The sequence below is a fragment of the Paenibacillus sp. FSL A5-0031 genome, assembly GCF_001956295.1.
Lineage (GTDB): Bacteria > Bacillota > Bacilli > Paenibacillales > Paenibacillaceae > Pristimantibacillus.
In genome coordinates, this window is record NZ_MRTD01000020.1 from 1 (window position 1) to 57,671 (window position 57,671).

40 protein-coding genes (1 of these 40 running past the window's edge) are annotated in these 57,671 nt (G+C 43.5%); 9 read left to right on the plus strand and 31 right to left on the minus strand.

Annotation, left to right across the window (positions count from 1 at the left end; genetic code table 11):
* Positions 1–135 precede the first annotated feature (135 nt).
* From BK120_RS27280 to BK120_RS27400, 19 genes are all read right to left on the minus strand, one after another.
* Complete coding sequence (locus BK120_RS27280; RefSeq protein WP_076270672.1) at positions 136–1,092, minus strand: alpha/beta fold hydrolase; 957 nt, start codon at positions 1,090–1,092, stop codon at positions 136–138.
* Positions 1,093–1,237: 145 nt separating this feature from the next.
* Positions 1,238–3,580 (minus strand): FtsX-like permease family protein, encoded by a 2,343-nt coding sequence (locus BK120_RS27285; RefSeq protein ID WP_076270673.1) that lies wholly within the window; start codon positions 3,578–3,580, stop codon positions 1,238–1,240.
* A gap of 1 nt (position 3,581) precedes the next feature.
* Positions 3,582–4,343, minus strand: a complete 762-nt coding sequence (locus BK120_RS27290; RefSeq protein ID WP_076270674.1) for an ABC transporter ATP-binding protein — start codon at positions 4,341–4,343, stop codon at positions 3,582–3,584.
* Between the two features lie 144 nt (positions 4,344–4,487).
* Positions 4,488–5,747, minus strand: coding sequence for a HAMP domain-containing sensor histidine kinase (locus tag BK120_RS27295; RefSeq protein WP_076270675.1), 1,260 nt, complete (start codon positions 5,745–5,747; stop codon positions 4,488–4,490).
* Positions 5,737–6,426: a response regulator transcription factor gene (locus tag BK120_RS27300; RefSeq protein WP_076270676.1), complete on the minus strand. Its 690-nt coding sequence runs from the start codon at positions 6,424–6,426 to the stop codon at positions 5,737–5,739. The genes BK120_RS27295 and BK120_RS27300 overlap by 11 nt, the downstream gene beginning before the upstream one ends.
* Positions 6,427–6,583: 157 nt before the next feature.
* Positions 6,584–7,399, minus strand: coding sequence for an MBL fold metallo-hydrolase (locus tag BK120_RS27305; RefSeq protein WP_076270677.1), 816 nt, complete (start codon positions 7,397–7,399; stop codon positions 6,584–6,586).
* A gap of 13 nt (positions 7,400–7,412) precedes the next feature.
* Complete coding sequence (locus BK120_RS27310) at positions 7,413–7,925, minus strand: TlpA family protein disulfide reductase (protein WP_076270678.1); 513 nt, start codon at positions 7,923–7,925, stop codon at positions 7,413–7,415.
* 172 nt (positions 7,926–8,097) lie between these two features.
* Entirely contained in the window at positions 8,098–8,631 is a 534-nt protein-coding gene (locus BK120_RS27315) for a DUF1854 domain-containing protein (protein WP_076270679.1), read from the minus strand.
* Positions 8,628–10,820 carry an ABC transporter ATP-binding protein gene (locus BK120_RS27320; RefSeq protein ID WP_076270680.1) on the minus strand — a complete coding sequence of 731 codons (2,193 nt, stop codon included), beginning with the start codon at positions 10,818–10,820 and terminating at the stop codon, positions 8,628–8,630. Before BK120_RS27320 ends, BK120_RS27315 begins: the two co-directional genes overlap by 4 nt.
* A 250-nt stretch (positions 10,821–11,070) precedes the next feature.
* The gene (locus tag BK120_RS27325) at positions 11,071–14,898 is read right to left on the minus strand and encodes an S-layer homology domain-containing protein (protein WP_076270681.1); all 3,828 of its coding nucleotides are present in this window, start codon (positions 14,896–14,898) and stop codon (positions 11,071–11,073) included.
* A 354-nt stretch (positions 14,899–15,252) separates the two neighbouring features.
* Positions 15,253–16,767, minus strand: coding sequence for a CehA/McbA family metallohydrolase (locus tag BK120_RS27330; RefSeq protein WP_076270682.1), 1,515 nt, complete (start codon positions 16,765–16,767; stop codon positions 15,253–15,255).
* A 189-nt stretch (positions 16,768–16,956) separates the two neighbouring features.
* Positions 16,957–18,075 carry a glycoside hydrolase family 88 protein gene (locus BK120_RS27335; RefSeq protein WP_076270683.1) on the minus strand — a complete coding sequence of 373 codons (1,119 nt, stop codon included), beginning with the start codon at positions 18,073–18,075 and terminating at the stop codon, positions 16,957–16,959.
* An 18-nt stretch (positions 18,076–18,093) separates the two neighbouring features.
* Positions 18,094–23,376 carry a polysaccharide lyase family 8 super-sandwich domain-containing protein gene (locus BK120_RS34700; RefSeq protein WP_083682533.1) on the minus strand — a complete coding sequence of 1,761 codons (5,283 nt, stop codon included), beginning with the start codon at positions 23,374–23,376 and terminating at the stop codon, positions 18,094–18,096.
* A 56-nt stretch (positions 23,377–23,432) separates the two neighbouring features.
* Entirely contained in the window at positions 23,433–25,196 is a 1,764-nt protein-coding gene (locus tag BK120_RS27375) for a glycoside hydrolase family 35 protein (protein WP_076270684.1), read from the minus strand.
* 45 nt (positions 25,197–25,241) lie between these two features.
* Entirely contained in the window at positions 25,242–26,915 is a 1,674-nt protein-coding gene (locus tag BK120_RS27380) for a DUF4091 domain-containing protein (RefSeq protein ID WP_076270685.1), read from the minus strand.
* 84 nt (positions 26,916–26,999) lie between these two features.
* Positions 27,000–28,514: an extracellular solute-binding protein gene (locus BK120_RS27385; protein ID WP_076270686.1), complete on the minus strand. Its 1,515-nt coding sequence runs from the start codon at positions 28,512–28,514 to the stop codon at positions 27,000–27,002.
* Positions 28,515–28,568: 54 nt separating this feature from the next.
* Entirely contained in the window at positions 28,569–29,450 is an 882-nt protein-coding gene (locus BK120_RS27390; protein WP_076270687.1) for a carbohydrate ABC transporter permease, read from the minus strand.
* Positions 29,450–30,439 (minus strand): ABC transporter permease, encoded by a 990-nt coding sequence (locus tag BK120_RS27395; protein WP_076270688.1) that lies wholly within the window; start codon positions 30,437–30,439, stop codon positions 29,450–29,452. Before BK120_RS27395 ends, BK120_RS27390 begins: the two co-directional genes overlap by 1 nt.
* Positions 30,440–30,758: 319 nt before the next feature.
* Complete coding sequence (locus BK120_RS27400) at positions 30,759–33,068, minus strand: helix-turn-helix domain-containing protein (RefSeq protein WP_076270689.1); 2,310 nt, start codon at positions 33,066–33,068, stop codon at positions 30,759–30,761.
* A gap of 263 nt (positions 33,069–33,331) precedes the next feature.
* On the opposite strand from BK120_RS27400, the gene BK120_RS27405 reads away from it, so the two are divergent.
* Complete coding sequence (locus tag BK120_RS27405) at positions 33,332–33,982, plus strand: GDSL-type esterase/lipase family protein (protein WP_076270690.1); 651 nt, start codon at positions 33,332–33,334, stop codon at positions 33,980–33,982.
* A 72-nt stretch (positions 33,983–34,054) separates the two neighbouring features.
* Here the strand turns inward: BK120_RS27405 and BK120_RS27410 are convergent, their stop codons facing one another.
* The gene (locus BK120_RS27410; protein ID WP_076270691.1) at positions 34,055–34,417 is read right to left on the minus strand and encodes a DUF423 domain-containing protein; all 363 of its coding nucleotides are present in this window, start codon (positions 34,415–34,417) and stop codon (positions 34,055–34,057) included.
* A gap of 193 nt (positions 34,418–34,610) precedes the next feature.
* Here BK120_RS27410 and BK120_RS27415 point away from each other — a divergent pair, with 193 nt between their 5' ends.
* Positions 34,611–35,891 (plus strand): MFS transporter, encoded by a 1,281-nt coding sequence (locus BK120_RS27415; RefSeq protein ID WP_076270692.1) that lies wholly within the window; start codon positions 34,611–34,613, stop codon positions 35,889–35,891.
* Between the two features lie 119 nt (positions 35,892–36,010).
* Here BK120_RS27415 and BK120_RS27420 read toward each other — a convergent pair whose 3' ends face one another.
* The 6 genes from BK120_RS27420 to BK120_RS27445 all read right to left on the minus strand — a co-directional run bounded on the left by BK120_RS27420 (position 36,011) and on the right by BK120_RS27445 (position 44,487).
* Positions 36,011–37,597 (minus strand): ABC transporter substrate-binding protein, encoded by a 1,587-nt coding sequence (locus tag BK120_RS27420; RefSeq protein ID WP_076270693.1) that lies wholly within the window; start codon positions 37,595–37,597, stop codon positions 36,011–36,013.
* 47 nt (positions 37,598–37,644) lie between these two features.
* The gene (locus BK120_RS27425; RefSeq protein ID WP_076270694.1) at positions 37,645–38,577 is read right to left on the minus strand and encodes a carbohydrate ABC transporter permease; all 933 of its coding nucleotides are present in this window, start codon (positions 38,575–38,577) and stop codon (positions 37,645–37,647) included.
* Positions 38,578–38,591: 14 nt separating this feature from the next.
* Positions 38,592–39,512 carry an ABC transporter permease gene (locus BK120_RS27430; protein WP_076270695.1) on the minus strand — a complete coding sequence of 307 codons (921 nt, stop codon included), beginning with the start codon at positions 39,510–39,512 and terminating at the stop codon, positions 38,592–38,594.
* A 165-nt stretch (positions 39,513–39,677) separates the two neighbouring features.
* Positions 39,678–41,252: a response regulator gene (locus BK120_RS27435; RefSeq protein ID WP_076270696.1), complete on the minus strand. Its 1,575-nt coding sequence runs from the start codon at positions 41,250–41,252 to the stop codon at positions 39,678–39,680.
* A 28-nt stretch (positions 41,253–41,280) separates the two neighbouring features.
* A complete protein-coding gene (locus BK120_RS27440) occupies positions 41,281–43,020 on the minus strand; it encodes a sensor histidine kinase (RefSeq protein WP_076270697.1) in 1,740 nt (579 codons plus the stop codon).
* 252 nt (positions 43,021–43,272) lie between these two features.
* A complete protein-coding gene (locus tag BK120_RS27445) occupies positions 43,273–44,487 on the minus strand; it encodes an MFS transporter (RefSeq protein ID WP_076270698.1) in 1,215 nt (404 codons plus the stop codon).
* A 257-nt stretch (positions 44,488–44,744) separates the two neighbouring features.
* Here BK120_RS27445 and BK120_RS27450 point away from each other — a divergent pair, with 257 nt between their 5' ends.
* A complete protein-coding gene (locus BK120_RS27450; protein WP_076270699.1) occupies positions 44,745–45,374 on the plus strand; it encodes a YfbR-like 5'-deoxynucleotidase in 630 nt (209 codons plus the stop codon).
* Positions 45,375–45,601: 227 nt separating this feature from the next.
* On the opposite strand, the gene BK120_RS27455 is transcribed toward BK120_RS27450, so the two are convergent.
* From BK120_RS27455 to BK120_RS27465, 3 genes are all read right to left on the minus strand, one after another.
* Positions 45,602–46,582 carry an NAD(P)H-binding protein gene (locus tag BK120_RS27455; protein ID WP_083682537.1) on the minus strand — a complete coding sequence of 327 codons (981 nt, stop codon included), beginning with the start codon at positions 46,580–46,582 and terminating at the stop codon, positions 45,602–45,604.
* Positions 46,583–46,813: 231 nt separating this feature from the next.
* On the minus strand, positions 46,814–47,332 hold the full coding sequence (locus BK120_RS27460; RefSeq protein WP_076270701.1) for a TetR/AcrR family transcriptional regulator: 519 nt from the start codon (positions 47,330–47,332) through the stop codon (positions 46,814–46,816).
* Positions 47,333–47,581: 249 nt separating this feature from the next.
* A complete protein-coding gene (locus BK120_RS27465; protein WP_076270702.1) occupies positions 47,582–49,501 on the minus strand; it encodes an AraC family transcriptional regulator in 1,920 nt (639 codons plus the stop codon).
* A gap of 118 nt (positions 49,502–49,619) precedes the next feature.
* On the opposite strand from BK120_RS27465, the gene BK120_RS27470 reads away from it, so the two are divergent.
* On the plus strand, positions 49,620–51,548 hold the full coding sequence (locus tag BK120_RS27470; protein WP_076270703.1) for an ABC transporter substrate-binding protein: 1,929 nt from the start codon (positions 49,620–49,622) through the stop codon (positions 51,546–51,548).
* A gap of 79 nt (positions 51,549–51,627) precedes the next feature.
* Here the strand turns inward: BK120_RS27470 and BK120_RS27475 are convergent, their stop codons facing one another.
* Complete coding sequence (locus BK120_RS27475; RefSeq protein ID WP_076270768.1) at positions 51,628–52,476, minus strand: helix-turn-helix transcriptional regulator; 849 nt, start codon at positions 52,474–52,476, stop codon at positions 51,628–51,630.
* Positions 52,477–52,723: 247 nt separating this feature from the next.
* Between BK120_RS27475 and BK120_RS27480 the strand changes: the two genes are divergently transcribed.
* The 5 genes from BK120_RS27480 to BK120_RS27500 all read left to right on the plus strand — a co-directional run bounded on the left by BK120_RS27480 (position 52,724) and on the right by BK120_RS27500 (position 57,498).
* Positions 52,724–54,103, plus strand: a complete 1,380-nt coding sequence (locus BK120_RS27480; protein WP_076270704.1) for an ABC transporter substrate-binding protein — start codon at positions 52,724–52,726, stop codon at positions 54,101–54,103.
* Positions 54,104–54,182: 79 nt separating this feature from the next.
* Positions 54,183–55,082, plus strand: coding sequence for a carbohydrate ABC transporter permease (locus BK120_RS27485; RefSeq protein ID WP_076270705.1), 900 nt, complete (start codon positions 54,183–54,185; stop codon positions 55,080–55,082).
* 16 nt (positions 55,083–55,098) lie between these two features.
* Entirely contained in the window at positions 55,099–55,956 is an 858-nt protein-coding gene (locus tag BK120_RS27490) for a carbohydrate ABC transporter permease (RefSeq protein ID WP_076270706.1), read from the plus strand.
* A 40-nt stretch (positions 55,957–55,996) separates the two neighbouring features.
* The gene (locus BK120_RS27495) at positions 55,997–56,794 is read left to right on the plus strand and encodes a histidinol-phosphatase (RefSeq protein ID WP_076270707.1); all 798 of its coding nucleotides are present in this window, start codon (positions 55,997–55,999) and stop codon (positions 56,792–56,794) included.
* Positions 56,795–56,799: 5 nt separating this feature from the next.
* On the plus strand, positions 56,800–57,498 hold the full coding sequence (locus BK120_RS27500; RefSeq protein WP_076270708.1) for an MgtC/SapB family protein: 699 nt from the start codon (positions 56,800–56,802) through the stop codon (positions 57,496–57,498).
* Positions 57,499–57,626: 128 nt separating this feature from the next.
* On the opposite strand, the gene BK120_RS27505 is transcribed toward BK120_RS27500, so the two are convergent.
* A protein-coding gene (locus BK120_RS27505; protein WP_076270709.1) for a toxic anion resistance protein crosses the window boundary here: on the minus strand, positions 57,627–57,671 show its 3' portion. 1,095 nt of this gene lie beyond the right edge of the window; 45 of the gene's 1,140 nt are visible here — the last part of the coding sequence; its start codon lies off the right edge, out of view; it ends in the stop codon at positions 57,627–57,629.

Below are 57,671 nucleotides of genomic sequence, written 5' to 3' on the forward strand. Positions count from 1 at the left end.
GTTTTCAAATGAAAGGACTTCAAATTCCACTGTATAGTGGAGCTTGAGGTCCTTTTTCTCGATGAAAATAAGTTCTAAGTAGTGCTCAAAAAATCGCAAAATGACTTTTGAGACAGCCCCTTTATTTCATTCCTATTAGTTCAAGAAAAATTGAATCGTACGATCCGACGAACCCGGCAAATGCTCATGCCCGAAGTCCGGATAGATGGCTAACTGCTTAGGAGAAGTTATTTTGTTATAAGCTGCAAACTGTGTGGAAGGCGGACAAATGGTGTCCATGAGGCCAACAAACATCAATACTTCGCCGCGAATGCGGTTTGCAAGAAATTGAAGATCGATATAACCCAGCTTCTCAAAAATTTCATCCTCGCGCTCATGCAGCGGATCAAAATAACGGAAGAAGGTACGAAGCTCCTGATACGCGTCCTTCGCCAAATCCATCTCCCACGTGCGTTTATAATCGCAAAGGAATGGGAAAACAGGAGCTAGCTTCTTTACTCTCGGTTCAAGCGCCGCACAAGCAATCGTAAGCGCTCCGCCCTGCGAACCGCCAGCTGCATAAACACGTTCTGGATCAACCTCAGGCAAGCCCAGTGCGATGCCCGCCAATTGTGCAGTATCCAAATAGATATGACGGAACAACAGATTGTCCGGATGATCATCTAATCCCCGAATAATATGACCCTGATGTGTATTTCCCTTCACATTGCCGGAATCCTCAGACTCCCCGCCTTGACCACGGCAATCCATAGCTAGAACGGAGAAGCCTAATGAGGCATAAGCCAGCTTGTCACTCCAATCGCCTGCATTTCCCGTATAGCCATGGAATAATACGACAGCCGGATGCGGCTCTGCCATATGTTTTGGCCGAACATATTTGGCATGGATACGAGCCCCGCGAACGCCCGTAAAGTAGAGATCAAAGCATTCCGCGTTCGGAGTCTGGAATGAGCTTGGAACGAGCTTAATTTGCGGATCTACAGCACGCATCTCAGAGATCGCACGATCCCAATAAGCATCAAAATCAGCTGGGCGAGGATTAATTCCTTGGTACTCTTTTAACTTCTCAAGCGGCATGTCTACTACTGGCATTTACACTCATTCCTCTCAAATATAATCGATTTATTAAAGTAGGCGTTTAGCGTATGGTAGCATACGAATGACACCTGCAACAACACAAAAAAGCGACCTCGAAAGGCCGCCTGCAAAAGCTTTGATTAAAGCAATATCTTTATTCTCACTCTGTAATTAATTCATAAGCGGAAATTCCTTTAATTCTCCGCGACACAAGAATGGAAACAACGTAAGACAACATAACAATTCCGAAACAAAGCACAATAACAAGAGGCAATTTAATAATGAACTGAACGTTGTGAATTCCCGCTCCAGAGAGCAGCAAGGTCAGCATGGAATTGGTATAAAGGCTGCCCAGCACACCGCCAATAACAACCCCTATAATGACAATTGGTACAAAGCTGAGCATGATTTGCGTCATTAGCTGGCTCGTCGTATATCCTGTTGCTTTAAATATTCCGAGCTCCCTCTTGCGCTTGAGAATCATCGTTTTAATAACAAGATAAAGAATGAGAACGACCACCAATACAGTAATCGCGAGAACAAGCACCATAACAGCAAACACCGCGGAAATATAGACGCTGCTTTGGCTGTTTATCGTCTCATCTACATCAACGAATTCCTCTACTGAGCTTCCGTATTGTACTTTACTATTTTTGATAAAGCTCGCATTATCGACACCATTTAAATAAACGTTGAGCATCTTGGCTGTATAATCCGGAATGAGGTGCCGAACACCTTCCAAAGTGACAGATGAAATTTGCCCCATATTGCTAATAGACTGACTCAGACCGGTAATTAAAAAAGAATAACTTCCTTCCCCTATATCTACTTTGACCGTATCGCCTATGTTTTTTTCAAGCAGCTGCGATACTGCCCACGAAACGACAATTTCGTTATCGTATTGCGGATATCGTCCCTCATACACCATTTGGTTTTCCAACCCGCTGTAATCATCCGAAATCGTCATAGCAAACGGTTTATCGTCAACTTTCGCTATTAAATAGTCCAGCAATACCGTTTTTTCAACACCATCCATTTGCTTAATGGATGCAAACAGCGCCTCACTATCTACGTCCTCTTTAGCCTGAACATTGACATTCGAGGTTTCTGCACCAACGAGGTGAATAAACGCTGTTTTATCTGTTGCTATATTGTAATAAAGAACGATAGCAAAAACAGAGGCAAAGGTAACGGCGGCAACGATAAAAGTGATCATAATGTTCTGCCTGATGTTCATCACGATGGTTTTGCAAGCAAGCACAAAGCTTAATCCACCCTTGGCTTGATCTAGAGGGAAACGGTTTTTCTTAAAGCTATGTGTCACAATGCCTCCCCGCAGCGCCGCTATTGGATGCAGCTTTCTAATACGAATTGAAGCGAGAAGGGTTACAGTTACGACCAGTACAACTACAATTAGAATACTGGCTAGATTAATTACAGCATTAAAGCTTTGATTCCATAGCAGTCCAGACAGCGTAGAAATAATGCCTCCGAATACAGGCATAACGGTGTAAGTGACCGCCACCCCCATAATGCTTGCCAATAAGGTAATAATCATAAACTGCATCATAATAGATAAAATAATTTGCTGGCTCGTATAGCCCACTGCTTTCAGAACACCAATATTAACAAGGCCATCCTCAATACTATTAGTGACACGGAACTTAATAACAAGCAATGACACCACAACAATAACCGCCGCAAAAGCAACCATAATCATAGCGACCAGATTGATCGTCATCGTACTTATGCCCTTCATCGTCATAACGTCTAATGAAGAATAAAAGGAGCTTGCCTCATTATGGGAAAAGGGAAATTGCTCTTCGTAATCTTTAAGCAGTTGAATCGATTGCTCGCTGTTTTTTAACTTGGCAGATATGAAGGTGCCTTCCTCTTTGGGGCTGAGCTGGCTGAGCAGCTGCTCATATTCCGTATCCGGCAAAAAATATTTCATCAGCGTTATGTTGGTGGTGCCAAGCATCGTTGTCTCAAAAAAACCTGCAACCCGGTAACGATATTCCTTGTCCTGATAGGTAAAGACGAAGCTGTCAGCCAGCTTATACCCGCCGCTTACTTTAAAGCTGTAAGGGAGGTATATATCCGGCTCAGAGCTCAAGGCTATATGCTCAATTAGTTTTAATGGCGCAATCGTGCGGTCAGTATCCGCATTAAGGATAACAGCGCCATGGCTCATGTCACTATCCCCATAACGAAATTTGGCTGAACTCATCAACACGATGTTTTCGAGCTCAAACTCACTCACATCAGAATAGTTTTTCAAAAAGTCGCCCTTGGCATTTGTATAGCTTGCACTGTCCGTGATGATGTTCAAGTGAGGATCTTGTAGTTCCGCCACCTTATCATCAAAAAACGTATTGATTTTGAAAATAACCGTCATTCCCACATTAAGCAGCAGCGCTGCGATAAATATCAAAATAAAAAGGGAAAATGCCGCGCTTTTGCCTTTTCTGATGTTGGCCCAGGCTAGGTTGACAATGTTCATCTCACCACCCCATTTCAGCCAAAAAAGCTTTTAGCTGCTCATGCCGTTTATGGTTGTTTTCCACATGGAACGGACTAAGCTGCAAATCCCCGAAAATAACGCCATCACGCAGGTAAAGTATTCTATTCCCTCTTAACGCGGTTTTCATATCATGTGTAACCATAACAATGCTTTGTCCGCTCTTATTAACCTCCGTCATGACATCCAGCACACTGTCGCTTGCAGCGGAATTAAGCGCGCCGGTTGGTTCATCTGCAAACACAATTTTGGGATCATTGATCAACGCGCGCACGATGCCAGCACGCTGCGCCTCTCCTCCGGAGAGCTGCTCCGGAAATTTGCCCCATGAGGTTTCATTTAATCCCACTTGGGCAAGCAGTTTTTTTGCTTTGGCTACGATAGCCCGCTTGTTTTTGCTAACAAGCAGACCGCTTGCCAGCGCATTATCCAGCACGCTCATATTGTCGAGCAAATAAACCTTTTGGAATACAAAGCCGCAATTGTTCCTTCGAAAAATCGCCAGCTGATCGTTATTTAGCTTCGAAATCTTTTTCTCCTCAAAATAGATTTCGCCTAATGTCGGTTTATCCATTCCAGAAAGCGCATAGAGCAGGGTCGATTTGCCCGAGCCCGAGCTTCCCATAATAACGGTAAAGTCACCCTCCATTAAACTAATGTCGAGGTTTTTTAGCACATGCTGCTGATTTCCCCCGCTTGAGAACGTTTTGCACAATTTTTCGGTTCTTAACATTTGGCTTGGCATAATTTAAATCTCCTTTATCCTGCAGTTGTATGATTGCTTCGCTCTAGCCCCAAGCAAAAAAGACTGTAATGTAGCTTACAGTCCTATCATACAAAACCAATTCTTAGTTAAGCTTTGTTCAATTCTTAGCCAATTCTTAATTCTTTAAGCTAACTTAATTTTTAACGTTACACTAAAACCATCTTCACGGTTATGGCAAGTTATATCGCCCTGCATGCTTTGCATCAAGTACTCGGATATGTATAGCCCAAGCCCTGATCCACTTCGTCCCTCTGCATTATTTCCTCGATAAAATTTATTGAACAAGAGCGGCAACTCGTCCGGATGAATACCTTTTCCATAATCCATAATGCTTATTTCTAAATAGGTGTGTTTTATTGCGGATAAAATGGTAACTGAGGTGCCCGCATACTTATAAGAATTGCTCAAAATATTATCAAATACCTGCTGTAAACGCGATACATCCGTTAAGATTAGGCATGCAGGAACAGGCGCAAAGCTGATTTGATCATCATAATTCACGTTAGCGATAATACCGTTTAAAACGCTGCTTTCTTCCTCCGTCACCGTTACTTTCAACTCATTAAGTTCCTCTAAAGTCGCCGTAAACATATCGCTCACCAATAGGTTAATCTGCTCTGCCTTTGAATAAATCGTCGTTAATTGCTTCGTTACTTTCTCATCGTCAGCTCGAAGCAGCATCAATTCGCTCACCGCTTTAATCGAGGCGACTGGTGTCTTAATGTCATGACTTAAGCTGGCTACAAGCTCCTTCTTGCTGCGGTTTGCCTCATATTCACTTTGCCTTGCTAGAGCCAGTTCCTCGCGCATAATGTCGAAGCTTTCTGTAAAAGCGCCAAACGGGTTGTTTTGACTCATTTTCAAAGGAATATCCAGATTCCCTCTCGCCACGTTAACTGCAAAGCTTTGCAGCTTATGAAATGGTTTGAAAACCTTATAATTTAAAAACAAAACATAGATGACACTTAGCATTGCAAACATGGTAAAAGTGATAAAGAGCACGATAATAAGCTGCCGTTTCATTTGCTGAATTACTTTTTTATCATCGTTTAGCACAATAAGCTTGCCAACTAAAGTACCCTCTACCACGACATCTGTTATCGTATCTCTGTTTTTAATTGCTTCATTAATGGTAGGAGATTGCCCCTCGAATGTTTGAAAGCGTACTTGGCCATGAGTATCGATAACGCTGAATGGCTGCTTTATCGTGCTGAAATCCGCTTGATCGATTTGCCCCCAGTGGCTCTCAAGCTTTTTTAACACCTCATTTATAGCTACCATATCCACTTCGGTATCCGTCTTGCTATTCATAACGAGCCAAGAAGCTGCACTTCCTGTTGCAAATACAAAGAGGATAGTGATGAACAGCCATTTAATTCTCATAACTGTTATCTTCCAGGACGTATCCCGTCCCCCATACCGTTTTAATATATTGCGGCTGGTTGGGATTCGGTTCGACTTTCTCGCGCAAGTGGCGAATATGTACATTAAGAGTTCCATCTCCGGCAAAGGAGTCACCCCATACCTTGTCAAACAACTCTTCTTTTGAAACGACTCTGTTTTTATTTTTCGCCAAGTAACAGAGCAATTTAAATTCCATCGTTTTGAGCTTCATATCTACACCGTTCACACGAACGCGGCAAAGATTGCAATCAATTTTTACTTCACCAAACTCCAGCATTTCGGAGGGGCTTTGATTCCCGTATCTTTTGAGGACAGCCTTCACTTTAGCAAGCAGCACACTAAGCGTATAAGGCTTCTGTATATAATCGTCGCCGCCTATGTTAAGGGCTATAAGAATATCGTTATCACTAGACCGAGCGCTAATAAACAGAATCGGAATTTTTGTCGTTTGTCTGAGCTTCTTGCACAAATCAAACCCAGAAGTATGACCAAGATTAATGTCGAGCAGGATAAGCGACGTTTCATTTTCCCGTAAAAAGAGCTCACATTCCTCCGCACTTGTCACGTACGCTGATTTGACCTCAAACATATTAAAATATTCACTCGTCGTTTCTGCAAGAACCGTCTCGTCATCCACAATTAAGCAATCATAGTTCATATGCGTTCTCCGTTAGTTGATAGAATAGTAAACATTAGTCACTTCCATAATATACTATGAAAAAGGAAGTTTAAACGTAAATAAACCAAAAACACCCTATCGCGCAGCACGCAAGCGGCTCCTCGTTAGGGTGTTTTAATGTTCGTTGATTATAATATTACTGATATTCACGTTGTATAATCGATACATTTTCCTTGTGGCAATATTCCGTAAAGGTGGATAAGAAGGCATGCTCACGGTAAAGCGCAGCAAGAGCAGTCTCGTTATTTGCCATAACTGCCTCACAAAGGCGGTTTAAATAATCCGATGCCCTAGCCAAACGTCTCTTCATCTCTGACGAGTCGGCTGTCGCTTTTCCGTGACCCGGTATAAGCAAGTGAACCGAATGCGTTGCAAAGATACGGCCAGCCTTCTCAAGGGTATGATTATACGCCTTCGCACTTTGATAAATAAAAGGCAGCTCGAAATCGGATAAATAATCTCCTGCAATCATGATTCCTAACGGCTCCACGATCGTTATTAATCCATCCTCCGTATGACCCGGCGCAAAATAGAAAGTCATTGTCGTATCTCCTACGTGCAGCTGTTGTCCATCCTCTTTAATTATGATATCAAGGTTTGGGAATGCGATAGGATAATTTCTTACAATATAGTTTTTACGATCAAACTCTCGAATCATTTCAAGCTTCTCTTCTTTTTGCGGATGATTCTGCAGCCCGGTACTGCCAATGGTTGTGGCATTAGGGAACGCTTGATAACCAATAATATGATCGAAATCTCCGTGAGTAAATAATAGATACAGAGCTCGATCACCTTTGATCTCATTTACATACTCTTTTATCGCCTCAACTTCTCCCGCAAGCCAGTTCGGATCTACGATGAGTACCATTTCCTCCGTCTGAATGACCGTCGCTGTCGTTTGATATAACTCACTTTGGAACACGGTTACCTGTTCATTTTTGTATTGAATCAAAAGTATCTCTCCTTTAGGTCTCGCCGAGAAGCTTCTTAAACGAAGCTTCTATTTCATCTTGGTCAAGCGATCCGATAATGTAATCAATGATTTCCCCGTCCGTATTCACAAAGCACAGAGCTGGGAAGCCATCTCCACCATAGTACTTGTATACATCCCCCGTTTTATCCAGGAGGACCGGGTATGTAATTTGATGCTGCTCCACATAGTTTTTTACCTCTGATAATTCATCACGATTCGTAACATTTATACCGTATACATTAATTTTATCCTTATACTTTTCATGCAAAGCGACCATTTTTGGGGCATCCTCATTACAATAAGGGCACCATGAAGTAAAGATGGATAAAACCGTTGGTTTCTCCGCAAAATCAACCGCCACTTCTTCCCCTGTACTGAGCTCCGACAAGGCGATACTGGATAATTCGGTTTTGAGTTTGTTGAGATAGCTATACCCAAGATAGACCATCAAGCTAAACGCCGCAACAATAATTGTGCCTGTCGTTATTTTAACTATTTTGTTCATTTACACATGTTCCTTCCATTGATCATAGGGCTGTTGGTTTAAAGTGGATATTCAGTCTATCTTACGATGATTTTCACATGCAATCTACTTTTTTTCTACACGAGCAACATAAGACAATACAAAAGTGCTGCCCTCTTTTTTAAAAAAGAGAGACAGCACGATATTCGTTGCCTTATAAGACATCCTTCAACTGACCGCGACTGTGGCCGTCTAACTTCTTCCAATCACGAACCTCGCATCTTTTGCCGTTGATGTCAGTAAGAATAATGCGATTATCACTCGGGTATTGCATATGCTCATGCAAGTTTCGCATGACGATGCGGGTCGGTCCCAAATTCGTTTGCAGCTCCCAAATCCACATGTCGGCTTTTTGCTTAATGGAATCAATATGAGTTACAAGCGGAAGGAAATACCGAAGCTTCAGCTCTTTATCCATTTCGGTTCGGCTTTCTTTATCAAGCTGCTCAATATCCTGAATAACGCCGATTTCTTCACTCTTGGCATCACGGACGGATATATACTGGGTCGTGTATTGGAAAGGAAATATACGAAAGAGTGTGATTTCCCCATAAGCCTTTCCTTCTACAACGCCTTGAAAAACGCCGCCTTGGCTGCGGGAAAATGAGACCGCATTGGGTTCCAATAGATTAATCTCAAAAGGGTCCTTCGTGTTTATTTCAACACCAATATCATTGGAATCAATCATGCATTTTCTACCCCCTTGATCTTGGACATTTCCTTTTGCGCCTCAACCAGCTTGTAGTATGCACCCTCGGAAGCCAGAAGCTCCTCATGTGTTCCTACTTCAACAATTTTGCCGTGATCCAGCACGACAAGCCGATCTGCATTGCGCAAAGTCGACAATCGATGGGCAATCGCAAACGTTGTTCTTCCTTTCACCAGACGCGATATCGCTTCTTGAATTTGACGCTCCGTCACCGTATCTACGGAGGCCGTTGCTTCGTCCAGAATGAGAATTCGCGGATCATGAATAATGGCACGAGCAATAGATACTCGCTGCTTTTCTCCACCAGACAGCTTATGGCCGCGTTCACCTACTCTCGTGTCGTAACCATCCGGCAGCTGAACGATGAAATCATGTGCATTAGCGATTTTAGCTGCGCGCATAATTTCCAGCTCTGTAGCGTCCGGTTTAGAGTAAGCAATATTTTCTGCTATCGTCCCGTCAAACAGAAACGTCTCCTGCAGCACGACGCCAATCTGCTTGCGCAGGTCGTTCTGACTAATATTGCGGATGTTCGTGCCGTCGATCGTAATCGTACCCTCATCCGAATCATAGAATCGGCAGATCATGTTAATAAACGTCGATTTTCCGGCACCGGAATGTCCGACTAATCCGATCATCTCGCCTGCGGCTACCTTTAAGTCTACGCTTTTGAGCACAGGGTGATGCTTTTCGTATCCATAAGTCACCTTTTTGAATTCAACCTCGCCTTTTACGCGGCCAATCTGTGCTGGGTTTACAGTATCGGGTACATCAGACGGGGTATCCATAATTTCAAATACGCGGTCAGCTGCCGAAATCGCATGCGTTGCCCAGTTGATCATTTGGCTTACCCACTGCAATGGTCCAAGAAGCATACCCAAATAGGTAACTAGAGCGATCAAGGTACCGATAGATAGATTGCCCTGAAGCACGGTTTTGCCGCCAAAATACCAAATCAATAAGGTACCTGCTCCAGCGACTAAAGCGAAGATGGGGAACATACCCTGCCACAAACCTTCAATTCGAATATTATGCCGAACGAGCTCCTTATTCGCTGCCGTATAACGTGACATTTCCGTCTTTTCCTGACCAAATGCTTTAACCACACGAATACCTTGCAAAGAATCGCCAACTAAAGCATTTAATCTGAAAATAGACCTCCACTGCTGATACCACCGCCGACCGATCATCGGCCATAATACACTGGACAAAATTATCATAAGCGGCATAGGCAGCATGGCGAGCAGCGTTAATTTCCAATCAAAGCTAAACATAATGATGAAGATCGCAATGACACGCAGTGACTCACCCGAGACCCAGATGACACCATCGGTCATAAATTGCCTCATCGCCTCTGAATCATTGTTTACCCGTCCAATGAACTGCGAGGATTGTCTTCGGTCAAAGAAGGATAACGACAATCTCATCAAGGCATTATAGACATCGTGTCGAAGATCGCCCATTAATTTGGAACCGATCCACACGCCAATAATACCGCGCACGGTCTGCATGAGGGTGACTACCAGCGAGGTCGCTGCAAGGCCGATAACAATCCACAAAAGCGTGGTGCCCATATCCTTCGGAGTCAGCACATCATCCACAATCATTTTGGTCAAAAATGGCGGGATAAGCTCAACCAATGTTGTGAAAATCAACATAATCGCTGCCGCAACCATTTGCAGCTTGTAAGGCTTCGCGTAGCTCAGCATTCGAAACAGAACCTTGCCGTTGTTTTTACAAACGGGGCAAGCTTGAGAATCGTCCGGCAGTGGATTGCGGCATTTTGGACAGTTTCTCGGGAATTCTTTCTCAGAAACCGTTGGCCGCTCTTCGCCTTTTGCCACTGCACCCATTAATTTAGATGCGTATCCAAATATAGAAGTAAGCGATGCTGTGTAGCGTATAAGGATAATCGGACCGTTCTTGGTATCCGCTAGCAATGAGCCGCCGCCTACTCCGCCAACAGCCCGGGCATCTGTAATATCCGAAAATGCGAGTTTAGTCACCATCATCCCATCCGAACTCCACACCGATACTTCCTTTTCAGTCAGTACCAGCCATTCTTCCCCAAACTGACCATCATTCATTAAATCTGATACGGCATGAAACAGCGTTTTCTCTCTAAGTTGTGCTTCTATCGCCTTAGGAAGCTTATTAATAAAGGTCATATTCTTCCCCCCTTTCGTTACCACCCTATTTACTCACATATCTCCATATGGGTAAAGATGGAAAATGACTATAGCTGTTTATTACTGCTCATTTCCTCTGCATCGTTGCGTCTCTCCCTTTTGCTTTCACATTTTGAGAAAGAAAAACCAAAACCCCACAACCTCTTTCGGTTGTAGGGTTTTGATATTGTTTAGGTGTGCTGCATTGTTCCCTATATTGACTTTAGCTTCATACTCTTAATCTTATGCATTAATTCACAGTAATAATTAGAGGATCGCCAGCTTCCTTTTGACCTTCTTTTGCAATGATTCTAATAATTTGACCTGCAATTAAATGATTGGACCTAATATCAAGCGAGAAAGTGCCATCACTCTTAACCCAATCCACTCCAATTACTTCATTGTTCTCATCGACAAGCAGAATAGTTGTAAGAATATGGTTAACTACTGCCATCCCGTCATAAGTTCCCTGAATATTTGAGGATTGAGCATTAACCGTACTTGTGACGACAGGTACATTTGATTTTGGAGCAGATTGTATGGTGATATAGTAAGGATCACTTGGCAATTTACCTGGCTCGTCAGTAATGACATAAATTCGGTCTCCACCCCGAAGAATAGTATAGACTAATCCAATGGACCAACGTCCAGTATTCATGTCGGGATAAGAGCCTGAATTGATTTGGCGACCATCTTCATGGAATAATTTTATTAATGCAGTTGTAGCTGCAGTACCCTTTATTTCATTTGTATATCCGTAGATCTGATTATTAATCACAGGCAGGCTAGATTTTTCAATTGGTGCCGTTGTAGTAAGGACAAGTTCTTCACTTATTAATTTACCTCTTGCATCGGATCTAATGATCAGTTTAGCTCCAGGTAACAATGGAGGATAGGTTGGCAGAACGAAGGTAAACTCACCTAGCTGGTTAGCTGGAACACTGTAATAAAGCTTACCGTCTTCATAATATAAGTATACCGTTGCATAAGGATCCGTTATTCCAGACAATTTATAATCTGCATCCGCGTAAATGGGCACGGTAATAACAGGAACAGACGTAATTTCCGTTGGAGCAATCGCAGTAAAAATAAATGGAGCACTTTCTTTCATCTCTGGAGCAATTGCAGTCAATTGGTATTGTGCATTTGGAATTAAATCTAGTTCCCAGAAAGTCATCGATCCTTCTGGAAGGAGGTACCCCTCTGAAATAATGGTACCATTCATGTCTTTCAAAAATAGTTTTACTTGCGGACTAGATACAACAGTCGCATGAATATAAGTAAAATCACTGAAAACTTCGCCAATTACTTTAGGAGTAGCTGTAATTGGCCTATTTTCGACGACTACAGATGCAAGCTCGCTAATGATTTTTTCATACCCTTTAGCGGATAAATATAACGTTTCCCCAGCAATTGGCGGTGATGATAATCGAATGCTAAATTTATTTCCGTAGTACTCCTCGCTTGCTTGCCCTTCACCAATAACCGTTCCATCGGATCGTTTAACGACAATGAGGGACTTAGCTTCTGCTGTACCTTTAATATATAGGGCATCCTCATAGATTATCCCCTCTATTTTAGGGGGAGTTGTCACAACCGTGGGTGCTATAACTGTAATGTAGGTAGGGTCACTCTTTCTCTTTCCATCAGCCTGCGCGTACACTTTTAATTTTTCCCCGACAGCTAATACACTACCATCAAATAGATACACACTAAAATCGTTGCCTAAGTGGTTGTAAAACTGACCAATCAACGTTTCATCCATTCTTGTTACAGTAATTCGGTTGGACCAGTCTTCAAGCGAACCTTTAATAAATTTAGTATCATCGTAAACGACACTTGTAATACTTGGAGACTTGGTCTTCGGTCTTTCTACAACATTGACCAAGAACCGCTCACTTTCCCACCCTCCGTCGGAATAGAGAGTAACAAACAGTTTATCATTCCCGCTCAGTATCAAGCCTGGATTATAATCAAACAGATTAAAGCCAAAAGTATTATTAAACTTCAATTGACCTGTTTTAAGTTCCGTCCCGTTCTCCAATTCCACTTTCACATAGAATCTCTCTTTTAAAAATTGGACACTTCCACTTAGATATCCAATATCCGAGAATGTTGTCTCATTTATTGATGGCAATGGAGCGTCTTCCTCAATAATGATATCCGGAATCTCCAGAGTTTGTCCCGCTTCTACAGTGAATTCATCAGTGTAATATTTGGTTAGGCCAATATAGATATTAATAACATAAGTACCTGAAGATACATTGTTGAACGTATAACTACCGGTTTTATTTGTTATGCTTTTATAGATTCCTGTCGTTTCATTAACTCCTGTTAAATGAATTAACATTTCATTTATAGGCAATGGCTTCGTCCCGTTATATTTCAAATAGTATAATGAGCCTTTTACAATTGTAGTTGATTTGGCGACGGTAAAGGCTTGAGCTTCCACAACGTTTGCGTTCTTATAAGATAGGGAATACACAACTACTTGATCTTGATCAACGCTGCCAATAGATGGGATAGTTAATTTAACCGTTGTTTTGTTCTCCAATAATTTAACCAGACTAATGTCCACTCTCTGAAAAGCTCCATTATTGATTTTTCTTGACACGATAAAATCCGATGCGTTAGGAGTATCTGTTAAGCTCTTATTGAACAAAACATCAATACTTCCATTAGCGGCAACTATGGAAGCAACCGATAAAGTAGGAGTTTCGGGCTCTGGACTCCCACCATCACCGCCAGGAAGGCCTCCACCTCCACCTCCACCGCCGCCAGGCAAAGGAATAGTTGGCTTCTTCACGTCTGGTAATACAGATTCCTTTGCATCTTCAGAAAGTATAACCTTATTTATTTGGCCATCTCCTGAAACCGTCGAAGTGCTTTTTAAATCAAGTGTCTGGACAGTTACGCCCTTATTCAAGACGATACTTGGAATAATTAATTTCTCTTTAATAAACAAGCTATTTATAGTTCCAGAAAGAACAGTTAATGCATTGAGACTAGCATTCACGTTGATATCGTTAAAGTCGCCCGCAATTGATATATTCCTCGATTTATTTTCTTTCGTTTCAGGGAGAACATGCAGATTAACAAAACCCTCTCCCGAAACATTCTGTTCTTCTATAATTGCGCTAGATAAAATTTGTGTGAGTTGAATCCTTGTTGTTCCCTCTGCCACAACTCTGACAACTGATTCTGGCTTATTTACAGACACCGTTCCTAACTGGCTATTTTTGATATGAATACTATTTGACCCGCCGCCTTCAATACGAGTCATACCATCAACTTTAACCTGGTCTATATAAGCGTTGCCATCACCGATTTCTTTAGAAAAGATGAGGTCTCCCATAATATGCATGTTCTTAAGAGTGACATCAGATGATTGGATGAGTACATCACTATGAACAATATTTAAAGAAGATTCACCAAAGACACCGGGTTTGTTATAAATGACCGTACTTGAGCTAAGTGCTTTCTTAATAGCTACGACAGATTCTGCACGAGTCATTTGGCGCTGAGGTTGAAACGTTCCGTCTGAATAATTACTCATAATACCTTTATCTAAAATATTATGGATAGCCGATCTGCTCCAAGAAGGTATGCGGTTCGAGTCTTTTAGGGGAGTTAGGTTTGTTGCACCTTTATCGTTGAGTTTTAAAATCTTTGATAGTATTACAGCAGTTTCTTGTCTTGTTATCTGTTTGTTAGGGCGAAATGTATTGTCTTCAAATCCGTTAATATATTCTTGTGCAATAGCTTTTTGTACATCTATGTATACCCAGTCTGTCTGCTTTAAATCTTTAAAGCTAATAGTGCTTTTATCCGAATATTTGAATACCCTGTTTACAAGTGCCACAAACTCGCCTCTAGATATTACGTTATCCGGTCGAAATGTTTGATCTGGATAACCTGTTATTAATCCTTTATCAAGCCATTCTTGTATATCCGCTTCAGCCCCATGTCCCTTAATATCTTTGATTTGGTCCGTATTACCGTAAATATTTCCAAATGGAATGAGGAAAAATAACATCATAATTAAACAACTATTTTTAAAGCTTTGTTTGTAAAACAATTGATTTTTTCACTCCCTCATAAAGTTGTAATCAAACGATCTTTTGAATCATTTCCAATAAATTATTCGATTTAAACCTTCTCTTAAAAACTACTCTTAATTGACATTTAATAAAAAAAATCAATTAATATTATAAAATAAATTATATTTTCTTTTACCAATTATATCAATTTAATTTTTAAAAAATGGAAATAATTATATTGATATACTTAGAGGGATTAGCCCTCCTCAATAGGCGCGGACAAAACGATAATTAGAAAAGAAGCCCGTAATTCGGTGATTTACATACTCACCGTCATTACGGGCTTCTTTGTTATTGAATTTAGGATGGCAAAATAACAAGATAAAAGTATTCTAACTCACTTGCGTCAAATTCGCGCTTGCCAAGAGCTCTTTAAAAGAGGTTATCTGCGGCTCCTTAGATCCGTAATAGAATGGGTTCGTAAAGGCGAGCAGCATTCCTGCTTCATCGCGAATATCATAGCGATACCAGTTATACGCGCCTTCTTCCCAAGGTATATTCCATTCCAGCGCCACTGGCGCTACTCCCGCAGCCGCCGCAGAAACTTCCTTCACGGATTCAGCAATACCGTTGTGAATTAAGGTTACTCGAGCGAACACATCACTCGCTACACTTAATGTGCAGTTTACTTCATGGGATACAGTCTCGCTTTTCCCCAAACTAAACGCATCAGACAAATCACAGCCGAATCGGTAATCGTGACCACTGACTTGAATCGACGCTTCAATCACGGGTCCGCGCGACACATAAACATGACCATTTTTTACGCCTTCTAATACGTTGTCGGCACTCAAATCATCACACCACACATACGTGGAAGGGTCGCCAATTAAAGAAGGAATAGGGCTATCTTCATATTTATCTGTAGGCAGCATGTGAGAGTCAGAACCGCCAATGCCCGTAATACGATATCCTTCATTCCAGCTTGCCGTCCATAGCTGCAATGCCTTCTCTGTAGCGACAGTGTTCGGAGAAAAGGTTGGATCATTCCATATTTCCATGGAGTGTAATCCCTTTAGCTGCGTCTCCCCATATAGCCATGCCCAAGGTGCCAGCATCGGATGATTTATGGAGCAGACCGCTCCTAGCTCTGCTGCTTCCTTCATCAATCGGTCCATTCCCTGCTGCGTCGTCAAGCCACCGTCTTGTGCAGTCGCTCTCCAATCAATCCATTTCCTTAGACCAAGTGCATTCCAATGCCCGTCACCAGCTGTGACCTCCACGCCGGGAATGACAAGTGCATCTCCTTTCGCCCATGATGTAGACAGTACATTGTGATCCGTCGCTACAAAGAAATCCAGACCCTGCTTCACCGCTTGCTCACGGTTCATTAGCTGCGTCATTTTGCCATCGGACAATATGGTATGCGTATGGAAATCGCCTTTATAATAGCGGCTCCCCATCTTCCACACCTTCGCCCAGTCGTATTTGTCCATCGTGACGCCAGCATTCAAATTGCCAGTGCTCCAATATTCGCGCTCACCCTGCATCTGTGTTGATTCATATTCTGCCGGCAGAGCGCCATATCCAAGCTCCCATTCTGCTTCGAACATTCTGCCCTCTTCATTTGAAACCTCAAGCGTCCATATGCCTTGAACGATGGGACCGGGCATCGCTATGGGACTCGTAAATTCTACCTGTTTATGAACGACGATCAGCCGCTCGTTTCCACCATCTAGGAAGCAGAAGCGAATATTGTTCTCCGCATCGAATAAATGCAATCTTCCCCATGAATTTTCCTTCTCATACGTAAAGCGAATCGCAAGCCAGTCGTACTCTTCTTCAACCGCAATCGGAAAATAGCTGTTATTCTGCTCCAGCTTAACGGAAATTTGTCCCTTATTCATGGTTATTCACCTTCCATATCCTACTTTTATTCGTGTAATTCTGTAACTATCCATGAGTGCCTAATCCCCGATTCCGCTTAAACCCGCCTATGCGAATCATGCCAAAAATAATAATCATTAAACCTGCCCATCCAAAAATAGAAAGGGACTCACTACAATTTTAAAATAAAGCCTGCTCTCTTACTCCATTTACTCGTACCAGTAACCTTTTATTCCTTTTTCCATCCGCATAAGTGCCTCAAGGTAAAAGTAGTCTCCCCAGATCATAAAATCATCCGGCGCTGTATTGCCTCTTACATAGTAAGAGCCATGCTTTAATAACCCTTCTGCCTCTTCTCCCATCGTGGAGTAATGACGAACAAGTGAGGTCATCGACAAATTCAGCTTCCGTTCAAATTCAGCGCGATCTGGATCGTTATCATCCAGATGGCTCATTAATTCCAGCAAGCCCGCGGCTGTAATCGCAGAGGCAGAGCTGTCACGGTACGTCCCTTCCTCGACCTGAACATCAAAGTCCCAGTAAGCTACATCATCCTCTGGCAGCTTTGAGAGGAAATAGGCTGCCATCCGTTTCGCTGTATCCAAATACGCCTTATTCCCGGTGTAGCGATAAGCAAGTGCAAAGCCATAAATACCCCATGCTTGACCGCGAGCCCATGTCGATCCGTTTGTGTACCCTTGATGTGTTGCGCCGCCTAGCGCCTCACCGGTTTCTTCATTAAAAACGAAGGTATGATAGGAGCTGTCGTCACCTCGCACAAGGTAGCGGCGGCTTTGATCTGCCTGCTTAATGGCAACCTTATAATAACGCTCATCATCCGTTTGTTGATAAGCCCAAAATAACAATGGAAGATTCAAGAGGCAATCAATAATCATGCGCCCGCCATGCTTCTCGTCTCCAGCCTGTCCCCAAGCTTGAATGTATTGCCCTTTTTCTCTAAAGCGACGCAAAAGCACGTCTGCCGCCTGTAATGTCAACTCCCTTGCTTCCTCATCCCGCTCCAAAATCCACTGTGCTTGCGAGGATAAGGTGTATAAGAAACCGATGTCATGATGATCAAGCACAATATGCTCTTCTATACGATGCTTGAAGCTCTTTACCGTGAGCCGAGCAGCATCACGGTAAGCTTCATCTCCGGAATATTCGTAGCATAACCACAGCATTCCACTCCAAAATCCGTTTGTCCAATCTTCATTGTCATTGAGTTCATACTTGTCGTTGACACTGACATGCGGGAAGCGAACCCCAAAACGCTGGATGTTCTTTTTTGTCTTCTCCATTGCATCTTCAATTGCCGATTTCCACATGTCCTTCCATCCTCTCTGCTATCGATTTATCTGATCCAGCATTCTCTTCACGATAGCCGCTGCTTCCGCACGAGTCGCTAAAGCGGCAGGGTTAAACCTTTGCTGCTTGTCCCCTTGCAGCAGTCTATTATTTACCGCTGCTGCTATTTCCTTTACGCTCCATGGTGCTATATTTTGAGAATCCGTAAAAATATTAAGTTGAGCAGTATCTGCCCCGGTCATCCAGTCTGGTTGAATCTTACTCATGACGCGAGCAATCAGCACCGCCAATTCTTGGCGCGTAATGGTTTGCTCTGGCTTAAACGAGCCGTCTGCATAACCGTTCATCAGTCCAGCCTCATGCACTCGAATAATATCATTCTCGTACCAACTGCCCTGCATGTCGCTTACATCGGTGTATGTTAGATTTGAGCCTTTCACACTAAGATCCAGCATTCGAGAGATTATAGCAGCCATCTCTGCGCGAGTAATTTCCGCCTGAGGTGCGAAGGTATCTGCATTTCTTCCTTGCATAATAAACTTAGATGCCAAGTATTGTGCATCGTCCTTGACCCAGTGCTTCCCAAGATCCGCAAATGTCTTGTTTGCTTCAACCAACAGGTAGGTTTCGCCTGGCAGGCCGTCAAAGGTTGCTTCTACACCGCTCCCAACCGCTTTTAGCTTCATTGGAACTGGAACAAGCGCTTTGCGCTCCTCGTCATAACGCAGCCCCGCCAAATGAGCCGGATTTGCTTTCGTTTCTATCATCCATTTCATTTCTAGCTTTCCAGCATTAATCAAGCTGCCGTACATTCGCTGCAAGGAGTCCGCCTCCACTACAACTTGGTCTGCGATATGAACGAGTGAAGCACCTAATTTTTTGGCATGGTCTGTAATCGTTGTAACTGCGTCATCAGCAATAGGCTCCATTCCGACTCGCACACCATTTGCTTCTTGAAGATTAGCCATCTGCTTTAGTGGAAGAGTAATAAACATATTGGACCCGCTCACAATTAGCATAGCTTCACGGTTCCACTCCAGCAGCTTCGAAACGGCAGCGGAGGAGAGCTGAACGCTTTGGGCTCCATTCGGGATTGAAACTAAAATCTGCCCAGCCGCCAATTGCTCATCTGTACTGACCATTTTTAATTCGCCGCCAAGCATGCCTTGAACCCGTTCTTTTATCGTTATCTCATTTGAACCTGAACCTCCAACTGCCGGGCTCGGCGTTGGATCAGGAGTCGGTGTTGGTGTCGGATCAGGCTTTGGCGTTGGCTCCGGATCTGGTTTTACTTCCGCCGCCTCAATTACAATAGTCGCCGTCGCTTGATACCCTCCATCGACAGAAGCTGCAATAATCTCCACCTTGCCGGGCAGCACGCCTGTAACAACGGCTTGTCCATTATTAACTTGCAGCGTCGCTAAGGCACGATGCTCATCGCTCATCGTCCAAACGATTTGTTTGTTTTTTGCATGGTCTGGTTTCACAGCCGCTTCAAGCTTCACTTGCTTACCCTGCTTTAGCGTTGCTTCTGGTGGTGTAACAGTAATCTCCGTCACCTTTGCACCCTCAGATGCCTTCATCTTTACTTCCAAATATGGCGCAAACGCAGCGTTTTCTTTACTCTTGATCTGTGTATTCAAGCCTTTCACGCCTGGCTGCTCGATCAATGCTAAACTTAAACGCTGATCACGCAGCAGCTCCGCTTTTACGGTGTCTACCAGCTCGTATTCACGCCATTTATCAACCTTTTGGAAAGCAATTGTGGAGATGGCATCACCATAAGCCGGTTGATTGCCCCACACCATCTCGGTCTCTTTCCAAGAATCGTCCTCAACGCGGTGAATACCGATCAAATTAGAATCGTATTTGGCATCGCCATCATTTATTTTTCCGTAGACCTTCAGCTTTACAGACTCCATATCACCAGAGATGCTGCTGAGGTCAAACTTCATGAAGGATCGTTGTGTATATCCCTCGCCATATTCACGCACTTCAACATAATCTTTGGAGCCATTATTCACATTGGCATGATTTGCTCCACTACGAACGAAGGTATCCTCCATTACCGGAATTTTAAAGGTTTTACCTTCTTCCGGCTGCATGGCTTCCATATCGATCGTTTGGCTCGGATCAACCTTCAACGTAATCGTATGGACTTTTCCTGCGGCTCCTTGCGTATGGATTGCCAAACGAGTATACGGGAAAGTTTGTACGACCTGAATACTCGGATCTTGTGCAATGATCTGCAATCCTATTTTACCGAGGTCAACCGTTACCATTCCCTGCTTCTGTGTAGGTTCAGCAATTGCGAGGGTAAGCTCGTTTCCTTTTTCCTTAACCATCATGGAAATAGGTTTATCGGTCTTCACATACTGGAAAGCAGACGCTTCCCAGAAATTCAAACCTGTAACCTGCTGCTTCGTTTCTTTTACAGCATGAACCTTCTCCGTTTTAGCCAGTACTTGAATGTCGGGATTTGCTTCATATGCAGCTGTTTGCTCCGGCGTCTTGCCCGGGAGCAGCACATATTCATAAGTGCCAGCTGTCGGCAATATGCCATGCTCAATGGCAAGGCTTAAATAATTACGCTTCACTACATCCGCTGGGCCACCCTTATTAATTTCGCTCCATGCTCCCTCGCGCGCTTCACGTTTGCCTGTCACTTTTTCTCCCGAAGGGAATACGTATCCAATATCAGAACCGGCCGCATTGCCCTCCATATGGGCCCATTTTACATCCGTCATTTGCTCCTGCCAGCCTAAGCTTATTGGCATCTCATGACCGTTCACAATAAGCTTATTGGTACCCGCTTCGGTCAGCTGACGGTTCTCAACAATTGTTTCAGTCATGCTCGCTGTGTTGTTAACAATATCAGAGCCTAATGCAACCATTTCATCATCGAACAAGAACCATGATTTTTTCCCTTGCAAGGAGCTTCCTGTACTGCCTGCAAGCGAGAATTCCATACCTACAGCTCCATAGTAATCATCGATTACAGAACCGCCAACCCAATCCTTGCCGTTCATATAATTACCCCATTCTGCGGGCTCTCTGTAAGAACGATCTGTTGTTGTTCCTGGCAGCCTATAGCTATCAATCGTTGGCCAATAATGATCACTAAACTGCTTCAAGTCGCTATTGTACACATTTGTCATTCCGATTCCGGTGTACCAGCCCTTCTTATTCTCGCCATTGCCAAATTCAAACGCTGCAATGCGATCCGAGAACATACTGATAGAAAGCCCGAAGTCAGGACGAAGCTGAACCGCACGATCCATACCTGCGAACATTTGCGTATGCACCAGCTCGCCGCGAGGAGCAACGCTGTCATCCTGCATTAATTGCTTTAATAAATGAAGTTCATATAATGGCAATCCTTCGTAATAATTTTCGAATGTCGTGTCAGAACGTACCCATTCCTTCACCATACTTTTGGTTTCCTCTGCTATGGCTGGCGGGGCAGACTGAGCCAGTCGCAGAAGCGTCATTATAATGGAGCGCCCTGTAATATGATCAGAATCGGCAGCACGAGAAATGCTGCGACCTTTGACCGAGTCCAGAATCGCACCTTTATATAAAAGCGGTTCAAAAGAATCTTTTACCCAGTTATAAACATTGCTTGCACTCGGGTCTGAAACCGCCCACTCTGAATCTGCAAAAATATAAAATAAATCAGCCATACGTCCGAGCAATACCGCACCATAACCGCCAGTATACGCTATGCTTGTATGTTGAACGAGGGAACCATCCTCATAAAGCCCATCCCCCTTCTTCACATACAAGAACTCATCCGCAATCGAATCACGACCCTGCATGACTTTAGCGGCATGTTGACCTACAATCCCACGCAGCGTCACAACGAGTGCTTTATCAAGCAGGTTTGCTCCTGTCTCAATCGTCGCTGAATTCGCTACACGTTTTTTGGGGTCGGGCACGAACTTATCAATTGCTTCAATATATTTTGCAATTAAATCTGGCGGAATTGCATCATACATGAGCGACAGGATATTCATAATTTCCTGCGGTGTTCCGATCTCCCAATCCCACCAGTTGCCTGTAATCTTCTTGCTGGAATTGTATTGATATTTCAGCATCCATTCCATCGCCTGAATAATATCGTTTTTCAAGTCTTCATTTTCAAAAAGAGAGGAGCCTTTCATTGAATAAGCCAGCGAGAGATCTCGAATAATGCCGTACGCCCAGGAAATTCGCCACGAATCATTCTGTGTTTTGCTGATGACGTCTTCCCATAATACATCCGCATCAGCAGCTTTATTCAGCTTGTCCCATCTTCCGGTACCTTCTTTATTCGTCATTCGGTTTACTAAGGCTTCAACATTTGCAGCAAGCTCAGGATCATTCATATCAATCCCTTCTCCGCCAACCAGCTTTGCCGCCCATTTTTTGCGAAGCGTTTCATACGCTTTTTTCTGTGCTTCCGATTCTACCGTAACGAAGCTTTGTGCGGATACTCTACGATCGCTCGTCGCAGCCGTAATCACCGCCGTACCGTAATCATGAGCCGTTACCTCACCGTTTTGAACCGTTGCTACTAGCGAATTGGAGGAGCTCCAAATCAGGTCATCCATCGGTGCATTCGCAGGTGCCACAGTAGGAATCAGCTGGACCTTTTGCTCCTTATCCATGTTCACGTTTTGTGGGCTAAGCGCGATGGACGTAATATCTTTGAATGGAGTGAGCGTTACATCGTCAATCCATAGAGTTCCTGTACCCGTCTCAAAAAATATTTCAACTTTAAAGCTAGCAATTTGCGGCTTATCTGGAACCTGCAGCAGCAGTTCATAAGAGGTCCAATCCGTTGTCCCTCTTACATAAGGAAGATAAGGACCGTCTTCAATCTTTTTCCCATCAGCACCGCAATACTGCGTACGAATATATACGCCTTTACTCACATTTTCCGGCAGCACTTGATCCGTCTTCATCCAAGCCTGCAGCTTATAGGTCTGCCCTGGTGTAATCGGAACAAGCGGATCAGGAACGATGTCTGTTCTAGCAAGCTTGTCGTGCTTTACTTGCACTGATCGTGCTCCCGTGTGATAGACAGCCTCTGTAACGGATACATTCTGATTGCCTTCCATTGCGCGCCATACGCCCCAGCCCGCTGGTCTTCCTCCATCCTGCCAACCTTTATCAGGAATTAAGTCGCCTTCTTCAAAGCCGCCATTAGCAATCAAATTAACCATTGTATTCGGACTCGCAACCGCTTGATCGCCAAGTATAGGCAGCCCCGCAAACAAAAGCTGAAATGCCATACAGCATACCACTACAATTGAAATAGACCTCTTCCTGATATTCATGAATGAACCCTCTCCAATCTCCAGTTCATAATGGTATTACTTTGCAATACTTTGCACTACCCCAAATCAGGTGTATCTTGAAGCGTCACTTGCAGCGTCTTCGCTCCATGCAGCTCGAACACTACAATTTCATTTGCACCGGTACGAAGCAGCGGACCTGGAACATAAAGCGTCTTCTGCGGTCCTGCTTCCCAGTAACGTCCAAGGTTGAAACCATTTACGAATACAATTCCTTTGGTCCAGCCTTCAAGTGCCAGGAAGGTATCTGCAATATCCGACTCCTGCTCGATGTGGAAGGAGCCTTGGTAGAAGGTTGGTCCATTTATGTCTTGTACTCGCTCTTCAAAAGCAGGCGCTTGCTCAAGTTGAGCAATATTATGAAGCGGCAGCGAATGCATTGTCCAATCAAATAGAAATTGGAAGCCTAATCTCACCCCTTCAGTAATCCCTTTATAATCTCGCAAATACGGTCCATAGTTGGTTCTGCCCATATTCTCGACTAGAATACGAAGCTCTGCCCCGCCCTCCGGCACATCAAACTCGATTGGCTGTGGGTCCCAGCGCTCTATAACACCCTTATATTCTCCATCTAAAAATACGAGCGCGCGATCGTGAACCTCCTGCAAGACAAGTGAACAATTTAGTCTTGGGCCCGAAACTTTTGTTGTATATAAAATAAATCCATAATCTTGTCCGAGCTTCTCCATCGGTTCAGGGCAAGCGCGCTGCACCGGTGTCGACAGCAACGGCAGCACATCGAACAACGGCGCAACCGGCTTCATTTGAACATGGCCATATGCCATTTTGCGAACAGGCTCCGGAAGCGGCATTAACGCCGTGCCAAAATATTTTGCAATTAGCTCCCTTAACAGGACGTATTTCTCCGTAATATCCCCCCACTCCGTTAGTGGACTATCATAGTCGTAGCTCGTTACCGTCGGCTCATATTTCCCATGGTTGTTGGCTCCATTATAGAATCCGAAATTCGTACCTCCATGGAACATATAGAAGTTAACCGATCCGCCAGCATTCAGCATATCCTCAAATACTTGCACCGCTTCCTGTGCATCCCGCGTATGATGCGGCTTGTTCCAGTGATCGAACCAACCATTCCAATACTCCATGCACATAAGCGGCTTGTCCGGCTGGACTTGTTTTAAGCTGTTAAAAGCTTCCTCTGTTCTCGAACCAAAGTTTACGGTTTCAAGAACACCCGGAATCATCCCGCCCTGCAGCATAAAATCTTCCGGGCCATCTGAGGTAAACAGCAGAACGTCCATTTCGCGCGAAATCATGCTTTCCTTGATATGCTCAAGATACTTTAGATCATTGCCATAGCTGCCGTACTCATTCTCAATTTGCATTGCAATAATTGGACCGCCGTTTGTACATAACAAAGGCTTCAGCATCGGCAGTAGCACATCATAATAAGCATCTACTTTTGATAAAAATAACTCGTCATAGCAGCGTAAGCGCATTCCATCCTCAGCAAGCAGCCAAGCCGGCATGCCGCCGAACTCCCACTCCGCACAAATGTAAGGACTTGGACGTACAATGACATGCAATTCCAGCTCTGCTGCTATCTCGATAAACGCTACAATATCCGCCATTCCCGTGAAACAGAACTTACCTTCCTGCGGCTCGTGCATATTCCATGCGACATACGTTTCAACTGTATTAAAACCGCAGGCTTTCAGCTTAAGCAATCGATCCTTCCAATACCCCGGAATAACACGGAAATAATGAATCGCCCCCGACAAAATCGTTATCGGTTTATCCTCATAAAGAAATTGATTACCTTGCACTCTGAATGATGCCATGTCACTTACTCCTCTGCTCATGAACTAAATGTAGTCTACTTTGCGTTACTGCTCTGCTTTTGCATGCTCGCCAATTAGACGGTTAATTTCCTCACGCTTGCGGATATACCATTCCGTCTCACGCGGATATGCTTCAAAGGATAGTTCCTGCTCTAAGCCATCTTCGAGTAAAGCAATTACCGCTTCTCGTGAGGTACTCCGCTCTAGAAGCTCAAGCGCTCGCAGATCCTGCAATGCTTCTGTTAGCACCTCCAGCCTGATTGACTCAATTGGCCCTTCAGCACCTGGATATACGAGAAATGCATCCCCCGCTGGAAAACCGCCCCCAGCATCCGTCACTTGAAACGGATTAATTGGATACTTCGAGAACTGCGCATACCAGAAGTTATAGCCCCAATGCAAGAAACCTGCAAGCTTCAGCTTGTACAGCTGCATGCCTAATACACGATTGCGCGATGACGGCATATGGAGAAAGCGATTAGACACGAGCTTATATTGGGCGCAGCAATAATACGACCATAATCCCTCTACCCCGTGTTCAAGAAACGGCTGAATCGCATTGCTAGCCGGAATGGGATGCTTAATTAGACCACTTTCATAAAATTCATACTCTGAGAGTGCATCAATGATCGGAAATCCTTCCAAAATCGGTCCAATAAGCTCACTCGCTGCGCGATAGGTGTCCATGTCCGCAAGGTTTGGCTCATCCGACAGATGGAAATAAACCCGCTTCTCTAAACCATTTTCTTTTATAAATGACACTAACTCGTGCAAAAATAACGTAAGAAATTCGGTGTACTCTGAATCCTTGGAATCCGTATCCCAGCCAAACAGCTGCTTCTCCTGACCATCAACTGTGGCGACTACCTTCGGTGCATGCTTGGCACCCCATTGTGTAAAGAGATGAGAGAACTCAAAATATTTCACGTGGCTGCGGTCACATAGTGCAATCCAGCGCTTTAATTTTTCAAAAGTAAATCGGTAATCATCCCCCACGCATTCAACTTGAACGAGCTGCACGGTTGGGCGGTCACCCCCAATTTCCGTGTCTAACGGAGGGGTAAACAAAGGGGTCAAAATCATATTCATTCCATGTTTCACAGCGGTTTGGATGTATTGCTCAATCAAATGCCAATGGTACTCGCTAAATACGTCCGTCTTGTAGTAGGTAGCCAAGCAGTCAACATGGAACCATTCGGTATGGATAAGTGACTGCTCGGGCAGTGCTGCCGCAATTACCTCCAGCGTAAATGTTTCCTCGCCTACTTGCTCGCCGCTATCATTGATGAGATAGATACGAATATCAAATAAACCTGCTTTCGCATCCATCGGCACCTCGACAGTTATCCATAGAGAACGCCATTGGCTGGGATAACCGGTTAAACCGCGGCTTGCATCAAATGGGATTAACGCATCTGGATACAAGCCGGGCGTGCTTCTCAGCACATATTCATCCGCATCGTGATAGCTCACCATATTGGCGGGTACCAGCTCTACCGTTCGTACGGTCAATACTTGCTCAAGCTCGGACTCCACCCGAACCTGCAGCTGCCGCATAAGTACATCTGTCCGATATGCAACCTGGAACGAATAGGATTCACCAAGCAGTGCCGAGCCTCTAGTTACCGCAGCTGCAAGCAGTTCTTCATCGGCAAATACTTTGATCAATGAACTGATACATCTCGTTTCCAGCTGCAAAGCTCCATTTAACTTTTCCACTTCATATTCCCCCTACATGATCTAATAAAAAAGATAAGCCCGGTAAACTCGACTGACCTATTCGAACTTACCGGGCTTATTTACTTACTTGCTTGCTAACGCTTTGTAAGAATCACTTGTTTCTTTCAGATGCTGCTGGAAGCTGGCGTCCGCTTTAAGCCCGCTAATAAACTTGTCCCAGTCCTCCATGCTTGCTTTACGGATGACAACGTTTGTGTACATATCAACAAACTTCTTCTGCCAATCGCCGCCTTTTTCCATCCATACTTCAGTCGTTGGCAGCCCTGCAGCAGGATTCTTAATTGAAGATGCTGAGATGGTATCTACCAGCTGGCGGTTGTAATCTCTAACTTCTGCTGGCATGCCAGGTCCTTCAGCACGTTGATATTTGTTGAAATAACCGGAAATCCATTGCGCAGTCGTCGCTGTACCATATGCTTTTTTCTTGCCTTCATCGGTTTGAACGATTGAACCATCTTCCGATACGGTATAATCCTTGTCTTTAATACCATAGGTAACGAGATTGTAGCCTTCTTCAGTCGCCGTTTCGTTATAAACCTCAAGAATTTTCTTCAGCTTGTCTTCACTAACCTTTTTGCTGACTAGGAACAACCCATAGTAGCCATATGCTTGTTCATTGTACTTTTTGCCGTCTGTGGCAGCTGGAATTTCATACGCCTTCAATTCTGCTTCAGGCTTAATTTTTTGCAGCTCTTGTCCGAAAATAAATGCTTCGTTAATATTGCCGAAGGAGATGCCCGCTTTGCCTTGAATCATCATTTCTTTCACTTGGCTTGGCTTCATTACGGGCAAGTCCGGCGTAATAAGACCATCGCCATACGCCTTGCTCCAGAATTCAAGCGCTTCTCTTGCTTCAGCTGTCAGCCAGTATGGCTCAAGACCGCCTTCAGCCGTTTCCTTCCACGCTGTACCTGCGCCAAACATCGTCATCATATAAGGGCTGACACTCGCTTGCACCATACCAAAGGTATCGTTTTTACCGTTGCCGTCCGGATCATTTTTTGTAAAAGCTTCTAACACTTTGTAGAGCTCATCCATCGTCGTTGGTGCTTTCAATCCCACTTTATCAAGCCAATCTTGACGAATAATGAGAGATTCATGTCCATCCAATGGGCGGACACGCGGAATACCGTAGGATTTCCCCTTGAACTTAATGTTCTCAATGGCATTCTCCGGATATCCTGCCAGGTTCGGATAATCCTGCAAGAACGGAGTCAAATCCCAGAATGCACCCTGCTCAATTGCGGTTGAGAATGCAGGATCATTGATATCCTCAATAAGAATGACATCAGGCAAGCTCTTGGAAGCAAGCAAAGCATTCAGCTTCTCTTTATAGCTATTAATCGGATAAAAATCGATGCTCAGCTTTACATTTAGTTTTTCGTTGAGCTGCTGGACACTTTCGAGATCACTGCTTGGAGATTCACCATAAGTCATCGTGCCGATATTAATATCAACCGGCTTTTGTTTACCCTCTTTATTGCCGGCCGATTTAGCTTCGCCACCATTCGAACAGCCAATTAAACTTGTCGTAAGAACGAGCGTCAAAAGCGTTATGCCAAAGCTACTTTTTTTCATTTTTAAAACCCTCCCTTATTTGTAGTAAACCCCTATATAATGGTCGTTTATCCGTTAACCCTTTACGGAACCAACCAGCATACCTTTTACAAAATACTTTTGCAGGAACGGATACACCATAATGATAGGCAGAGACGCAACAACTACCGCTGCCATCTTGATCGTCTCTGGAGGGAGCATTTGCTCACTCTGCAGCATTGCCGCTACGGATGGATCCGCTATATTGGTTGAAGCTTGAATCAGCATCATTTGCAGCACAACCTGCATCGGACGAAGTTCATCCGAGTTAATGTACAATACGCCGTTGAAGTACGTATTCCAGAAGCCTACTGCAAAGAATAGCCCGAACGCAGCGACTGCTGGCATCGATATCGGAAACATAATTCGAAAGAAAACCCCAATATCATTGCATCCATCGATCTTCGCTGCTTCCTCCAGCTCCTCCGGCAATTCCTGATAGAAATTTCTCATCAAAAATACGTACCAAGCGCTCGTAATAGCTGGCAAAATCAATGCCCACACGGTATCGATTAGCCCCAAGCTTTCAACCAAAAGAAAGTTCGGAATCATACCCGGGTTGAACAGCATCGTCATTAGAATCGCAACGAGGAAAAACTTTTTACCGAAAAACCGTCTCCGCGACAAGGCATAAGCCAAAGCGCTTGTAACGATAATACCGATTGCCGAACCCACAACAGCCAAGAAGCCGCTGACCCCTAATGAACGCATAAACATTGGAGTCGATAAAATGTACTTATAAGAGGAAAGGCTCCACTTCTCTGGAATTATAATTAACGACTTTCTCAAATACTCCGAAGGGTCTGTAAAGGAAACAACAATGACATACAGAAAAGGCAGCAGCGTGATGAGTCCAATTAGACCAAGCGCCGTATAAATAATGCCGTTTGTCACTTTATAACCGAGGGACTTATGCATTAGTAAAGACCCTCCTCACCGAATTTTTTCGCTAAACGATTGGCTGTAACGACAAGGATAAGACCAACCACCGATTTAAATATGCCCACGACCGTCGCATAACTGAAACGACCATTTTGAATGCCTGTTCGGTATACATACGTATCGAATACATCAGCCACATGTGAAACGGGAGAACTCATCATCAAGTAAATTTGTTCAAACCCTACCTCCATTACTTGTCCAAGCCGCAAAATGAGCAATACAATAATTGTGCTCTTAATGCACGGCAGCGTAACATTCACGATTTGCTTCCAACGGTTTGCACCATCAATTTGCGCCGCCTCATACAAGTCTTGATTAATACCCGCAATGGCAGCGAGGAAAATAATTGTGCCCCAGCCTGCTTCTTTCCAAATGCTCTGTGCAGTCAACAAACCCCAGAAGTAATTCGGCTCCGTCAAGAAACCGATCGGCTTGCCGCCTAATTCGACAATAATCTTGTTAATAATACCATCGCTTTGTCCGAGAATTATAAAGCAAATCCCTGCAATAATGACCCAAGACAAAAAGTGCGGTAAATAAATAATCGTTTGAATCGTTTTCTTAAATGCCCGATTGTGAACCTCATTAATGAGAATAGCGAGAACAATGGGAATCGGGAAAAAGAAAACGATGTTCAGCAAGCTAATCGCCATCGTATTTCTAAATAAAAGCAGGAAGTCTGGATTCGTGAAAAACTCATTAAAATATTTGAATCCGACCCACTCGCTTTGCCAGAAGCCTAAGTATGGGGAATAGTTTTTAAAGGCTAACGCCAGCCCCCATATGGGCAAGTACTTGAAAATAAGAAAGAAGAGAATACCCGGAAGTGCTAATACGTACAAATATTTTTCTCGGCCTAAAATGACTTTAAATTGAGACCACTTTGAATCTCTCGTTTTTTGCCACTTAGGTTCATGTCCTTGTGATAAACTTGCGTTCGCTAATTCAGGATTAGATTGCGGCAAGGGTTTCACCACCTCCAACAATTTTGTTTAAACTTGGCTGCTCATATGGTTTCATGTCTGCATCTTACAAGCCGAAGCTTCCGCCGGGCAATGACCAATTCTTATTCGCTCAGAACAACTGAGCAATAATTGAGAATCCCTTGCTGCTGCTGGGTTTGTGGCTGCTTCGGGTCTCATTAATTAATCTCTTTAACCTCTGCCAGATTATAAATTCGCACCCCATAAAATCAAAAAAAGACTTGCAAGATGGAGAGTTTACAATTCTCTCACTCTTAGCAAAGCCTTTTTGAAATAAGCCTATTCGATTTTGTATGGCAATTTACTTGCGATGCATTTCTCGATATTGTCCCGGAGGCAATCCAACCTGCTTCTTAAATACACGAATGAAATTTTTAGGGTTGTAGCCTACCTGCTCTGCTATTTCATTCACCATCAAATCTGTTGCTTCCAGCAGCTCCTTAGCCTTCTCTACACGAACTTGTGTGAGGTACTCAATAAAGGAGATGTCCATCGTTCGCTTAAACAGCTTGCTTAAATATTGAGGAGTCAGATTGCAAATCTGTGCGCACTGATCCAGAGAAATATCAAGATTATAATTTGCCGCAATATAGTCTGTAACTTTTTCAATAAGCTGCTCATACTCTTGATTCCGTTTGCCGCTCAAGGACATCATAATCGGCTCAAATATACGATCTATCAGCCACTCATTAATGGAATGAATTGTTGCACATGATCTCATATCGAAATTGAGCTCACTAGCGGTTCTTCCAAATAGCTGCTCTGGACTCATATTCATTAAATAGACGGTTCGTAAAGTCGTAGACAACAACTGATCATACGACATCCTAATAAGCTCGGGATTATGCACTGCAGATTGCACTTTATTGGAAAAAGCATCAAGCAAACGCTTCGTTTCAGCGAGATCACCGACCTGCAATGAATCGATAAGATGGTTCTCGATCTCTGCTGGATAACGATACATCATTGAAACCGCAAGCCCTTTGCTCTCAATAATCTGATTGCCGCCATTAATCATCCGCGAATTAATGGCAAGCTGCGCTTCACGATATAAATCGGGCAGTTCCTCTACCTGCGAGGCTGCACGGCTTAACCCAATCGTTGCTGGAGATTGCAGAAAATGAGTGATCTGCTGTCGTATTTTTTCAATGCCAGACTTCAAATTGTTTGACCATGCATTCATTTCTTCATCTTCTGTCCACAGCCAAACCACTACTTGATCATTTAATCCATTAATGACCAAGCCTTCTAGCTGCTGCTGCTCCAGCAATTCTGTCGTCATATTTTTTATAATAAACAAAATTAAATCTTTATCCGACTCTTGAAACTTGCCTGCGTCCGATAGGTGATCATATGAAATAATAAAGACAGCTGCGCATTGTGTCTCTGGGATAGCGTATCTGCGCAGAAGCTCATGCAAATGTTCACGTCGTTCATGACTAAATTGCCCTTCCAATAGCCTTAAAGCAAACAACTCCCGAATAAGCGGAAACTGCTGATTGATTTGGCCTTCCAGCTGACTCGCCTTACTGTTAATTTCCTTCCACCGCTGCTGCACATAATTAAATTCGTCTGTCCCCATATCCGCTTGTTGATTATCACTAATATGAGAGACCAGCTTCCGAATCGGACTATATACCCTTTTCGTGCCGATCATCGCGAGCGCAATTCCCGCAGCAAGAACAACAAGCACGATGCCAATCGTTATACCCGCAATCTTCCTTGCGCTGCTGTAAAGCTCCGCTGTTGGAATCATATCCACAAACAGCAGCTTCTTGATTGGGGATACCATAGAAGTAACTAAGTACTCCCGGCCCTGCCATTGATATAAAAACTCTTGCTTGCCCTCATGTGCAACCGTTATCAACTCAAACAAATCTTTAGGCACTTCAGATCCATTCATATGGAATATGAGCTGGCCGCCTTCATCGATTACAAACATATGCTGGTTCTTGTATTTCACAAATTTTGCAGTTAGAGATTCAAACGCTTTATTATCAATAATGACTTGAATAAGACCGATTGGATCTTTTGTATGTAAAGGAATTGTACTCGTTAAGGTAATACCAGAATCGTACACTTGACCGCCTTGGGAATAACCAGCCTGCCAAACTAATTGCTGTTTGTTTTCCAGCAGCTTCTCATACTTTTCCTGTTCCACTGCCGACTCCATTTTTTTGCCACCATAAGTAGACGAAATTAAGTAATTCTCGTCCAATGTATATAACGAAATATCCTTAACAAGTGGGTTTCCGTTCATAAAAGCCAACATGTTCTGATAGATATTCGAATAAAATCCAGAATAATTGGTACGTTTCATTTCCTTCAAGTCTGAAGTGAAGAACGAGCTCATCTCCAGCTGAATTAAGTTATTCTCTACTCTTTCAAGCCCATTATCGATGGTCTCTGAAGCGTAGCTTAAGACCTGGGTAATGTCTTGGCTGGCATTATCTTTAGCCGTTTTGGAAGTTAAAATATAGCTGGTGATCCCAAGGATAATGATAGGAATGATTGATGATAATAACGTAAAAACAATCATTTTGCGATAAAATGATGGATACTTCAGAAAGCTTTTACGATTAATTATTCGGTTACCCTCTATAAGCTTCATTCTGTCGACTCCTATGTTGATAGACTTTGCTCCTCAGCACAGCGTACAAATCATTTGAAATGAAGTCAATAATTATTAATGAATTTATCCAATTTGCATGCTGCTGAACAAATGTCCACGCAAACAGCATAGCATTGCAATACTATAACTATAGAGATGCACTAGTGAAATAGAAGAATAAACGACTGTTATTGTCAGTGTCAAACCTTTACTAGCCTATTTGCATTGTCTATATGATTAAGAATAGGGTGGGTGATATCGTTATGCTCTATACAGCTCTTGGAGATTCTATTACCTATGGGGAGAATGCCTCCTCACTCGCAAAAGCATATCCCCAACTAGCCGTTGACGCTTTAAATTCACGCTCCCGTTCCCGCAGGGCAACTGGATATGTATTAGCTCGTCCGGGCTGGACCAGTCATGATCTATTAAACGCAGTCATCTGGAAGGGTTCCTCAGCTATTAGCAAATCCGATGTTGTTTCTGTCTGGATTGGAGGGGTAGATTTAGCAAACGCTGCATTGTCTTCGATTAAGAACCAACAGCAAATAGCTATAAAACCGATCTTAACTCCCTACAGGCAAAATTTACGAGCCATTCTCGCTCATATAAAAAGCGTGAGTAACGCCCGTATTATTTGCTGCACGCAATATAATCCGTTTCCGAATAGTTCTCTAGCAGCAGCTGCTATCGACCAATTAAATTACACGACGATAGAGGTTGCCCAAAGCTATCATGCACAAATCGCTCCCGCTCATAGATGGTTTGAAGGAAAACAAGCCTCACTAATCTATGGCTATCGTAATGGGAGATTAGAAGATGCATTGAGCGGTACTCTGCCTATCCATCCCAATGATCGGGGTCATCAAGTGATCGCAAACGGATTAATCCCCTATCTTGCTTCTCGCAATTAGTTTTAGAAATAAAAAATGACACCTTCCCTCTAATAGGTTGGTGTCATTTTTTGAAATTCGTTTGAGATGCTCCTAAAGAACACCCACAACGACAAGCACCCAGCCAATCATAAATGAAAGTCCGCCTAGCGGTGTAATTGGACCAAGAAACCGAGCTTTGGCAACACTCAGCACATATAGGCTACCTGAGAATAAAATAATTCCCGCTACCAAAAACCAGCCTCCGGTAACGATAAGCTGAACATCTGGATACTGTCCTACCAGCAGTCCAATTAATATCAAGCCTAATGCATGCGCAATATGGTACTGCACGCCTACCTCATATACCTTTAGCTTATCCGATGTTATTTTACTTTTCAGCGCGTGTGCGCCGAACGCACCAATAGCAACCGCCAGCACCATCAAAATACTGCCGAGCATTACAAATGTTTGCATAAAAATATCCCTCCATATCTTTCAATTGGTACATTTAGCATATCATGATTGATCGAGGGAGGGAATTGCTCTCCTAGGTTTCATCCTATTAGACAACAGCACTCTATTTATTTTTCCTTACATAATAATTTCCGATTGATTTACTGTTGCCAGAGGAGTAATGTAGTTTGGTATAGCATCAGGAGGCATCTACGTGAAATTCTTTCAATCTACCGCCACAGAGTGGCAGGGCTGGTCCCGCAATATTCGTTTATTTTTTCTAGCAAACATGTTATATCAAATCGGTACGGGCATGTTCTCGGTACTCTACAATTTATACATTCACGAGCTCGGTTACCCCGATGCCATGAGCGGAAAAATCGTCAGTATGCAATCACTCGCAACCGCATTATGTTTCATTCCCATTGGCTTATTTGGCGATCGCGCCAGCCGCAAGCGCTTGCTCGTCATTGGCGCTCTTTGCAGCGGTGTGGTACTCGCTGGACGCTCATTATTTGAAACAGAAAGCAGCTTACTTACAATGGCCGTTCTGACCGGCTTATTTGCTGCCATCTTTCAGGTGCTTGCCATTCCCTTTCTCGCCACAAACGTAGCTAAAGCGGATCGACTGCGCATTTTCAGTATTTTTTCAGCATTTGTTCTCGCCTCTCAGGTCGGCGGCAGCCTTGGCGGAGGCGTCATTGCAGATATTATGCAGGCGGCAGGACTAAGTAAGCTGCTCTCCTTCAAAATCGTTTTACTTGCAGGCAGTATAGCGACAATTGCAGCATTTCTACCTTTGCAAGCCATTAGGGAATCTGCGCGCAGCCAGAAGGAAAGTGTTGAAGCAACTAACGAGCAGCCAGCTTCGAACCAAACAGCTCATCCTAATAAAGAAATGTCATTTATTATTAAGTTCGCCTCCATACAGCTTTTGATTGGTATCGGATCGGGTCTTGTTGTTCCTTATTTGAATTTGTATTTCACCAATCGGTTCTCGATATCGCTTAGTGCGATGAGCTTATTGCTTTCATTAGGTCAAGTCATGACCATCATCTCTATGCTCATTGGCCCGTCGCTCGCCAATCGAGTTGGACAAGTGAAAGCGATCGTTATTTTCCAAACCTTATCGCTGCCATTCCTGCTATTAACAGGTTTTACAAACCTGTTACTCGTCGCTTCTATAAGCTTTCTATTCAGACAAGCGCTTATGAATGCAGCTAATCCACTGCAATCGGCTATTTTGATCGACCGGGTTTCTGCAAAAAAGCAAAGCCTGGCCAACTCCTGTATGCAGACAGCTTTTATGCTTGGATGGGCTACGATGGGACCCATTCATTCTCATCTTATTGCTACCTATGGCTACTACTGGGGGTACGCCATCACGTTCAGCATAACTGGAGCACTGTATGTCACGGCATCTATGCTATTTTTTATGTTGTTTCGGGAGAAAAAAACGGTTGCCGCAGTAAAAACGCCTTCGGCATCTATTTGACGCTAAAGCAGCTTTGACCGTTAATTATAAGTGACTTATAAGATGAAAACTTATACCTTCTTATATTTCAAACAGAAAATCAGCCCTCAGATACAATCTGGGGGCTGATTTTTTTTCAATTATTTCCGCGCTGCAAGGAATGCATCAACTTGGCTTTGTACCTTTGCAATGATCTTATCGATTCCAGCGGCCTTGATTTTTTTCTGCAAATCTTCCAAGCCTTTATCTACATCCTTAATCGCACCGTATTCGAGTGGAATCGCATAACGAAGCATGACGTTGCTCACATTAGCCACTTCTGTTTTCACTTTACTGTTGTCGAATACAAAGGTTTCAAGCGGGTAGTGATATACCGTTGCTTCCCACGCTTTGCTCATGGCAGATGCCTCTTCTGGGAATGCCGCATCCGTACGATTGAGCGGCGAGTTAAAGCTCCAGTTGGAGAAGCCTGTATAGTTGGCAGTCTTGTCTGTCGACTTAAGTTTATCGTCGCCATCAGCTTCATAGTTCACGCCATCAATACCGTACATCATGAGATTATGAAGTTCTTTATCATTTTGCATCAAGTTAATGAACATGAGCGCACGTTCTGGATTTTTCGAAGTCGCATGAACCGATGTGCCATTTTGCGTAGCAACGGCTTGAGACTTTTTCTTAGCAGGCGTAATATCGGCAAGTGCAGCTTTATATGGAGAGTTTTCTCTTTCCATCGCTGCTTTCAAGGAACCGAGCGTACCCATATTATGAGTAATTGACGCCGTTTTTCCTTCTTTAAAATCCTGCTGGTGATCGTTTTTGTTGTTCAATACGTTTTTTGACCATGCATTATGGTCTGCAAGATCCTTATAGTAGTAGAGCAGCTGCTTGAACTCTTCTGTTTCATACACATTGAAGATTTTGCCCGTCTCATCTGTCAGCTTAAATCCGATCGGAAGATCGAAATCAAGCATATTCCACTCACTTTGCTGCTTAAGCAAAATACGATCTAAATTGTGCAGCTTCCAATCCCCTGTTTCTGGAGTAAAGGGTACAATCCCCTTCTCATTTTCAGAAACCGCCTTTAAGTAATTCGCGTAAGCTTCAGGACTGTCGATCGCAGGAAGATTATATTTTACACGCAAATCTTCCCGGTACAAGACGAGCTTCTCAACGGACTCCCCGCTGTTCTGTGGAACCATGTACAGCTTGCCGTCTACCTTTGCTTGATCCCAGCTGGATTTCGGCATGATTTCCCAAGTTTCCGGCATGTATTTAGACAACATCTCTTCCGTTAGCTCTAAAAATCCGCCCTTCAACGCCTGATCATTATATCCAGCCCAGTTTGCGGAATAAATTAAGTCAAATTCTTCGTTGGCTGCTAGTTTCAGTGGATACTTTTGAGCCCAATCGGACCAATCTAGAAATTCGCCCTCAATTGTCGCATTAATTTTTTCCTTCAGCTTCTTATTAATTTCAGCAAAAACAGTATCATAATCTACCGGCTTCGGACCTACAAAAATCATTTTAAGCTTAACTTCCTTGGAAGTATCGATCCCCTCTTCTGCAGCGGCAGGCTGCTCAGTAGCCGGCTGTTCCGTAGCGGTCTCGGTTCCTTCGTTCGCTGGTTTCGGAGATGTGGCTTCTTTGTTGCTGTTGCCTGAGCATGCACTTAAAATGAAAACGAATGTTAGTACAAATGCCAGCCAAAGCGATTTTTTCTTAAACATGCTGGAGACCCCCAATTCATATATTGATAAACCAGGATTGCCTGGAACTATCCTTTTACAGCGCCAATCGTTAATCCTCTTACAAAATATTTCTGAACGAATGGATAAGCAATGAGAATGGGTCCGCTTGCTACAATCGTCATCGCCATCTTTAAACCCTCTGTCGGAAGGCTTGTCGTAACAACCGCGCCTGATCCCATCATTGCCTTGCGCATGCCGTCCATATTGCCTAACATTTTGTACAAATAGTACTGAAGCGGCATTAATTTCTCATTCGAAATAAATAACAGTGCATTATACCAATCATTCCAGTATCCAAGTGCCAAGAACAAACCTATTGTAGCCAAAGCTGGCTTGGATAGTGGAAGAATAAGTCGCATAAAGATTAGAAAATCGCCTGCGCCATCTATTTTTGCTGACTCCGTAATCGCTTCCGGTATACCGCTCATGAATGACTTCATCACGATAATGTAGAAAACATTGAACAACAGCGGGACTATTAAAGCTAGCGCGGTATCCTTCATATGGAGATAGTTGACGATGAGCAAATACCAAGGAACAAGTCCGCCGCTGAACAACGTGGTGAAGAAGAAATAAAACGAAAAGTGATTACGCCATTTAAAATCCTTTCTACTTAGACAATAAGCAGTCATCGACGTTAGAAACAAACCAGCTATCGTGCCAATCGCGGTAACTGCTATTGTTACGATGTAAGCATTAATCATTTGATCCGGGTATTTGAAAAGTATTTTGTAAGCTTCCAAAGAAAACTCGCTTGGGAAAAGCTGAAACCCGTCCACAACAATTTTGCTCTCATCCGTTAGGGATGACGATAAAATCAAAATAAATGGAACGATACATAACAAGGCCAGCATCACGAGCGCGGTATAGCCAATCGCATAAAATAATCGTTGATCCACTTTTTTTATTTTAGCAGCCTTGACTGCTTTCTTATTTAAACTTAAGCCGGATGCATTCATGTCTTAACCCCCATTCAGAATAAAGCGCGATCCTTATCATATTTACGAACAGCATAGTTGACCAGCATGATTGTCGTGAAGCCAAGAATGGACTGATATACGCCTGCCGCCGCTGACATTCCAATCTCGTTGGTTGTGATAAGTGATCTAAATACGAAGGTATCGATGACATCTGTGGAGGAGAACAACACCCCGTTATTGCCAACCATGTTGTAGAACATGCCGAAATCGCCGCGGAAGATGTTGCCGACTGCCAATAAGACTAAAATAATAATGGTCGGATACAGATTCGGAATTGTGACTCGCATCATTCTTTGGAAAATATTAGCGCCATCAATTTCAGCAGCTTCATACATTTCCGTGTCAATGCTCGTAATGGCGGCCAAATACATTACCGTACCATAACCAAGCATCTTCCAAGCGGAGACAAATACAAGTATAAACGGCCAATATTCAGGTGTATTATAAATGTCGACCGGCTCCATCCCAATGCTCTTCAGTAGGACGTTCACCGTACCAATGTCACTATTCAATAAATTGTAGGCAATCGCTCCAACTACGACCCAAGAAATGAAGTATGGGAGAAAAATAACCGTTTGCGTAATTTTGCGAAACCATTTGCCGCCAACCTCAAACAAAAATATGGCTGCAAACATTTGCAGTAAGTTGTTTACGACAATAAAAGCTATGTTGTACAACGCCGTATTTCTTGTTACCCGCCAAGCATCGCCCGATTCGAAGAAAAAGCGAATGTTGTCGAGGCCATTCCACGGACTTCCAAACACACCGCCCGCATAATCATAATGCTTAAAAGCAAGAATGATGCCGACCATCGGAATGTAGGCAAAAAGGAGATAAAATAGAACGGCAGGCGCCAGCATGAAAAGGATTACTTTATACTTGTTCAGATCATTCCAAAATCGATGTCGAATCATCAACACTGCCCCTCTCTTCTCTATGTACACATATTATAAAAAGCAGCGGTAAATAAATTAATTATGGGAAACAACTAAAACCAATACTAAATCAACGATTTGAATATCTTTTGCAAAAAAAATAGCCCAACGCCTGCTTTGGACTTGAGCTTTAAATTATTTTCTCTAAATTTTATGCTTTTTTCGATATTCTCCAGGTGACAGCCCCATCGCTTGTTTGAATTGTCTATTGAAATAAATAATATTTTTATAGCCGACCTGCTCGGCAATTTCATAAACCTTCTTTGCCGGGTCCTTTAATAGCTCGCACACCCGCTCCATTCGCAATTGATTGAGATAATCGCTGAATAGTATGTTCGTCTCCATTTTAAATAGCTGTCCCAAATAATTTGGTGTGAAGTCAAAGTGGGCGGCAACCTCATTGAGCGTTATTTTCTGATCCAATCGCTGCTCGATATAGGCTGTAATTTGATCAATGAGCTTGCGCTTCTGCCGCTGCTTCTTTAAATACAGCAGTTCAGATAGTTCAAAGAACCGTCTCCTCAGCCAAGAGAGGATATCATGCACCGTTTCAAATTCAAACAAAATAATCGGATGATGAGATTCCCATTTCAGCATTTCGTACATATGTTCATTCATTTGCTGCAAATCAGCATGGAGCTTGGAGGTAATACGAATAATGAGATCATAAATATCGTTTTTCTGGGTCAACGGTTTTTCACCGTTTAAGAGCTGAAGCAAACAGTCGTCAATGGTCGTCAGGTCATACTCCAGCATCGCTCGAAGCATAACATCTACAACCTCTTCAAAATTTGATGCAGCTGATTGTTTAGGGCTCCACTGGAAAGCGCCTTGAATGATCCGATTTTTCCCCATGATCCATTTGATGCTTAATCCTGCTTTCGCCTGCCGATAGGAGTCATGAAGCTTAGCGATATCATTGGTGTACATTCCCATTCCAATCGTAATGGAGCAAGAGAACGTCTCATTAAATTGCCGAACAAGTTGTTCCAGCAGCGCCGTCATGTATTCTTCTTGAACAGCAGCCAGCAGAACATAATGGTAATCATAGCTTGTCATCATACTGCCCAAGTTGTTGTCCGCTGCAAAATTGCGAATAAAGAGGGTGATCTGATTCATAAACAATCGCCGCTCTTCCTCACTTTTCTCCTTAAGCTTCCATGCAAGATCATCAATCTCAATAATCGAGACAGAAGCTCCCTGCTGTAACAAAGGCGATAAAATCGTATGAATATGTGCTTCAACCTGACCTGGCGTTGCTTCATTGAACCAGCGAAGCAGCAGCTCCTGATTGACTAGCGATAAGGTTTCAGACAAGGCCATATTCTGCTGTCGTTCGTTCTCTATCTTAGAGCAAATGAGAACGAGCATGTCATTGAGCTCACTATCATCTACAGGCTTAAGCAAATAACCGCTGGCATTCAGTTGAATGGCCTCTTTGGCATAACTGAAATCCTGGTGTCCGCTTATAAAAATAATATGAACTTGAGGATTAATTTCCTTTGCTTTGCGAGCAAACTCTATTCCAGACATGATCGGCATTCGAATGTCGGACAAAATAAGATCGATGCGCTTCTGTTCCATTATCTTCAAAGCTGCAAATCCGCTGATAGCCGTTCCTACATCTTGGAGGGATAGCTGTTCATTGCCCGCTACCCGGCGCCTTAACCACTCCAAATCTATTGCTTCATCATCTACCAATAGGATGCTGATATCCATGTCGGTACTCTCCTCCTCTGGCGCGTCATTATGACAGCGGTTCCAAATCTTCAATGATTTCTTCATCGATCGGAAGAATAATTTGCACCGTCGTTCCTGCTCCATATATGCTGCCGATATGAATGCCGAAGTCCTTACCGTATCTTAGTTTTATACGTTCCTCCACATTTTTCAGACCGTATCGGTCTGAATGGATCGTGCTTGCCAGCATTCTTTTCAACGTTTCCGGTCTCATACCGATCCCGTTATCAATAATTTTCAGCTCAATATGGCCCCCGAGACGTTTCCCTGTAATACGAATAGCGATCGTTTCCCCAAACCAAGCATGTTTGAAAATATTTTCAACGAACGGCTGGAGAATCAGCTTAATTACCGGAATATGTGCAATTTCAGGCTCCATATCGAAATACACCTTAAAGGTATCTGCATACTTTACTCTTTGTATGTCTAGATAGGATTCCACCTGTTCAAGCTCTTTCTCAAGCGTAATATAGACATTGCCTCCGTTTAGCGTAAGCCGATAAAACTTGGACAGCGCCTGCACCATCTTTGTTACTTTATCTACTTCCCCTAAGTTAGCCAGGCTGCCGATTGTCGAGAGTGTATTGTATAAAAAATGAGGGCTAATTTGCGCTTGGAGCACATCAAGCTCTGCCTGTTTTTTCTGAATGCCCTGCACATATACATTTTTGATGAGGTCCTGAATGCTGGTTGCCATCTGATTAAAAGAATCTGCAATATGAACAAATTCATCATTCCCTGTAAAACCAATCCGCTTATAAAAATTCCCTTCTTGGAACGATTGCACGAGCGTTACAATACGCTTCATCTTTTTCCCTGATAGACGGGCCACAATCACTCCGATAAACGCCATAACCAAGAAACTGATGAAGCAAACGGTGCTTATCGCTTTTTTCATTCTGGTCGCATCTTTATTTAGATAAGAATGAGGAACCAACGTCTCGATCACAAAATTTGTTCCTGGAATCTCTTCCCTCACACTCAAATATGATTTCATGCTAGCCTTCTCATCTATGCTTCCTCGTTCATATAGATTAAGTCCAGAAGCCATATCAATTAATCGCAGGCTGATGCCCTCTTCGATTGGGAATGTATCGAAATTGCCTAACAATTCATCGAAGCGAGCCGTAACGCGCAAATAGCCGATCGTAGACGAAATGCCGCTGGATGTGACTAATCTACGGAAATGAGAGATGTTGTTTAGTTTCTGGTCCGAATCGACCTGAATCCATAGGTGGTCTTGGAATGTAGAGGAAATGGATTTAAACCAATCCGTATTCTCTATACTGTGATGAGATAACACATAATAGTCACGCCTGCCAATCGGGGTGGCCATATCATCGCCCGAAACTTCAAGCATATTTTCGTTAACCGTATAGAGCGCCAGTCTAATATTGTTTCCATACAGCAGGAGAGGCGCCTTCATTTGCGGAATAATATCATCCCTCATTTTGAGCATCATATCGAGCTGGTCCCCTTCAAACTGAAGAGCGTTCTGAAAAGTAATGCTGCTGAAAAGTGTACTGGACATTCGCTGGATCTCATCCAGCTGATATTCAATATTGCTCCTCGTCTGCTTCATAGCCGTACGGATATTCGTTTCCGCCATCTCTGTTCTCGACTCAATGAGCATCGTATAGGAGATGTATCCAATGACAGCGTCGGTCAGCAGCACAAGAATTAGATACGGAATCATCATTTTGTACGTAAACGGAATATACATTTTATTCGGAATGAATCTCTTCATTTTCTCCCGCCTTTAGCCCGTTCTACCCATAAATTAAAATGATAGCCTCATATTATTGTAATAAAAATCCATATAATTAATAAAGATATTACAGTATGCCTTCATTAAATACAATCGGTTGCAGAACGATCATAATAGAAAAATACAGGCTAATATCGCATAATGCCAAAAAAACCACAACACGATACGGTTGTGGTTTTTAAGTTCATTCTTCATTTTTTTCTTTCATTAAGCCTCGCCTAATGCAAGGACTTATTTCGCCGCTATTCCTACATGCAATCTTTTCAAAAAGTTGTTTAATTTTTCCGTACACAAGAGCATAGCAATCGCAAATATAATAATAAACCATGGGAAAATACTAATCGTTGTATTGGTTGCAAGCAATCCTAGAAAAGGGGGAACTAGCGTACTGCCCGTATAGGCAGCAGCCATCTGAAAACCCATAATAGACTGTGCGTTCTTTTTCCCGAATCGCGCAGGTGTTTCATGCAGCATACACGGAAATATCGGAGCTAATCCAAGCCCTACAATCATAAATCCGATAAGCGAGACGATAGATGGTAACGGCAGCACTAGCACTACTGTTCCAATTAATGCAATTAACTGGCCATACCTAATCAGCATGCGGCTGCTCATTTTAAATGTTATAAAGCCAGTAATCATTCGACCAACTGTAATTCCTACAAAGAACCAAGATACCCATTGTGCTGCTGTCGCAGCAGGCAAATCTTTAATATTTACAAGAAAGCTGCTTCCCCATAATCCCATGCTCGCTTCAATGCCGCAGTAAAATAAAAAGGTTAGCATCGCTAATTTGACCCCTTTTATTTGCCATGGCTTCTTATTTTCAGCGGCCTGCTCCAACTTCTGATCATGCAGTTCATGGTGAGCTTCAGCATTTATAACATGACTGCTTTTTGCAACTTTATCCCATAAAGGAAGAGAAACAAATAAAATGACGACTAAAATAAACTGAATCATTGCAACCGTGAGATAACCATCTCTCCAAAGGTTTTGACCTGAGATAGACGAAGCCATAATAATTGGACCTAGCGTAGCTCCTACTCCCCAAAAACAGTGCAGCCAGCTCATATGATGAGCTTTGTAATGGGTAGCCACATAGTTGTTTAATCCAGCATCTACACTGCCCGCGCCAATGCCTAACGGAATCGCAAAAATAATTAGCCATATAATTGAAGGAGACCATGCAAAACCAAGTAAAGCTCCTGCTGTCAGAATACAGCTCACAAGCGTTACCTTCCCAGTGCCAAAACGGTGCAGTACAGTACCACTTATCAAGCTCGAGATGATCGTGCTTGCTGCAATAACCATGGAAATGCTACCAGCCGTTCCTAATGAAGCATTCATATCCATTCTCATCACAGGCCATGCCGATCCGAGCAAGGAGTCCGGCAAACCTAAACTAATAAAAGCCAAATAAATAATAATTAAAAAGAACGTTGCCATCGTTATCTGATCTCCTTGGTGTTCGTCATCCATTTGTTTAAGAAGGTTCATACCGACTTATTAAAGATCTTTAATAAGTCATTATGATAATAGCAGGATTACGTCGTACTGACAAGAGAATAAATCAATGCTTGCCCTATTAGTTATTACATATATTACCTGATTCATTTTATCGTCCATTAACAAATGAGCTTTATACTAACTCTAATGCCTCGCATTGTAAAACATCTTTGGGAAAAAGAAAGGAATTGCATGCTATGGGAATTCATACGTACTTTCAATCGCTTAACGATCTTGAACGTATCATTCGTTGTCCAGGTAAATTTAAGTTTGAAGAGCACAGCGTATCCGCTCATTCTTGGAAGGTTGTTCAATACGCCAAAACATTAGCAGATATTGAAGAAACGAACGGCGTCACAATAAATTGGAAGAAGCTTTACGAAATTACGAGCAGCCATGATTATGGGGAAATATTTATTGGAGACATTAAAACACCAGTGAAACATTACTCCTTAGAACTGCGTGGCATGCTGCAAAAGGTTGAGGAAGGCATGATTGCTCTTTTTATCGAGGAAAATATTCCTGAGGAATTTAAGCCTATTTTCCGCAGACAACTGCGCGAGGGCAAGGATGAATCCGTCGAAGGCCTTATTCTTGAAGTAGCCGATAAGCTTGATCAAGTTTACGAGGCGCTTACGGAATTGCAAAGAGGCAACACCGAAAAGGAATTTGTCGTTATGTACCGTGAAGCGCTCGTCAAAATCAAAAAAATAAAACTGCATTGTGTAGATTATTTTTTAGAGCACATTTTACCAGACATCGTGAAAGAAAGCTCCAATTGTCCTGTCGATATTCAAGAGATTACAAAGGAAGCCTTAGAGCTGTAGCTGTAGCTTCAACTCCTGTTAAATCCCGTAATAAACCTCAGCAATGCATCACCTTTTATATGCCTGTAGTCAAAGCTTGCAAAATGGCAACACACCTCATTTACCACTAATCTTCCCTCCTTTTTTTAAATCAAACCCACTATCCCTTCTGTTTTTTAACTAAATGCCGCGAACTGTGGTTGTATAAAACCACAATTCGCCGTATTTCATTCCGTACTTTTTTAGCCTCAACGCGATGTTGCCTCTTTTACTTCGTTCCGTTTCATAAGTGTATTAATTGTAGCCTTAATCCCTATCTCGTATGGAGTAGCAGGGATCGGTCCGACAAGCCGCTTATATTTTTCACCGCTTAATACGAATGGTTCCTCCGTTAAATACAGCATCTCAACGACCTCTTTCATAACTGGGGAAAATAGACCGAGAAATGATAAGCCCATTTTGCCAAGCGGTATGACTGGTTTTGACGTACCTGCTGCCCTCTGGGCTATCTTTACAAAATCGCGGCCAGAGATGACGCCTGACGCTGGAATATGCCAGTTCTGCTCAAAAGCATCCTCCCTAAAGGCCAGCTCCACGATCATAATTGCCGCATCCGGCAAATAAACAAACTCACGGGCAACCTTCATCGTTCCAATAAATACGGAAGGTTTGCCAGCTGCAATTCCATCTAAAGTGGATCCCAAATAGGATGCTTGGTTAGCAGATGGGCCATAATAGTCAGGTAAACGAACAATCATTTTATGCGCCTTATTCCACCGTGGGCTAAACACCATTTGCTCGTACTGCAGTCGAACCTTTCCTTTTTTGGTATGCGGATTTTTAGGGTGATCCTCTGTTGCCTGATTAGTCGTTTTTCTTCCATAGGGATAAATGCCATCCACAACGACGATTTTTGCACCAAGCTGATTAGCCGCTTCCATAACTGCCTCTCCCATAGGGATCAGCATCGTATGCATGTCATTGTACGGCACATTCGCGCAGCTAAAAATAACCTCATGACCTTCGCAAGCTAATATCAGTTCCTTTGGATTAAGCACATCTCCAACTTTAAGCGATAAATGCTTAGGATTACCCAAATCCATCGCAAGCTGTTTCAGCTTTTGATGAGAACGCCCGAATGCTGTAGTCTCGATTCCTCTCTTTAGAAGCTCCTCAACAATGGGAGCACCAGTACCTCCGGTAGCACCTAATACAATAGCTTTTTTCATTATTATTCACTCCTCAAATTTGTGATTGATCAATCACTAACAAACTGGCGTGCGGACAATGCATTGACTTCAATAACAATTTAATTGTCTTGGCTAACTTCTAACACGTTCTGTATTTAGCTAGCCATGGCAGCCCCTAATATGCCAAGTAATTTAAATGTAATTTTATTGATGTAAGTTGTTTATTGATTGATCAATTACATCAATATATTAAAGAGCCAAAAATCAGCTCTAATACATTAACTCCGGCAAGGATAGCGCCATCGAGACATTACACAGCATGCCTCTAGCCAAAAATATAACCGTTTTATCTTTCGGATTCTCAAGACCAGCTTGCTGGAATGCGTTTAACACTAACTGCTGCACTACACGGTATCCATTTCGCATATCCTCGACAATCGCTTCGTCTTTTATCGTCTGAGCCTGCATTAACAGCAGCGTTTCATTCTGATACGATTTCATGACTTCTATATAAGCTTCAACAAGCTCCTTCTCGAGCTGATCAGGTCCCGCTGTCTCGATCACGCTGCCAAATGCATCTACGATACGTGTCCATGAAACCTCTAAAGCTTCCTTCAACAAAATTTCCTTCGTTGCAAAAAAACGAAAAACATACGGCTGTGAGATTTGAGCACGTTCAGCAACCTTTGCTGTTGTTGCGCGATAATATCCAATTTCAGCGAAAACTTCAATCGCAGCAGCAATAATTTCTGTACGGCGATTAACGGACGCTGCTGTATTTTTTTCCATCATATCTTCCACCTTTAAGAAATCACTTGTTAGTAATTGATCAATCACTAACTGAATTGATCATAACTTATCGCTTGAAGGAATGCAATAGTTTTTTAACCAGGCCGCATTTTAAACACATGAGTTCAATCAATTGAAATCGAAAAAACGAAGACAACAGCTGCATATCCACTGTTATCTTCGTTTTAGAATAACCCATTATTGCTGTACCTTATTCCACAGGCCACAGGCAACCCACATTAACTACAATCACTTACCAACTAACCATTCTGCAATTTCTTCAGTCTGGAGCAGGATCGCTATGGGGTCCCAGTACCATGACCGGTCGCTTCCCCATATGTATACCCTATCGTTCTTGACCGCATCAAGCGTATTCCAAATCGGATCAGCCTTGAGATCAGCAAGGGTATGCGAATCGGAAGTCAGTATTATATAGTCCCCCACATATTTCGGCAATACCTCATTGGATATCGATGCCCATCCCGGATCTTTCATCTCATCAACAACGGCAGCTGGCGGCTTGAAGCCAAATCCTCCGTAAACGGCTTGCCCACCCTTGCCAAAGTTTGCGCCTACCGCGGAAATGTTTTTATCCATTATTTCTAGAATGGAGAAGGTACTGTCAGCCGGAACGACCTGCAATACTTTTTGCTTGGCTTCGGCTATTCTTCGATCATAATCATTGAGCCACTTCTCTGCTTCCTGTTCCTTACCGAGCAGCTTGCCGAAATAGGTAATTTCCTCATGAACGGTTTTCAACGATGCATAAGGTATGATAACCGTAGGTGCGATTTTTGGCAGCTGTTCATTCATTTCAGCATAGGTATCATCCATAATTATAAGATCAGGTTCCATCTCCAAAATTTTCTCGATATTGCCATTCCCGTCTCCTATATCTTCAACGCCCTTTAAAGCATCACCGAAATATGGGTTTTTAATGTGATGGTTAGAAGTTCCGATAGGGACAACACCAAGCGCAATGAGGCTTCCTAAATATTCACCTGCTACGATTCGTTTCGGATGCGTAGGAACTTCTATGTCTCCAGCAATTGTAGAGATGGTTTTGGTCTGGGATTCCTCGGCAGAGGGCGACGCTGTCGCCGTTGATGGATTAGTCGTCTCCGCCGCATTTTCTACCCCACAGGCACTCAATAATAAAATAAAACTTAATAGCAATCCCGCCACCATGGACGGTTTGAATGGTTTAATCATTGGTATTTCTCCCTCTCCACTACGTTGATAATGATTATCATTTAAATCAGTATAGCCGAGGAGATGGGGGGAGACAATGGACGATCTCATGCTTATGGAAGGATAATCTTCTACCTTGTGCTTGGACGAGTACTTCAATTTATATTGTGTCGGTGACATGCCTTTATTTTTTTTGAACATTCTGCCTAAATAATAAGGGTCCTGATAACCAACACCGATAGCGATTTCTCTTAGCGTGGCATCGGTACTGAGCAGCAGCTCTGCTGCCTTATCGATGCGTACCTTGATCAAATAATCGATCGGACTGAGGCCTGTCCGGCTTTTGAAATAAGTAGACAAATGGGGAACGCTGTAATTCAAAGTTTCAGATAAAGATTCCAAAGTAATGGACTCTGCATAACGTTCATGAATAATCGAAATGATTTGAGCTGCCAAATCGCGTTTTTCCGGTCGCACACCCTGTACCTGCATTTGAGTTAATAAATCATATACAAATTGATGGAGCAAAGCTCTCACACGCAATCTCCCCAGCGGTTCTGCCCTTCCCCATTCCTTATGCATGTCTGTCATGCTGCGATATAATGCTACCGGAAAAGCAGGCACAAAGCCGTATTGGGCATGAAAAGGTTGGGCGCGCTCTACCAGATCGATCATTTCCTGCCGAACAGGCGATGGAATACGTGCTTTATAATAAATCACATAATATTCAAACCCCTCGGCACCAGCGCGAATATTCAAAACTGATCCTTTGCCAGTATGAAATATTTTAAATCGTTTAGCATAGTGATCCACACCATTCAGACAAACTTGCGCACTTCCTTGAATAGACATCACAAATATGCTGGCAGGTACGGAGTAGGCAGATAACGATTCTTCGGCTTTCATATTGATGCGACGGACATCAAAAATGGTGCAAAAAGCATGATTCCATAACACCAAATGATCATGCACTTCCATTTTTAGAAACCTGCTTTCTCTATACGCGCTTAATGGGGTACGATATGATTATATATTATAAATGATATGTATTCTCACTAGTAAAATAATTCTATGTAATCCGTCACGGGGTGTGGTTATGGAATGGCATGAGACCATCACAATATGGAGCCAAACGCCGGTTAAAGTGCTTGATATTCGGCATTTGGCAATGAAGACAGGTGAGGAATTGCAAGCTTACCGCCTTCCGGCCAATGCTTTTATCTTCACTAACCAAGGTGAGGCTAAAATAAGTCTTGATGGAATGGCTGTCGAATCCGCTAATTCCCAGCTGCTGCACGGCGGCAAAGGCGCTACGATGAATATCAGCTGTCTGAGCCGTCCTTTTGACTACTATCTTATTTTATATAAACCTATGCGCGGCTTATCTACTCAATCTACGCAAAGACAAGCTGAGCTGCATGCTCCATTTGGGCAGCAATATACATTTAAAGCGAAACACCCCTTATCTCTGCTTGCTCTGCTAGAGTCTATGCAGCAGCATTGGAAGCTGAGTGAAGAGCTGGACCGGCTGCAGGTGACAGGCCTCTTCTACCAATTTGTGCATGAGCAGTTCCGCCAGCTGCGTATCGCTGATACGGAAGCTGCCTCGCCTGATCTGGCTGTACAGATCGCTAATTATATTCATGCGCATTATCACGAAACGATCTCCATGGAGATGATCGCGAATCTATTTCATTACAGTACACACTACCTCTCCAGAGTGTTTAAACGAAAATATGGATGCAGCCCTATGGAGTATCTCGTTCAGACACGTATGAATCAAGCTAAGTTTTTACTAAATGAAACAGAGGTGACCATTCGTGATATCGCCTACAGTGTCGGATATGCAGATATGTATTATTTTAGCCGCCTTTTCAAAAAGCAAACTGGCGAGACACCAGCTCAGTTCAAAATGCATAACCTCGGTTTAAAAAGTTCAGTTCGCACAAATTTTATGCCCGAATCGTTCATTGCTCCCTCCCTGGAAGAAGGTTATATTGTTAACAGTGATAATCATTATCAACAAGATGCTTGGAGAGTGGATGAAATGAGTTTTGGTTTTAAGCCTTCTTTTGCTGTAACGCTATTGTTTAGCCTATCGTTGCTGCTTGCTGCTTGTGGTGGTTCAGATTCAAATGTGCAGCAGTCTACGGAAGGCAATAATAAGCAGCAAAGTGAAAGTACAGATACATTGCCGGCAGAGACTAGAGTTTATAAGGATGCATTAGGGCGAGAAGTGACTATCCCCGTTAAGCCGAGTAAGGCTGTCGTCATTACATACGGTGGTTATTTGCTGCCGCTAGGACTAGAGCCAGTTGGGGTCGATCAAGGTACACTTGAACAATATCCAGACACCATGACAGAGGCCGAAAGCATTGGTGATGGGCTTGGCAATGCAGAGGCTATATCTGCCCTGCAACCAGACATCATTATACTGCCAGACTATCATAGCGCTGAAATCTACGAAACTTATCAGAAAATAGCTCCGACAGTTGCCGTAGCATGGGGCGGCGATCCAGATGTCATCAATACGCTCCGAGCGATGGGCGATGTCATGAACCGAAAGCCAGAGGCTGAAGCATGGATTTCTAAATTCGAGGAGAAGCTTGAGCGTATCCGAGATGAGATCAATATTAATATTAAAGAAGGCACAACTGCCATCACGTTCATTCTTTATAAGGGCGAGGTTCTATTGGGAGGCAAAGGCGGTACTTTGGGCAAGCTGATCTATGAGGATTTAGGCTTCCAAATGCCAGAGCAATTTGAGAAATTTGCAGACGGCGGCGCTGCGTTGTCGATGGAATCTTTGGCTGATCGGCCTGCAGACTATTTCTTCACACAAATGAAGGATGATGAGCTGGAAGAGATGACAAAGCTATTTCAAGAGCCTCTCTATAAAGCCATTCCCGCAGTAAAAAATAATCGTGTCTTAAACATAACCCGTAATAAATGGAATTATGGTCCTGACCTCGTGGATGAAGCGGTAGATGCGTTAATCGCACAGGTAGAGCAGTCGCAGAAATAAGGTTGAACTATAACTAGCTTAATCTAAAAAAGCCAACAACCGCGCATGATTTGCGTCGGAGTTGGCTTTTTTTATTGGGTTAATTCAATTCAAACTTATAGGCTTGTCGGTATTTAAGCGGTGAATGGCCGGTAATATCTTTGAAAATGCGTCCAAAATGCGTCATGCTCTCAAAGCCGACCTTTTCAGCAATATCAGCTATTTTCAAAGTGCTCCCCGTTAAGAGCTGGCGCGCCTCCTTGATTCGAACATTGTTCAAGTACTCTGTGAAGGTGAAGCCTGTGTTCTCCCGAAACATTTTGCAAAAATATGAGGAGCTGATGAAAAACCTGCTGGATATGCCCTGAATCGTTTGGTTTTCATGATAATGCTGGTTCAAATAATCGACAATTTCAAAAATCTTTTTATTGATCGGATTGCTTCCGTCATGTTCAGCTGCAGGCAGCGTTGACGTCTTGCGGTAAAGAAAAATAAGCAGCTCGAACAGCAGTGTTTTTAAATAATATTCATAGCCGGGAGGCTGCTTAATAAATTCCGCAATCATTTTATCGAAAAGCTTCTCGATCATGCTTTGTTCTTGGCCGTTTAAGGGCATGAAATTTTTGCCGCTTGAAAAGCTGGATAGCACATGAAAGCTGTCATTGTAAGGAAACATATCCTCAAGGAATTCCTCCTGAAACAGCAGCGTAATCCGCTCAAATGATTCTTTGCTTGAATTGACCAGCTTATGAATCTCATTCACATTGATGATCAATAACGCGCCGCCAACCACCTGATAGCTTTTATCCTCGATAAAGTAGCTGATATCACCAGAGACGAGATAGAAGATTTCATAGCCATTATGATAATGACGCGATGGCATACTTGTGTCGGTTTTCCTCTCACGACTAATATCAAACTTCGCAGCTTCATAAAAATTCGACTCCACAAACATCACACCACCATGTAAAGTAATGAGTTTATATTCAAAGTAATATACGTAGAAAAATGATAAATTAGATAAGATATGTGCTTATAATTCATATTATCATATGCTATATTGGTTAGCAATAAGGCATAACAACAGTGGGTGATGCATAGTAGAACATGCTTTTAGAATGAAATTTCTATAATTCGAGTTAGTTTTATTAACATTTTGTAAAAGTGGGTTCAAAAAAACGAACGCGGGGGTTGTCATGAAAAATCTAATAACGAAAAATCGTTTAGTGATGAGTGCACTTCTTTTGTTTTCCCTTTCTACCACGTTGTCTGCTTGCGGCGGTGAAGCCGGGTCAAAAAATAACAGCAACGGAGGAGTAAAGAACAACGGCAAGGATAAGGTTGAGATCGTTTGGGTAATGGCAGCAGACCCGGACAAAAAGGCATGGCAGGACGCGATGGTTTCGACCTTCGAAGAAAGCCATCCGAATGTAAAAGTGCGGCTTGAGAATATCCCGTACGATCAATTCGATCAAAAGCTGACGACCTTGATTGCCAGCGGCAATGCACCGGATGTTTGGAATCCCAATCAGGCGGATAGCGGATTTGCTACTTATATGAAGATGGGCGCATTGAAGGACCTTACTCCTTATATTGAGAAAGGGGCTCCCGAGCTCGATACAATGGACCCTAACCTGCTCGATATTTATAAAATCAACGGTAAAAATTACGGCGTTCCGCTCGTAAGCAACGCTACTTATCTTTATTACAACAAGGACTTATTCGATGCTGCTGGCCTTTCTTACCCAACGACCGACTGGGATGATAAGTCTTGGAATTTCGATGCGATGCTCGAAACCGCACAAAAGTTGTCTCATGACGTAGGTGACGCTCGCAAGCAGGTTTTTGGTTTCTCCAGCGCATTAAGCGCAAATGCTATGACATGGCTATTCGGAGGAGATCTATTCAAGCCCGAAGCTTATACATCCGGCGTAATGGGTGAGCCTGATCTAATGAAGCCGATTAACGTCGAAGCACTGCAGTTCAATGTGGATTTGATCAATAAATACAAAGTAGCGCCGGACGCAGAGACAGTAGCCGCATCCGCGCAGCTGGGCGATCCTTTCCTTACCGGCAAAGTCGGAATGTACATTTCCGGCGGCTGGGGACTCGGCTCCTACAAGCAAGCGGATTTCAAATGGGGTGTTGCGGCTGTTCCCTATCATGAAGGACGCAAGGTTACCCTTTATGTTGATCCTTGGAGCATCTCGGCAACAAGCAAGCATCCCGACGAGGCATGGGAATTTGTCCGGCATTTAGCTAATCCAGCTGAAGGCGGCGGCGCCTACCGTTACATGAATGAAGTAGGAAGAACGCCGGCAGACGCGAGCTTATTCAAGCTTTGGTATGACAAAATGGGTGCAGAAATCGGCATGGACCCTGAGGCATTCAAGCAGGTTCACGAAGGCTCGATCAAGTATGGCCGGGAAGCTGAAAACCATTTGATCGTCAAATTCAATACGGTTCTAGAAACGATGAACCAATCGCTCTATCTGGTATGGGGAGGCAAAAAGAGCATAGCCGACGGTTTGAAAGTGTTGAATGATAACCTCCTATCGTTGAATTTGAACCAATAGCAGCCAGAGCTTTAAGTAAATTTCAGCCGAGCGGATGCCCTTCATTAGAAGGCGTCCGCCGGCCCAACGGAGGTAGCCCATGAGAAAGCTTTCGCTGGCCATGAAGCGCGAGGAACGGTCGTTTTGGTTTTTCATAGCCCCTTGGTTTATCGGTTTTATATGCTTCACCGGGGGACCGATTCTCGTCTCGCTGCTGCTCAGCTTCACTGATTACAATGTCATCTCGTCCCCGACATTTGCAGGAACAAGCAATTACAGCACGCTGTTCGGAGACCGGCTGTTTTACAAGTCATTGTCCGTGACTCTCTATTACAGCGTTATGGCCGTACCGTTTACGATACTGACATCTTTAATTGTTGCCGTTCTGCTTAATCAAAAAATCAAGGGGCAATCGCTCCTTCGCACACTGTATTACGCACCAAGCATCATATCTGGTGTAGCCGTCTCCTTTTTGTGGTCATGGCTGCTTAACCCGCAGTTCGGTGTCGTGAACTCTGTCCTTTATGATTGGTTCGGCATTCAAGGACCAGGTTGGTTTACAAGCCCGGGTACGGTCGTTCCATCCATGGTACTCATGCAATTGACGGCATCAGGCAGCACGATGGTGATCTTTCTTGCCGCGCTGCAATCGCTGCCGGCAGATCTGTTTGAAGCCGCATCTATGGAAGGGGCGAGCGGTTTCGCGAAGTTCCGTAAAATTACGATTCCGCTTATTTCACCTGTCATTTTATTCAATACCATTATTAGCATGATCGGATCGCTGCAAATCTTTACGGAAGCCTACGTTATCACGAAGGGAGGGCCGGACTGGAACTCCTATTTCTACGTGTATTATTTATTTGATACTGCATTCAAGCAGTTCCGGATGGGGTATGCCTCCGCTCAGGCATGGATATTATTCCTGCTTATTTTCGCGCTGACTCTCGTATCGCTGTGGGGCTCCAAAAAATTCGTCCACTATGAATATGACTCGAAGTAAAGGAGGTTCCTTTATTATGAAGCGAAAAAAATCGTACAATCACGGCGATCTGCGTCTGATGGACAAAACAATCATCTACATCCTTCTATACGGAGGCGTTCTATTATTCGCATTTCCGCTGTTTTGGATGCTCTCCACTTCGCTTAAGACCATCGGCGAAATTCATCGCGTTCCGATGACGTGGTTCCCAGCCCATTTGCAGTGGATCAACTTTAAGCAGATTTTCATCGATGCCCCTATGGCTCGTTTCCTATGGAACTCGGTATGGTACTCAGCCGTGACGGTAGGTGCAGTCGTATTCTCCTCGTCGATGGCCGCATTCGCTTTTGCAAGATTGCGGGCACGCGGAAGTATGCTTTTATTCGGGCTTGTCCTCAGTACGATGATGATTCCGTCCCAAGTCACCTTGATTCCGCAATATTTGCTGTTTACAAAGCTGCACTGGACAGGCACGTATCTGCCGCTTGTGATCCCAGCTTTTACAGCAAGCTCCTTTACCATTTTTCTAATGCGCCAATTTTATTTGGGCATTACCAAAGAATTGGATGAAGCCGTCAAAATCGACGGAGGAAGCCATTTCACGATGTATTTCCGCATCCTAATTCCCCTCTCCATGCCAGCCTTCGCAACTGCGGCTATTTTGGAGCTGATATCGAGATGGAATGATCTATTCGGACCGCTCATTTATTTGAACGATATGACGAAATACCCGATTTCACTCGGGCTCGCTAACTTTACAGCTGCATACGGAGCAACACCGTGGCATCTGTTGATGGCAGCTTCTCTGGTCGCGATTTTGCCGCTGCTGTTCATTTTCTTTTTTGCTCAAAAGTATTTCATTCAAGGAATCGTTGTATCCGGCTCTAAAGGCTAAATGTATCTAGTATTCATCACGCATTCATCGGAGGTACTACATGAAGTTTGACTATCATACGCATCACGAACGCTGCGGACACGCAGTAGGTTCGGTCAAGGAATATATCGAAGCAGCAATAACACAGGGATTAGATATTATCGGCATCTCGGATCATACGCCATTTTTCGCAATTGCTGAAGATCGTCCTTCCTTAACTGGCAGCATGGCAAAAAGCGAGTTTCCAACTTATATTAAAGAGGTCTTAGAGCTAAAGAAAGACTATGAAGAAAAAATAGAGGTGCTGCTCGGCATCGAAGCTGATTTTTTACCTGAACATCTGGATTTATACCGCTCGGTTATCGCTTCTTATCCTTTTGATTATGTTATTGGCTCTGTACATGAATTCGCCGGTATCGGCATATACGATTCAGAGTATTGGGAAGGCTTGACTGCAGCACGTAAATTGGAAGTGAAAAATTTATTTTATGATTATATCGCTCAGTCCGCTAAGTGTGGATTATATGATATTTTAGGTCATGTAGATTCATTGAACCGCTACTTCTACGGTTATCCAGAGCTCCGCACAGAAGCTGCCGACGTCACGTTGAAAGCAATCGCTGCTAGCGACGTCGTCATTGAAATCAATTCTTCCGACAACAATTGGGTGCCAGATGGCTATTTCCTAGAACGCGCGCTCCATTATGGGGTTAAGGTGACCTTCGGCTCCGATGCGCACCAGCCCGAACGTGTAGGCGAGCATTTCTCGGCCATCGGCAGCCATTTATATGAAATTGGGTATCGAGAATGGGCCATATTCCGCAAACGCGAACGGTTGATGGTTCCAATTAGTCGGTGATCGCCTTGGATAACCCGTGGGTTATTGACCATGCCACCATCCTAATCCGGTTGTCTCTGGCCGTATTTCTTGGCGGTCTCATCGGCTTCGAACGGGAGCAGCAAAATCATCCGGCTGGGCTTCGCACGCATATTCTGGTCTGTCTCGGCTCTTCGATGATCATGCTGCTGTCGATTTACGGCTTTGCTGAGTTTGCGGGAGAGCCCAACGTACGGATTGACCCGGCGCGGTTAGCAACGGCTGTCATTACCGGCGTCGGCTTTCTCGGAGCCGGCACGATTCTATTCACAGGCAAGTCTATTACAGGGCTGACAACAGCCGCTTCCTTATGGGTCGTCGCAGCCATTGGGCTGCAGATCGGTGCGGGCTTTTATTTTAGCGCAGCGGCAGGAACGATTCTTGTGTTCATCACATTATGGGTTTTCAATAAAGTGGAGCACCGCTTTCTGAAAAGCAAGAAGGTTAGAAAGTTAACCATCCAGGCGGAGACAGAAGAGGAGCTGCTGGACATCGTCACCCAGAGGCTTGCCAGCCGCTCGATTATGACGCAAAAAATGATGCTGCAGCGGATACGTCCATCGCTTGATATGCCGCTATGCTGGGAAGTAAAGCTTGATATCGTCGTTCCAAGAACCATGGAGCCGAAGGAAATCGTAGCCGAAATGAAACAAATCGGCGGAGTCGTTGCTGTCAGTTTTGAATAGAATAAGTAGCCAAACACCCCCGGCGTTTATCGCCGGGGGTGTTTGTTCATATATGCACTGAAATGATGCGCTTACTAGTATATCAACTCTTTTAATTAGAGGGGCGTCACCCCTCCTCATCGTGCAATCTACAAGCCTAACTTTTGCCCCTTCTCCAGCCGCAAAATTCTGCT

Excerpts from the sequence above, each read along its gene's own strand:
- BK120_RS27335 (WP_076270683.1), bottom strand. The coding sequence starts at position 18,075 with ATGTGGAAATCGGCAATTGAAGATGCAATGGAGAAGACAAAAAAGAAC.
- BK120_RS27330 (WP_076270682.1), bottom strand. The coding sequence starts at position 16,767 with ATGAATAAGGGACAAATTTCCGTTAAGCTGGAGCAGAATAACAGCTAT.
- BK120_RS27295 (WP_076270675.1), bottom strand. The coding sequence starts at position 5,747 with ATGAGAATTAAATGGCTGTTCATCACTATCCTCTTTGTATTTGCAACA.
- BK120_RS34700 (WP_083682533.1), bottom strand. The coding sequence starts at position 23,376 with ATGAATATCAGGAAGAGGTCTATTTCAATTGTAGTGGTATGCTGTATG.
- BK120_RS27375 (WP_076270684.1), bottom strand. The coding sequence starts at position 25,196 with ATGGCATCATTCAGAGTGCAAGGTAATCAATTTCTTTATGAGGATAAA.
- BK120_RS27470 (WP_076270703.1), top strand. The coding sequence starts at position 49,620 with ATGGAATGGCATGAGACCATCACAATATGGAGCCAAACGCCGGTTAAA.
- BK120_RS27440 (WP_076270697.1), bottom strand. The coding sequence starts at position 43,020 with ATGAAGAGATTCATTCCGAATAAAATGTATATTCCGTTTACGTACAAA.
- BK120_RS27390 (WP_076270687.1), bottom strand. The coding sequence starts at position 29,450 with ATGCATAAGTCCCTCGGTTATAAAGTGACAAACGGCATTATTTATACG.
- BK120_RS27430 (WP_076270695.1), bottom strand. The coding sequence starts at position 39,512 with ATGATTCGACATCGATTTTGGAATGATCTGAACAAGTATAAAGTAATC.
- BK120_RS27495 (WP_076270707.1), top strand. The coding sequence starts at position 55,997 with ATGAAGTTTGACTATCATACGCATCACGAACGCTGCGGACACGCAGTA.
- BK120_RS27465 (WP_076270702.1), bottom strand. The coding sequence starts at position 49,501 with ATGGAAGTGCATGATCATTTGGTGTTATGGAATCATGCTTTTTGCACC.
- BK120_RS27485 (WP_076270705.1), top strand. The coding sequence starts at position 54,183 with ATGAGAAAGCTTTCGCTGGCCATGAAGCGCGAGGAACGGTCGTTTTGG.
- BK120_RS27290 (WP_076270674.1), bottom strand. The coding sequence starts at position 4,343 with ATGCCAAGCCAAATGTTAAGAACCGAAAAATTGTGCAAAACGTTCTCA.
- BK120_RS27280 (WP_076270672.1), bottom strand. The coding sequence starts at position 1,092 with ATGCCAGTAGTAGACATGCCGCTTGAGAAGTTAAAAGAGTACCAAGGA.
- BK120_RS27405 (WP_076270690.1), top strand. The coding sequence starts at position 33,332 with ATGCTCTATACAGCTCTTGGAGATTCTATTACCTATGGGGAGAATGCC.
- BK120_RS27460 (WP_076270701.1), bottom strand. The coding sequence starts at position 47,332 with ATGGAAAAAAATACAGCAGCGTCCGTTAATCGCCGTACAGAAATTATT.
- BK120_RS27385 (WP_076270686.1), bottom strand. The coding sequence starts at position 28,514 with ATGAAAAAAAGTAGCTTTGGCATAACGCTTTTGACGCTCGTTCTTACG.
- BK120_RS27315 (WP_076270679.1), bottom strand. The coding sequence starts at position 8,631 with ATGATTGATTCCAATGATATTGGTGTTGAAATAAACACGAAGGACCCT.
- BK120_RS27455 (WP_083682537.1), bottom strand. The coding sequence starts at position 46,582 with ATGAAAAAAGCTATTGTATTAGGTGCTACCGGAGGTACTGGTGCTCCC.
- BK120_RS27450 (WP_076270699.1), top strand. The coding sequence starts at position 44,745 with ATGGGAATTCATACGTACTTTCAATCGCTTAACGATCTTGAACGTATC.
- BK120_RS27310 (WP_076270678.1), bottom strand. The coding sequence starts at position 7,925 with ATGAACAAAATAGTTAAAATAACGACAGGCACAATTATTGTTGCGGCG.
- BK120_RS27300 (WP_076270676.1), bottom strand. The coding sequence starts at position 6,426 with ATGAACTATGATTGCTTAATTGTGGATGACGAGACGGTTCTTGCAGAA.
- BK120_RS27400 (WP_076270689.1), bottom strand. The coding sequence starts at position 33,068 with ATGAAGCTTATAGAGGGTAACCGAATAATTAATCGTAAAAGCTTTCTG.
- BK120_RS27285 (WP_076270673.1), bottom strand. The coding sequence starts at position 3,580 with ATGAACATTGTCAACCTAGCCTGGGCCAACATCAGAAAAGGCAAAAGC.
- BK120_RS27320 (WP_076270680.1), bottom strand. The coding sequence starts at position 10,820 with ATGACCTTTATTAATAAGCTTCCTAAGGCGATAGAAGCACAACTTAGA.
- BK120_RS27445 (WP_076270698.1), bottom strand. The coding sequence starts at position 44,487 with ATGGCAACGTTCTTTTTAATTATTATTTATTTGGCTTTTATTAGTTTA.
- BK120_RS27480 (WP_076270704.1), top strand. The coding sequence starts at position 52,724 with ATGAAAAATCTAATAACGAAAAATCGTTTAGTGATGAGTGCACTTCTT.
- BK120_RS27425 (WP_076270694.1), bottom strand. The coding sequence starts at position 38,577 with ATGAATGCATCCGGCTTAAGTTTAAATAAGAAAGCAGTCAAGGCTGCT.
- BK120_RS27435 (WP_076270696.1), bottom strand. The coding sequence starts at position 41,252 with ATGGATATCAGCATCCTATTGGTAGATGATGAAGCAATAGATTTGGAG.
- BK120_RS27410 (WP_076270691.1), bottom strand. The coding sequence starts at position 34,417 with ATGCAAACATTTGTAATGCTCGGCAGTATTTTGATGGTGCTGGCGGTT.
- BK120_RS27490 (WP_076270706.1), top strand. The coding sequence starts at position 55,099 with ATGAAGCGAAAAAAATCGTACAATCACGGCGATCTGCGTCTGATGGAC.
- BK120_RS27420 (WP_076270693.1), bottom strand. The coding sequence starts at position 37,597 with ATGTTTAAGAAAAAATCGCTTTGGCTGGCATTTGTACTAACATTCGTT.